This window comes from Massilibacterium senegalense (assembly GCF_001375675.1).
In the GTDB taxonomy this organism is placed as follows: Bacteria; Bacillota; Bacilli; order Bacillales; family Massilibacteriaceae; genus Massilibacterium; species Massilibacterium senegalense.
Map to the genome: position 1 here is coordinate 1 of NZ_LN831779.1, position 57,671 is coordinate 57,671.

Here is a 57,671-nt window from a genome sequence, read left to right on the forward strand (position 1 = left end):
GGTATTAGCACCGATTTCTCGATGTTATCCCAGTCTTAAGGGCAGGTTGCCCACGTGTTACTCACCCGTCCGCCGCTAACCTCAAAGGAGCAAGCTCCTCGTCGGTTCGCTCGACTTGCATGTATTAGGCACGCCGCCAGCGTTCATCCTGAGCCAGGATCAAACTCTCAAATAAAAGTTTTACGTTGGCTCTTTAGAATTGACTAGAGATGCATTTCATACAAATTGTATGTTGTACATCCTATTGCTTGACGTTTTGTTTAGTTTTCAAAGAACTTTTTTTGCGACTTTCTTATATTAACATAATCACTTTTCTTAGTCAACCACTTTTTCAAAAAATATTTATGTGGTTGTCGTAGCGTTATTGTTCGCTAAGGACGATTAATAATATATCATGGTTATTATTTTGTGTCAACAATTCTTTCATTATTTTTTTTGCATATGTTGTCCACTTCCTCATATACATGAAACAACTTATCCTTTCGCTATTTCTGTTCTTTTCATAGTAGGACTTCATCACGTTTAAAAATGGGAGGCGTGTACAACTATGTCCAATGCTTATATTATTGAACGAAAAAAATTAAAACAATGGCTGATTGTTTTGTTGGCTACTTTCTTTTGCGCTACTTTTTTATTTTTTCAATTGAATGACACCTTTACTTTTTCAACACCGAAAGGACCAAAAGCATTATATAAAGTAGAAACAGAGCAAAACAAAGTTGCACTTACTTTTAATATTAGCTGGGGAAACGAAGAAGTCATTCCAATTATAGAAGAATTACAACGATTAAACATTCAAAAAGCAACGTTTTTTCTTTCCGGTGTATGGGCTGAGAGACACCCGGACATCGTCCAAAAAATAGTCGAAGCTGGATTTGATATTGGCAATCTAGGTTATGAATACAAAAGTTATGCGGACATGGAGGAAGATGAAATGGTACGAGACTTAATGAAAGCACATCATATATTATCTGATTTAACCGAACAAAAAATTCATCTTTTCCGTCCACCAAATGGGCAATTTAATGAACAAGTATTACGTACAGTGGAAAAACAAGGCTATTCTACGATTCATTTTAGCGTCGATGTGAAAGACTGGACCCCTATTTCAAAAGAAGAAATGATTACCCGTGCAACGAAAAAAACAACAAAAGGAGATATTGTCCTATTGCACGCTTCTGATTCTGCCCGAAAAACAGCAGAAATTTTAAGCCCTATCCATGAAGACCTTAAACAAAAAGGACTTACATACGTGACAGTGGAGGAGCTAATTACAAACGCAAAAAGCTCGAATAAAGAAATGTAGCTCTCGCTCTCAAAATAAAACACACTTTCCTCGAATGAAAGTGTGTTTTATTTTGCTCCTTCGTAAGGAGCAGTAAACCTCCCGCTAATAGAAGATTTCTTTATGAACGTTTTTTCTTTTTACGATTCGTTGGTTGCTTTTTTTGCGGATGCGTAGATATTTGATTTCCCGCCTGCTTTTTCGCTTGTTTTTTTGCTGATTCTTCGATTACTTTCGGGTCAAGCAGACGATGTAAAATTAATAATTGCCACACATTCGACGTAAACAATGGAACAAAATAAACCCATAACCATTTTGGATCGTTAATGTAAAGTGCCGGAAACCATTCTAATGTTGTAACAACAATCATTAAAAATAGAGCTGGCACGAACGCTTCTTTTGTTGTTTCTTTTTGTTTAATATAGGCCACCATTAAACTGGTGACAAAAAGAAATACAGACACTAATAAATAAGGAACGATAGACTCGCCTTCTTCTGCAAAAAATTGATAGCGGAAATAGACTAAATCAAACAAAATAAGCGCAATTAAAATGACTTGCACTCCATTCCACCATGAACGAAAAATCCCAATTCCGATACGATGTAGCGATAAATAAGCAAAAAAGCCCATCTGACTTACAACACTAAACATCGCAGAAACTCCAAATAACCAAATAAATGTAACGATGAATTCTTTTACTCCTAATTTCATCCCATTATTCCAGTCGAGCGCAAACCCAGTAATGGTACCGCTGATCGCCCCGACAACTAAGGTTGTCCAAAATAAAAAGACCCATTTTTTTGCTTTCACTCTTAAAACTCCCCCAATTATAAAGTACTTATTGCAAATGACCATCCTTTGTATATTTCACGTTTTTCTTTCTCATATTAAGAATAATCAAAGTGATGGAAAGGAGCAACATTATGCGGAAACAAGTTTTTTATTTTCTAGCATTCCTCATGCTCTTCTTATTAATATCCTGTGCTCCAGCAGAACAAGATGAAAAACAAACAAATTACGAAAGTACCAAAAAGATGATGATGGATATTTTACAAACCGACGAAGGAAAACAAACGATTCAAAAAGTAATCAACCAAGATCAATTAAAAGAGGAAATTATTATCGATCATCCTTTAATGAAGCAAACAATTGAAGAAACATTAACTTCTGAGAAAGGTACTGAGTTTTGGCAAAAAGCATTTAGCGATCCTGCTTTTACTAGCCAATTTGCAAAGCACTTTAATGAAGAACATAAAAAAATGATGAAAGAATTAATGACCGATCCAGAATACCAAGCGCTACTTATCGATGTATTAAAAAATCCAGAAGTCAAAAAAATGACAGAAGATATTTTAAAAGGAAAAGAATATCGTGAAGAATTACAGCAAGTCATATCAGAAACGTTAAATAGCCCACTTTATCAAGCAAAATTACTAGAACTAATGAAAAAAGCGAAAGAAGAAAAGAAAAAACCAAAAGAAGAAGCCTCCTCGTCAGCAGAATGAGAAGGCCTCTTTCTTTTTTTATTTTTCAAGTTCTCCGATAACTTGTTTCGCCATTGTTTGATAAATTTGTCCGATTTTTTCTTCTTCTCCGTAAATAGATGGTGCAAAGTCACCTTCTACTGAAGCTGGTTGTGCTAATGGAATTTGACCAAGTAATGTCGTTTTTAACACTTTCGCTAATTTTTCTCCACCGCCACGGCCAAATACATATTCTTTTTCATTTGTAACGCTGCTTTCAAAATAAGCCATGTTTTCTACTACACCTAAAATTTTATGGCTTGTACGAAGCGCCATCGAGCCAGCGCGAGCAGCGACGAATGCCGCTGTTGGGTGCGGAGTAGTGACAATAATTTCGTTACATTCTGGAAGAAGAGTATGAATGTCTAACGCTACATCTCCAGTTCCAGGTGGTAAATCTAAAATTAAATAGTCTAAGTCGCCCCATTCTACGGCATTAAAAAAGTTGTTTAACATTTTTCCAAGCATCGGTCCACGCCAAATAACTGGAGAATTGTCTTCAACGAAAAAGCCCATCGAAATAACTTTTACACCGTAACGTTCTACTGGGAAAATTTGTTCCCCGCGTACGACTGGAAGTTCTTCAATCCCCATCATATCCGGGACGCTAAATCCGTAAATATCCGCATCGATAATTCCAACATTTTTTCCTAAACGAGCAAGCGCGACAGCAAGGTTAACGGAGACAGTTGATTTCCCAACGCCGCCTTTTCCACTAGCAATCGCAATAAATTTTGTTTGGCTATCTTTTGATAACAATGGTGGTAAGCCTTCTTCTTGTACGCCACCTAACGCTTTAATTTCTTCTTCGGATAATTCTTCAAAACGTAAGCCTACGGATGGAACACCACGGTCTTTTAACACGTTTACTACTTCTTGTTGCAAATCCATTTGTTCTGGCCCGCTTGTTTTACCAATCGCAAGCTTTATACTAACAAAATTATCTTTTACTTGAATATCACGAATCCCGTTTGTTTCATATAAACTTTTATGTAATGTTGGGTCAACCATATTTTTTAAAATATCTGTAATCTGATCTTTTGTCAGCATCCTTTGCACCCCTTATAGTTTAGAATCATTTTATTGTTAGTATAACACAAATGGGCTTTGTTCAATAAAAATGGCGCTCGAATAAACATAGATTTTTTTCAACTTTCTTCTAGTTGTAAACATTCCTCATTTTTCTTTTTGTTCGGTCGTATAATAACGTAAAATCCCTCTATATATAGATGCCGCCATTTTTTGTTGGTATTTTTCATCACGCAAAAGGCGTTCTTCTTCATAATTGGATAAAAATCCTGCTTCTACTAATACACCAGGAATCTTCGCTTTTTTTAAAATATACACGTGATGGATTGGTTTCTCCATACGCTTCGTATTTTTCAATGTTAGGCTGATTTCTTGTTGAATGTATTTTGCCATCTCCTCATTTTCATCGTGTGATAAATGATAAAATGTTTGGGCGCCGCTCCATTTAGAAGACGAGATAGCATTTAAATGAATGGAAATAAAAAAATCTGCTCCTGACTCATTAATGATTTTCGTTCGTTTTTTTAAATCATACACTTTTCTATCGCGAACGCGTTTCATGTTCGTCGGTGCCAAATCATAATCACCTTCTCGCGTCATAATGACATAGGCGCCCGCCCCTTGCAAATAATCCCGCAGTTCATGCGCAATTTTCAACGTAATATCCTTTTCCCTTGTCCCTTTTTTTCCTACAGCTCCTCCATCAATTCCCCCGTGTCCAGCATCTATAACAACAATTTTTCCTGATAAGGGAAGGGTAAATACTCGCCACGAAGGAGTAATCCATGGATAGAAAAAAAAAGAAATACTCATTACGATCATCATAAAAAACACGAAAAAACGTGCTTGTTTTCGATCCATCTTCCTCACTCCTCATTGTCACTATATGGACAAGAAGGCGGAAATATGAACGCATTTATATTTTTAATTTGTATGTCTTTTTACCATTTTGATATCCTTTTGAAAAATAATCACTAATAAATTCCCGACAATTTTCATACAACGCTGCATTAGCAGACGGTTGTAAAAACATTAAGTAATCGTATAAATCCTCCATCAACAACGCTTCTTTATAAATGGAACGTTCTTTTACTTCGATAAACGGCATACCATAATACCCCAAACGACTAAAGCTCGCTCCTAACAAATACGATTCCAACGCTAACTCAAAACAAAGTTCCGTCACAATCGGCCACTTTGTCGATTTTTCTAAAAAAAATGGATAAAACATTTGCTCAATTTCCTGCTCCACTTCTTTCAATGAGAGCCATTTTAAAATGGTTTTTTCATATTGAACTTTTCGTTCCGCTTGCTTTTGTTTAAATGTGAAAATAACTTGCACCTGTCTCACCTCCAGCTTTCACACTTAGTATCAAAAAACACGAAACGATTCATACTACACAAAAAAATCCTTTAGCAAATGCCAAAGGACTACCTTTTTTCATGACCAGATTTTTGTTTGTGGAAGCGTTGATGCTCCCAAGCAATCAACACCATCCCTAACTCTTCCTCTAATGCTTTAATTTTAGATGCTTCTTTTTCCGACAATTCCGCAATGTTATATTCCATCCCATCACCTCCTTTTTACAAGACACTGTTAGCGTGTCCAACCATACAAAAAACATGAAGAAAAAATATTTCCCTTTGTCGCCTCTCTTTTTTAAAGCTATCAGATATATGTTATTTTTTCTTATATTTTTTGTGAAGATGATAACAGGGGTAGCTTCCCTATGGTATGATTTTCATAATAAAATTTACGGAGCATTTAGATTGGAGGGTCATGTATTGGGAAAATTAAAAAAAGGGTACGACATCTTTTTATTCTTTCTACCCCGCGCACTACAAGTCATTTTAAACCTTTCTCTCGTTTTATTAGCAGTTGTACTCTCTTTTCTTCTATGCAAAGAATTGTTTGCGTTTAGCCATATTATTCTTGGCGATGAAAGTACGGATTATCAATTATATTTAGCAAATATTCTCGTGTTCTTTTTATATTTTGAGTTTATTTCGATGATTGTGAAGTATTTTAAGGAAAATTATCATTTTCCGTTACGTTATTTCTTGTATATCGGCATTACAGCAATGGTTCGATTAATTATCGTCGACCATGATGATCCGATGAATACGATATTTTATTCGTTAGTCATTTTAATTTTAATCATCGGCTATTTTATTTTAAATATTACCCCACGTAATCGCCCGGACAATCATTCTTTTTTTAAAGACAAGCATACCGTTGAAAAATGAATCAACGGTTGTACCGTTTTTCATCCTTTAATAAAAAAATAACTATCAAAACTAGTTCATTGTTTATTGGGTATACTCCTATTTATAAAACAGAAGGTCTTTCCTTAGCTACTTCATTCATAAAGGAAAGACCGTTTACAAAATATTTTTTCTATTATTCATTTGCTAGGAATATACATGAATTTTTTCTTTTTTAGATAAATTTCGTCTAATTAAAAGACAAGTTTATAGAAAGAACCGATTAATTAACAATGAATCCATTTCACATCATTTTCGAGCAAATGTCCCTCCCAAGCCTTTGATAAAGGTTGATTAGATAAAATATAATCAATTTTGTTTAATTCTGTAATCTTGTATGTTCCTTTCAGACCTATTTTTGAATGATCAGCCAATACATATGTTTTTCCCGCTTGGTTAATCATCATTTCAGATAACTTCGCTTTTTCTAAATTATATGAAGATATACCGAAATCAGGAAGTAAAGCATCCACTGAAATAAAAGCTCGATCAAAAGATAAATGAGTCAAAATTTGTTGTGACATTGGTCCAGCTGTGCGAAAATGTTGAGGGCTAATTGTTCCACCAATAAATACTATCTCTCCAGTAAACATCTTATTATTTGTAGCAGATATTAACTGGTTTGCAAAAGGAAAAGAATTTGTAATAATCGTTAACTCTTTAATATGCATGAGATACGGAACTAACTGAAGAGTGGTACTTCCCTCATCTACTAAAATAACATCCCCGTTCTGGATAAATGTAGCTGCTTTATAAGCAATTCGTTTCTTTTTCTCTATATTTAAAATTTTTCTTTCCACCATCGACGGTTCTATTAAGGATGGGGGGTCATTTTTAACAGCTCCCCCATACACCTTTTTTAATTTTTGATTTTTATCTAAATCTTCCAAATATCGACGAATTGTTTCAGTAGAAACAGAAAATTTCTCGGCAAGATCCGCCACTTTAACCTTACCTTTCACTTCCAAGTTCTCTAAAATAATCCTTTTTCTTTCTTCGCTTACTACAGACATTTGCAAACCTCCATCACTGTAATTTAGTTCCAATTACTAGACTAAATAGCGGGAGCAGGAGTTACTTCTTTCACTTCTTCATGTACAATAATGTCTCTCTTTTTTAATTCCTCAAAAATAATCGTTGGATTATCAAAAGCCTCTTCAGGAGTAATAACTCCTTTTTTTTGTACATGGCCTTTGGCAATTAAGTTAGCTGCGATGGCAAATGGAATTGCAACATTTCTTGTGTACGCACGTAGCTTTTCCCAGCCAGGTACTGAACCGTCTGAAGCAGGATGTGTGTGGTACAATGTATGATTTATTTTCTTTCCATTTTTTTCTCCTTCTACTTCTACATGTAGAGAATATCCATATAAATCAGTAGTTTGGCCTTCTTTAGATTGAAGCAAATATTGAGATATGCAATCCATAATACCGATTTCTTTCCCATTCACTTGAATAGGTGTATTTTGTAAAATACCATATTCATATAGTGCTTTCACAAGCTGCATATTTTTTTGTGGCCACGTTCCACGAGTTTCAATTAATTGAATACCTTTATCTTTTAACGCCTTTGACAACGTTACCGTCTCTGCATGCGGAATAATATATTGAATCGTTTCACCATAAGGTTCTGGCAGTTGAATTTTTCTTGGACGAGCAAATGGTTTTACTTGCTTCATCTCTCCATTTTCAAAAACAACCCTAGTTGGTAAATCAGGATCATATTCATAAGTTGTCGTTTCTGCAATCGATGCTGAGAAGGCAATTGGACGAAAAGATCCGTGACTGACGCGCACGCTTTCAACGGTATCTAATTGATTAGCAGCGTGCATAGCCATCATTTGTGTTAAACCTGGGGTCATCCCAAACCCAGGAAGTAATGTTTTACCGTTTTGTTCAAATAAATCATTCCATTGATTTTCTTCTCCAAAACCATTTAAATTAATGCCATGACACCCTGCTTTGGCAATACATTCAGAAGAAAGTCCATTTAACTTAATAGTAGTTCCATCTAAAACAATATCGTACCCTTTCATTTTCTCTACAGTTTCATCGATATTTGTAACATCTACTTGGACAAAATCTACCCGTGAATCGTCAAGCCATTCTACTACTTTTCTTCCTTCTGCTTCATTATAATCTGCAACAGTGATGGTCTCAAAATCAGAATATTGCACTAAATCGAAAATTGCCTCTCTGCAAATTTTACCTGCTCCACCTAAACAAAAAATTTTCATTGATAAATAACTCCCTTCGAAATAATAGCTGTTAATTTTTTTATATCTTCTGTATGTACATCTCCAATATTGCCAATTCTAAATGTATCTGTTTGTGAAACTTTTCCTGGATAAATGACAAATCCTTGTTTTTTCAAGTAGTCATAAAACAAAGGAAAATTAAATTCCTTAGTAGGGAAACAAAAAGATGTAATAATAGGGGACTGGTATTTTTCTTCAATAAAAGGAATAAAACCAGACTCCTTCATTCCTCTTACTAATAATTGTTGGTTCGTTGTATATCGCTGTTGTCTTGCTCCTACACCACCTTCCTCTTCAAGTTCTAGTAATGCTTGATAAAAAGCGCGAACAACATGAGTAGGAGAAGTGAATCTCCATTTTCCATTTTGTTTCTCCATTGTCTCCCATTGATCAAATAAATCTAGTGAAAGAGAATGAGCCTGTCCTTTACACTTTTCCAACTCCGATTGTTTTGCTATTACAAAACCAAACCCAGGTACTCCCTGGATACATTTATTAGCACTGCTAATTAAAAAATCAATTTGCCAATCTGCCACATCAATCTCGATTCCACCAAAACTACTCATCGCATCAATAATTGTTATTTTTCCGTATTTTTTAGCTACTTGTGTCAATTTTTGAATAGGATTTAAAATACCTGTTGTCGTTTCACAATGAACAGCAGCAATATGTGTAATATCCGGATCCGTTTGAAGTAATTCTTCTACTTTTTCTATCGAAATTGGTTTATTTTCTTCTACTTTACATACAACCGTTGGAATTCCAATAATATCTGCGATTTGGGCAATTCTATTTCCATAAGCGCCGTTTATACAAACTAGCAATTTCCCATTGGGTCCAAGTACTGATCCAATCGTTGCTTCTACCGTAAATGTGCCACTTCCTTGCATTAAAACCGAAGTATAATTCCCATTGTTTTGTGTAGCTAAATGAACTAGTTTGTTACGAACGTTTTGTACTAAATCATTGTAATCAGTATCCCATGTACACCAATCTTTTAACATTACTTCTTTCACTGTTTGAGTCGTAGTTAATGGTCCTGGTGTTAATAACAAATAATGTTGATTATCCATGTTACTTTGCTCCTCCAATAGCTACTTGTTGTTGCTCAATTTGTGCCATAATTCCTTCAAGCTCTCGTAATTCTAAAATAGTAAAATGAGCCCCCGCTGCTAGTAAACGTTCTCTTACTACTTGTATTTTCTTTTCTAATTCTGCTTTATCCATTTCCTTTACTTCCTTTTCCGATAATCCTAACTCGCTACTCCCAAGGATGACACCTACTGTCCACATTCCTGCATTTCTTCCCTCTTTCATATCCGACACTGTGTCTCCAACTTTTATCATCGTGTTCATCGGATAAACCCCTAATTCCATCGCATTTTTATAACACATCCAGGGATACGGACGACCAGCTGGTACTTGATCAGAAGCAACGTAATAATCTGGCTTATAGCCTTGTGTTTCCGCACCTAGCGCGACAATCTTCATCATTTCTGACGTATAACCTGTTGTAGATCCAATCTTTATTCCACGCTGACGCAGATTGTCCATCACTTCTAAACACCCAGGTACTGGTGTGACATAGTTTGCTAAAATTGCAAACAATTCTTCTTCAAATCTTCCATACATTTCTTGTATATCCGCTTCTTTTGGTTCACGTCCATAAACAGATTGCCATAATTCTTTAATTCGAGGCATCTCCGTTATTGCACGAATATGATCAATTTTTAACAAGCCCATCGGTTTGCGCGCTTCTTCAACTGTAATCTCCATTCCTTTTTCTTTAAAAATTTGCATAAATACTTGAACAGGTGCAAAACACCCATAATCAACTGTCGTCCCTGCCCAATCAAAAATAACCGCTTTAATCGTTTGTTTCATTTATTTGTCCTCCTATCTTTTTTGCCAATTCAATGTACGTTTCGTTACATACTTTGTTAATAATTCATATACTAACTTGACAACGATGTTTGTTAATAAAATCAGTGAACTCATAGCCGCTGCCGCAGCTAAATTACCTGCATCATCCATGTTCACAATCGAAATAGCAGCTAGTTTGAAATCTGGTGAGTATAAAAACATCACAGCTGATACAGTTACCATGGAATTAACGAAGAAATACATAGATATTTCTAAAATTGCTGGCAGACACATTGGTACAGTCACTTTAAAAAATGTTTTATAAAATGGAACACCCATTGACTCAGAAATCAGTTCATATTCTTTATCTAGTTTTTTTAGTGCTGTCGTAGCTGTTACAAATGAGACTGAGTAAAAATGGATAACATTTGCCATTATAAGGATAGCGAAAGTGCCATATAAAAAATGGAATGGATTATGAAATGTCCATGAAAAAAGGTGAATTTCTGGTTGGCTAAAGAAAAAGATATACCCTAATCCAATGACAAGCCCTGGTACAGCTAAAGGAATAATTGATAGGAAGTATCCTATTTTCCGCACACCTGGCATACGTCGAATTTTTTCAATCCCATAAGCAAATAAAAATGTTAATAACGTCCCTATTACTGCCGTAATGAAAGCGACAATGATACTATTTTTAAATGCTGCCATTCCATCACCTGTATAACTAGAAAGATTTAAATGCTCAAGAGTAAAGCTAAGATCATATGGCCACACTTTTGAAAAAGCTGCTACTAACACTGCTAGTACCATTAAAAATATTGCTCCTGAAATGATGGAACAAAATAAGAATAAAAGGGTATCTCTCATCTTATTTTTTTTAATAATAAATGGTTTAGATTTAGAAGAAATAGCACCTAAGTTTTTTTGAACAGTTAACCGATCTACAACAAAAGCAAAAATAGCTGGCAACATTAAAATAATCCCGACTGTTGCACCCATTGCCATATTTTGTTGTCCAATCACTTGTTTATACACATCTGTGGCGAGTACATTGTACTGTCCCCCAACAATTTTAGGAGCCCCGAAATCTGTAAAACTTAACGTAAAGACGACAAACGAAGCACTGATTACTCCGTATTTAACGTTAGGAATGGTAATCTCCAAAAATTTTTTGCATTTACTTGCTCCTAGTGTTTCTGCCGCTTCATACATTTGATAATCAGCACCTTGAAACGCAATGAGTAAAATTAAGACCGCTTGTGGGAACGTATACACAACCTCCGCCATAATAATTCCAACAGGACCGTATAATTCAATATTTGTACCTGGCAATAATCCAAACAAACCATTGGTTAGAAGCCCTTGATTCCCAAATAAATACATCAATGCGATACCATGCATCATCGTTGGAGCAAATAAAGGCAACATAGCCACGGATTTAAAAAACATTTTTCCAGGAATAGCAGAGCGAATTAAGGCAAAAGCATAAATAAAAGCTAATGCTACGGAAATCAACGTTGTCATACTGGAAATAAACAACGTGTTTTGTAATGATTGCACTAAGGTTGGCGATGAAAAATATTGTTTGAAATTTTCAAGTCCAATAAATACTCCCTCTTTATCATAGAAAGCTTGGACAAATAACTGAAACAGCGGAAAAACCAATAGGATTAGCAGAATACCGATCATAAAAAAAAGTAGTAAACGTTGTAACCATTCATTTTTTCCTACTCTTTGTCTACTATTTTTTGTGACTATCATACGCTCATTTTTTTCTAGCCACTCCATTTATCCGCCCATCCTTTCATCATACGTCAACACTTGCTTCTCACTGATAGAAAGGGTTAACATACTTCCTTTCTTTATTTGCTTTTGATGAACCATCATCGTTGGCAAGTCAATTAAAACAAGTTTATTATTTAATGGAGAATTGGTTTGTTGTAATCTCACTAATCCCCGGTAAACTGGTCCTCTAAATTCTAATTTTTCAACAATAGATGTAAGACCTTCTCCTTGCGTTAAGATTATATGTTCGGGACGTATCGCTAAAATCCGTTCTTCTGGATGATTAGGATTTACATGAATAAAATTCATAGCACCAATAAAATCAGCAACAAACGAATTAGCTGGTAATTGATAAATTTCTTGTGGTGTACCGATTTGCATTATTTCTCCACGATTCATTACAAGAATTTTATCTGCCATGGTTAAGGCTTCCTCTTGATCATGTGTCACCATAATCGTCGTAATTCCCAACTTTTCTTGCAAATCGCGAATTTCAAATCGAAGCTTTTCTCGAACTTTTGCATCTAGAGCAGATAACGGTTCATCTAGTAAAAGAAAATCAGGCGATAAAGCAAGAGCGCGGGCAAGAGCGACCCTTTGTTGTTGCCCCCCTGATAACTGCGATGGATAATTATTTTTTCTTTCTTCTAACCCGACCATTTCTAATGCTGCCAAAGCTTTCTCTTTCACTTCTTTTTTTGATAATTTTTTTGCTTTTAGCCCGAATTCAATATTTTTTAATGCTGTTAAATTGGGGAAAAGGGCATAAGATTGAAAGACAATTCCAAAATTTCTTTGAGATGGTGGCATATTTGTTACATCTTTTCCATCAATCAAGATACGCCCAGCTGTCGGCTCTTCTAATCCTGCAATCGTTCGCAGTAACGTCGTTTTTCCACAACCACTCGGACCTAACAAACAAACAAATTCTCCTTTAGTAACATTGAATGAAAGATTATTTAAAATGGTTGTATTTCCAAATGTTTTACTAATATGGTCAATTTTTAAGTAACTATCCATATTCCTCTCCCTTTCGCCTTATGTCATTCCTTCGGCTCGGCTTTTTGACCAAATTCTTTCTCCCATTTCTTTAAGATTTCTTCACGATTTTCAGCTGCCCATTTCAAATCATTACTATCAAATAATTTACTTACTACATCTTCTGGAAAACCTTCTGGTGCGTTAAAATCATTTTCAATCGTTGCAAATCCATTTGCATTAAAATATTCTTGCATCGCGTCATCAGAAATAGCCCAATCTAAAAATGCTTTTGCTAGTTTTTCATCTTTCTTGTCTTCTTTTTTAATAAGTGCATTTGCTTCTACTTCCCAACCTAATCCCTCTTTCGGAAGAACGACTTCAATCGGGGCACCCTTTTGTTTTTCTTTTACTGCGCTGTATACCATCGATACTCCAATAGGATACTCTCCAGCAGCAGCAAGTTTTGCTGGTTTAGAACCTGAATGTGTATATGTAGAAACATTTTCATGTAATTTCTTCATATATTCCCATCCTTTTTCTTCTCCCATCATTTGTAGCCAAGCAGAAACTGTTAAAAATCCGGTGCCAGATGATGCTGGATGCGGCATAACGAGTGTATCTTTATATTCTGGCTTTAATAAATCTTCATAAGAAGCTGGCATCGGTAAATTTTTCTTTTCTAATTCTTTCTTATTAACAGCAATACCAGTCATAAACGCTGTATTTCCGACCCACTTTTCTGGTTGATTGCTATCTTTAAATTGTTCTTGCACACGATCAATTCCTTTTGGAGAATAAGCCTCCAACATATCTTTTTCATCAAGCGCAAGTAAACTCGATGCAGCCGTTCCCCAAACAATATCCGCTTCTGTATTTTTTCCTTCCGCTAAAAGTTTTGCTGTAATGACTCCTGTGGAATCTCGTACAATATTTAAATCAACATCAGGATGTTTTTTCTCAAATGATTTAAGATAGACAGGGATTAATTCATCTTCGATGGCTGTATAAACTGTTAATTCTCCTTTAAGATTGTCACCGTTTCCTTTTTCATTCGCTTTATCCCCACCGCCAGAACAACCAGCAAAGATGGATAATCCTAAAATAGCAGTCAGACCAATTAACGTTGGTTTTATCTTTTTTATCTTTTTCATCTTTTCCTCTCCCTCATATTGGACTAGTTATTTTTCCTACAACTCCACTATAAGAAACGAATGTTAATACCAATCCGATAATTTGTTATATCTTTGTTAAAACTTTGAATTGTATGGAAAGTTGTTGAATTATGTGTTTTTATGCGGTCTTTAAAAGAAAAACCACCCGTATTCCTTTATAAAATTTACATTTCCTTAACATTAATAACAAAACTAACACTCAATCCCACATTTTTTCAAAAAAATGTGTGGCATCTCCGTAATAAAAGATACTACACAACTTGTCTTCATTTTTTGAATAATTAATTTTTACAAGATAATAAGAAATGAACAAAGAGAAGTGAAAAAATAAAAATGACTTGGCAGTCTTTCTGCTAAGTCATAAAAAGGTACTTACTATTTGTGATGGTTTTCGTTACTTCCCATTTTTTCTCCTAAAGTCTTCCAATTATACAACATAAAAGAGTGGTTTTATATTTGTCTTGTAATAAATAAAAAAATCAATTCGCACAATCCATCCTTTTTCTCCACATCATTCTCAACGTCCGTACAAGTTCTCTTTCTTTTTCTAAAAACATTCGAAGTAATTGTGTCGTTTTATAACAAGCGCGTATGTCCAAACATTCCGCATCTGTATGTTCATGATAATAGCCTACGGAAAGGTTGATACTTTGGATGCCGTGCGATGCCCAAATGATTGTGTCACTACTTCCACCTTGCGTGCACTTCCAATCGGTTAAATCTGCTTCTTTCGCCACTTGTTCGATAAACTCTCCGTATCCATCCTCACAAAATGGAATCGTACCTAAACAAGATGTCACAATATCACTCGTTCCACGTCGTTCTACTACAATCGTCGCATGTGTTCCCCATAAAAAATACTCATCTACTTTACTTGCTCCAACAAGTCCCGCTTCCTCTTCCACAGTAAAAACTAATTTTATTTTCCCAGAAAAAGTAGAAAAATGAATGACCATTTTAGCAACGGGTAGTAACACCGCAACACCTGTGCGGTCATCCGCTCCTAAAATACTTTCATTGCTCTACCAAATCCCATTCTCTTTCCTAATCCTTCGACCTTTTACGATTTCTTTCACTGTATCTAAATGAGCATTTAATACTATGGTTGGACCACGTCCCGTTCGATAGGTCTTCTCCGCTAACAAATTGCCACACCAATCGACCATAATAAAATCGACATATGGTGTTAATTTTTCTTTTACTTTTTCTCTAATTTTCCATTCCTTCCCACTCAATCCTGGAATAGAAAGCATTTCTTCTAGTTCCGTATAAAATAGTTGCCCTTCGACATAATCCATCCTTCGTTCTAGCCATTCTACCTTCATCACACTCATTTTTTCAGCTATCACAAGGAGTTCTTTTCTTGCTAATGGAAAATATAGGACATAACTTCTCCCATTATCGCGACCACGAATTACTTTTACACCTAGTGCTAACAACAGTTGGTTTAGCAGATAGATGTTGTTTTCTTTTTTTACAACGGAAATATACGCAGCATGTCTGCCATAACCATGACAGGAACCATTTGTATAAAATCCAAGTCGATTGAATTGGCGGAAAATCCCGCTAGTATACGTATCAAGCTCTTTTATCTTTGGTTCTTCTTCTCCCGGTCTAAACCAAAGATTTCTACCGCGCCCGCGATTCTCAAAATCCAGAATAGAAATCCACGCTTCTTCTTTCATTGGTTGACTATACATCATAAGCGTTTTTCCATCATAGTCATAAGAAAGATTGTCCTGTTCTAAGCTTTGCAGTAAAAATTGTTTGTTTCGCTCTGTTTTATGTTGACAATCAAATTCATTCTCTTCTTTCTCATGTAATAACTACCCGTGACGGACAAATAATAAATACCAGCCTGTCATCTAATCCTCTCCCTTTCGTGAATGACCAGTATTATCGCAAAATAAAGAAGTCTCCCGTCCTCAGGCGGTACAAGACTAATCACGGTTCACTATTAAATGACATCATCCACTCGATACAAAACAGTATAAGAAAATTAGTTGAATTACTGTATACATAAGCACTGGTATGGTTATCAATAAATTTTTATGAATAATTCAGGTCACTAGCGTTGAGTAAATTTAATTTGACTATTCTGACTAATTATCCGAGTCAAAATGAAAAAAAGTTAAAATACCAAATGAAAGGTAGTAATTATCCATTTTTTTACTATAAATAATGACTAGTGGAAACAAGCAACATCTTCATTATTATGGTTCTCCTTTTCCCTTTATTTTTCTAACCAAAATGCGGGCTGGCTTCCATAAGGAAGCCTTTAAATAACGACTTATTTGTAAGTAAGTCCGGTGACTTTTGGTATTAATTTGAGCGAGGACATTTAAGCAATACACAATCATTGCAATGTATATCTGATTGTGCACTGCTTGTTCACTATGTCCATAGAATTTCTTTATACTGAGATGTTGTTTCATCCACTTAAAAAATAATTCAATAGCCCATCTAGATTTGTATATTTCAGCTATTTCATCTGCACTTAAGTCAAATCGATTCGTTCATAAAGTCAGCTCATTATCCCTAGAATCGAGTATTTTTAATTTGCGAAAGACATTTTCCGAATGATTTTGCGGTGTTCCAATGACAACCATTTCATCAGATAAAACTTTTGAATCTGACGGCAACGAAAATGTTTCCATCACCCAGACAACAGCATTTTTTCTTAGACGAGAAACAAAGAAATAGCCTTCGTCCATCATGCGATCAAAAACATACATGCAAGATTGGTCATCGACCAATACTTCTAATTGCCCGCGGTCATGTTCCTTAGCATTTGTAATGACTGCTTGATCTGGATAAGATAATCCTTTATCCAGAAATACTAGATGTAAATGAAGTTTCACTCCTGATTTCGTTTTACAAAATTCAGCCCATTGATGATTTCTTAAATTTAATGAAAGTGTGCTCGAGTCAATGACTTCTAGTGGTGTAGTTACTTTACGTCTTGTATTAAAATGCGTTTTCTCATGAATTTAGGAAACTAAATCCAGAAAAGGCGATGGAAAAAATAATGTTGGAACTTCATTTAATCTTCTCCCCAATTGCGAGGTGCTAATGAAATTTAAATCAATTGATCTTTGCAGATCTTCGGAGAAGAGCTTGCCTGTAAGCCTTTTGTCTCGTGCAATTGGGCGTGAAGCAGTAATGAAACAAAAGGTTTCATAAACAACTTTTTAGTATAGTAATCAAGTTGGTATTTTTGAACCTAGTTATCAAACATATTCTGGTTTATTGGTGATAACCATTGTTTAAATGCATTATTTCGTGTAAACTTATCCATACAATTTTCCTTTATATTGGATTTGGATAGTTTACTACCTACCAACCATTATAAAGGATTTTTTTATAGGCTTAAAAAAATACAGAATATTTAGTATATTGTTAATATTTATATATATTTAATGCAACGCTAGTGATAATAATATAATCTGTAATATTGCATAGATAGCGATTTATAAAAATAGCCCATCAATAGTTAAGTTTATTTATTGCATCGTCCATTTCTTCTAATGTAATAATTATTGTGATTTCATCTTTATCCTTATCTAATAATACAATAGTAGGAACGAATCCAGATTTGATCATTGCAAATAGTTCATGTTGATTATCATAATAAACTGGTAGTTTGATATCTTCTTTATACAAGAATGCTTCCATTCTTTCTTTATGAAGATCAGCTTCACTTAATGGTACATGAATCGTAAAAATAGATTCATTATCATAAAAATCGTTTAATTTGTTTAAAAACACATGACACTGTCCACAACTTATAGACCAAAAAAATAGTATTTCTATATTAGTATTCAAAAGTGGATATTGGGATTCTAATTTATTTAAAATCAAATTCTTCATTATTTCCTCCTTTAAATTGTTTATTAAAACGCATATTTAACATAAAAATTCCTATACTAAATAGACATATACCTAAAAATATAGCACTTGGTATTAAATAAGTTATCCCTTCATAGTCAGCTAGGAACCTATAGAGTGCAGATAATATTACGATGCATAAAAGCAACAAAAGAACAATATTTTTGTAGTAGGATGTAGCAGTTACATTATCGACTACTATAAGTCGAAAGAAAACATATATATGAAGAAAAACGATTAATACAAACGATAAATTAATAGCAATTACATATACCCTATCAAGTTCTATATTATTTATATATACTAATAGGTCTAAAATGATGATAGTAATTAAAGTTGGTATAATTGAGGTTAATTCTATGGTGATGACTTTATTCAACAAACTTCCAGGGGTTGTTAAAAGAGTGTTTGAATGATAATGTCTCAATGTCCCTGTAACATATCCACTAAATAAAGTAGATAAAATTAGAAATCCAAAAATAAAGTAATAAAGGAGGTCATAAAAGTTTAATAAAAAATGAAAAACTAATATTGTTAGTATAAGTTGAAATATTAAACTCTTTAAGTTTTTTCGTATAAGCAAAAGTTCAAACCAAACAAACGATAACTTTCCATCAAGAAATTTCCCTTTCCACCAACTTCTATAATTTGAGCTAACTCTTAAAGAATTGATGAATGAATTAAAATCCTCATGCTGTGACCAAAAATCTGCTTCGAAAATCAACCTTTCTTTAAACTTCATTGTCTTTCCAAATTTATAAATGAGAAACAAGCATAGACAAATGATAAAAAAAAGAAAGAAAAATGAAGTGATATTTATAGTACCGTTTAATATCTTGCCTAATTCAGAAATAGACGAAAAAAAAGAGAGATGCAAATTTTTATAAAAAACTAACCAAGTAAGCGTTACATAACCAACCAATAATAAACTTATCAATATAGCAAATATACTTAAATACAAGAAATCCCCTCTTACAGTAGAACAGGCAAAAGCTATCAATTCAACAGTAACTAAAATGAATAAACTAACAAGAGCCGTAGAGAGAGCACCAGTGTCCAAAGTTTTACTTGCAAAAGCTATAATATCAACTACTATAGCCGAACCTAACCAAATAACTAATGGGGGTAACACTCTAGCAATAAATAATGACATCAAAATTAAAAAATCTGATTTCGGTAATGAATATATCCAAGTAAAATCATACAATTTAGAAGGTAGCCTGTTTGATATAAGCCCAAAGAAAGCACTGATTAAAAATAAACCAACAATAATCCACCCTTGAAGAAATGTATTATTTTCGTGTGTGCTACTCAAGATGTAAAAATGAATAAAAAATATAGTTAAAAATAAAACAATACCCAATAAGGGTAAACCACTTATTTTAAATTGGATATTTTGTATTCTTCTTATAAATAATTTACATCGCAAGCCAATAATATTAATCATAAAGACGTACCACCCCGCCTAGTTCTTTTATAATATTATTGCTCCATTGTGTAATTTCCTTATTTTCTTTCGGTACTTCTTTAAAGTTTTTCATCTTTCCCTTTTCTAATAGTAAACATTGATCTGCAATCTCTTGAATAAAATCAAGACTATGGGAGGAGACAATAATTATTTTATTTTTGTATTTTTGCGCCATAAGCCATTCGGCTAACCATTGCCTTGAAGGTATATCCAGTCCGTTTGTCGGCTCATCAAAAATGTATAATTCTGCTTTCTGAATATATGCAGAAGCTAACATAGCTCTTTGTTTTTGTCCTTTTGATAAATTACCACTTGTTCGATCAGATAGTTCTGTCATTTGAACAGCCTTTAAAGCATCATAGACACTGCTTTCTAATGATTTTCGAGGTATCCCAAATGCTTTGGCTTTAAATTGAAGATGTTCAGCTACTGTGAGAGTCGGAAAGAGATAGGCTTGGTCTGGCACGTAAGCTGTAAGAGATTTAGCCTTTTCTGAACCAGGGATTTCATTGCAAATCCTTATGTCTCCAGACTGAGGCTGCAAAAGTCCCGCTATACAACGTAGCAATGTAGTTTTACCAGCACCATTAGCACCCAGAATCCCTAGAATTGTTCCAGCAGGTACTTCGATATTAATATCAAAAATACCATCTCCTTGTTTATATGTCTTAGTTAGATATTTTATTTTCAACATATAATTCCTCCTGGACAAATATATTAATTTCTAGAACCTATATAATTAGAAGCAGCATTAGGGTTTTCTTTTCTTTTACTTAATTTGTAATCGAAAAGAGGAAGTGATGTTAAAATAAAATTATGAACAAAATGAGCTATAAAAGCTGCCAAAAAACCATATTGCAGATAAATGTAGCCGAAAGCAAAACCTATTAGAATTAATTGAACCCAACGAAAAATTGGTGGTGAAAAGCCTCTTCCTTGATGTAAGAAAGCCCATAATACTGATGTTATAGTAAGGGCGAGTAATTCATTGTTAAATAACCACATGAACAACGAAACCCCAAGTAGACGATATGTTAGTTCTTCAAGTAAGGAACTTTGCATACTCATACTAATTGACTGTCGATATTTAAATCCAGATAAATAAGTTGACCTGGAAGATAATTCAGGTGAAACGCGCAAGTAACCTCTTTTTTGTAATAGATAAAAGAAAACTGTTGATAAAGCTAAACAAATAAAACCTACTCCTATTCCAACAAATAATTGATCTATCGGTTGTTGAAATGTTAAAGCGTCATTATTGTTTGCAAGATTCAAGCCAGCCAATGATAGTATAAAGGTAAGAAAGCTATATGCTGTTACACCCATGAATGCAGATAAAATTCCAACGGTATATATGGACCTCAAAGTTAATCTAGAATCAAAAGCATTAACAATACTTAATTTAATGTCATCGTGCGCTGTTAATAGCATAGACAAAATCATTAAACCAACGAGCATAAGACTAGTATTTATTCCCGTTACTTGTTCGGTATAGATAAGAGAAATGACCGCTACAATAGTTGCACCCAATGATGCTATGAAACTTGTTAAATTTAACGCACTCTCACGGTATTCTTTTCTTATAACTTTTTGTATATCATCTGTATTAATATCAGTGTCATTGTTTATTTGAGTAATTCTATCGTCCTCAACCGTTACATTAAATTTCATGCGAATCTTATCAGCTTTAATGGTGTACCAATAATGCCTGATATTTGATAAATCTTCATTTCTCTCGCCTTCACCAGTGGCTTCAACTCTACTCCAAATTTTATTTCCGTACTGCTGCTTCAGTAAATTGATAATATCTTGTGAAGTAGAGATTTTGTTAGATATATCTTTATAAAGGGATTCATTTCGAATGTTTGAATGTAAAAATGTTATCTCTTTATTAGCATTAATATTAACTACGATTGAATTGTTCTCATGAACAAAGCGTATCCTCCAGGATTCCACAATCCCCCAATCGAATAACAAAGACCGCCATTTTTCTAAGAGATCTAATTGATGCATTCTGTTAACTACTTCATGATCATACCAATAGTTTGAATATACCTTCCATGTTGATACATCAACCCCAATAATTCTATTAATATAATTTTGTGCTACAAAGACTGATTCACTCCTTGTTAGTAAAGTGGATTCATAAAAAGGGGGTCTAAAACGCCAAAATAGAGTAACAGATAAAATACCTATAATTAAAATCAACACCTCGGTCATTTAATTGGCTCCTTTTTAAACATAAGTGTGTGGACAATCTACCTCTTCTGGCATATCAACCTTTGACATACAACGACATGTACTAACATTCTCATGTAGTGACAAAACATTCGAAGGGTCCCCTAATTCTTCCATTGTATTTCTTTGTATATGTCCTAAAGAAACACTTTCTACCTGACAAGGCGTGACCAAACCATCAGCCCGTATATACCACTGAAGATACCCAGGGGTACTAAATTCCGAACACCCGCCGCTATCATCTCCATCCCAAATAGGGATATGAATAACATCGCCATGCTTTTCTACAGATTTGTTAAGTGCATTTTGGACATAAGCATACTCATCTTTTGTTAACCCAAAAGATACATTTTCTCCTCTACCAACAGGTAATGTGATACCTGCCCTGAATATATTTGCACCTGCTGATACGGAAGAATCTATTACTTCCTCAATTGATTTATAGTTTGTAGGATTCACTGTCATAGCAATTAATGTAGGTACATTTCTATTTGCAAGTTGCTTTACAGTCTCCATTGATTCTCTGAATGCCCCTGTTTTTCCACGCAAATGATCATGTATATCCGAAGAACCATCAATACTTATTTGAACATACACGTTACTTAAATCTGATATAAGGTCTAGTTCAACAGGATTCCAATGCAGACCATTGGAGAATAAATGGACATTTGTAAAAAGGGAACTTGCAGTAGTTAGTACTTGTTTAAAACCTTTTATTAATCTGGCTTCTCCACCTGTTAAAGTTATATCTGTGATCCCCCTTGTTGCCAAATTTTGCATTACTGTAATCCAATCGTTAGCTTTTAATTCACTTTCAAGACGTTTACCTGATGATGAATAGCAAAAAGAACAAAATAGGTTGCAGCCGTTAGTTAATTGCAATGTACAACTAATAGGAATGTACGTCTCTGTGGAACCAGTTAACGTTAATTTTGGAATTTCATCCTTCCAAACCTTAGTTATTGGGTGTGCATCCAACATGTAAATCAAATCATCTTCTGTTATTTTTCTTTCTTTGACTGTGCTTAATATTCTCGCTGTTTTTTCAAGCGATTGATTTTTGGCTAATATAAGTGCGATTTCTACAGCTTCTCCGCTTAATCGAAAATAGTACATACTCTTTTTATCAACCAACAATGCTCCATGAGGTTGTAAGTGTAAATAAAACTCTGATTTATACTCTGTAGTCACATTCTCTCTCCTTTACTTAATAATAAGAGGAGACCAATATTACCTCAGTCTCCTCTCCATTTCTTATAATGCTGCATTTATTGGAGTAACTGGCGGTATACAAACTCTAGTAAGAGAAATAGAATGAGCAGCCCAACAAGCAGCGCACCCAACAGATTTGACAAGTGGCCTTACGGCTTGTTTTTGTGCCGAAGAGTGTGTTGATTCCCAATTTTGTTTTTTTTCATTTTCTTTCATAACGTTTCACCTCCTTTTTAGTCTCATAATTGTAATCAATTACCAAGTAAAATCATACCATCAACTTATTGCTTTGTCATCAATTTATCTGAATATTTATAAAAAAAGAAATATTCCTTCATTTTTCAACAACATATTCAGCCTTTAAGCTTTTTATCAAATGAAAATCTTTATTTATTAAAATACAGGTTTATAGGAGGGATTTGTAAATAAATAGAGAACTATACTTTATTTAAAGAGGTGTATTAAATGGATAATAAAAAAGAAATTAATATGAGTCTTGAAAAATTAAAGAGTCCGAAAAAAGAAGTAGCATTAGAAGCGATAAAATCCATAGGGACTACAGGAGAACAAGCTTTACCTGTTCTAACGAACGTAATCAACACGAGTGATGATGAAGAATTAATTACAATGTCTATCATTGTTTTAGGGGAAATTGGTGAAAAAGCTTCATGTGCTATAACTGATTTAATCGAAATGCTAGGACACACAAATGAGCAGATTCGAATGGCAGCAGCACTTAGTTTGGTACGAATAGGTAAAAGGAGCATTCCATTGTTAAAAGGGAAAATCTTAACTAACAACAATAAAAATTTGCTTTTTTGGACAAGTTGGGTATTAGGAATGATTGATCCAAAAGAGGTAGAAAAAAACTCTGTTTCTATACTTCTTAATCATGAATCTAATACGGAAAGTATGATTGAAAAAGCAGCAGCTCAGGAAGTATTAGCAAAACTAATTGGTAGAGAATTAGACAAATAAAACACAGGAGGCTCTTCAATGTTACCTTGTTTATAAAATACAATTGACTCTCCTTTTCTCAACCAATCTTCAATCCTTGTTAATTCATAAGTAAGCCCTCTCATTTGTTTTCCCCTTTCCAAAACGGATTTAAAAAAAGAAAAAGAGGAAGCACCCCATAGCACTCCATCTTTTTCTAGCTTATTCTCTCTTTTTATTCAGTGTCCACCTTATACCGATTTATTTCTCCAGCCCCAATGCCGGTAGTGTCAAGAATTTTGTGTAAATACCTTTTTAATAGATTAAGTTAACTGTGATATGATTATTTTAAAAATTCTTATTATAATAGTCTTTTTCGCTGCGATGACTGCTTATTTTGAACCTATGGTCTCTTTTTAGTGAGATCAAATTAACGTGGATTTAGAAGGGATTGTTCCGTAGTACCATCCATATATACATGTAGCTCTTTCGAGCTGCATTTCAATCATTTTCTCGATGAGTTCTGTAATCTCAGACGTTTTGATTCCTTTTTGATACATGTGAATAACAAATTGTTCAAGCGTATCATTTGAACGCTTGTAAGGAGCGATGGTCTATTGTTCAAATTCTCCATTACGATTTCTAGGAATCTGGAGGTTTAACTCGCCATATTCTGTTTTAAAAGAACGGCCATAGTAACCATTTCGAGAGTTACCAGAGTGAACTCCCTTACGCTCATAAGGCTCGTAATCAAGAAACCAAGTAAGTTCATGTTTACATAACTGATTGATTGCATGTTCTAAATGTAAACGAAAAACTTCTTCTATATCTTGTGTTTGAGCTAGTGCTTCGATTAAATCTGTAGTAAGATTATTCATAGGAAGACCTCTTTTCTGTGAATTTTGTCGCTAACTTTATTCTACAAAAGGGTCTTCCTTTTTCTATGACGAAAATGGAATAGATCTATTTACACAAAATATTTTACACTCTCTCCCCCCCTGTGTGAAGGAGTATTTCGTCAGATCTTTATCAAATGACATGGCTGTAATTACATGAAAATTTTGTTGGTCTACATTATGTCTAAAAAACCGAATATTTTTTTCTATAATATAGTTTTCATATCTTCGTAGCTTTTTATTATCAATTGAATCAATAATGATTTCCTCTGGCTGTATATTGCAATACCATGATAAATTAATTTCACTTCGTTCCATAATTTCCATTAAAACAGGCTGTATTCCACTTTCCTCTAAATAATGGGAGGTTAAACCACCAGAAGTTTCATAACCAACTCTTTGTTCTTTGGTTGATTCTGGTCTGTAATACATTAATATAAAACAGGCTGGTAAGTATACATCTTCTCCGCTTATTAAATCCTCAGTCTTAATCCAAGAAATATAGGCATCTGTATTGAATTCTTCAAATAAAAAATTTTCATCTTTAAACTGTTCGTTTGAAAAGTTTGGGATTTCTGAAGGATGAATCGGTGGAAGTTTTTGTTCCTGTAAATCATTATATGATCCTAAAGTAATTTTATCTTTTTGAACAACATATTCTAGACAAGCCATTAGTCTTTCAAAAGCTTCCCCTAGCGATGAACAAATTGACTTATACATTGTAAAACCTTTCCCACCTACAAAGATTGATTCATTAAGCTTTAAAGACATACTGATTTGTCTTAATAAATAGTTAAAAAGATAATTTATATTCATAAATTCACAATTACCTATAAACAAGGGAAGTTCAGATGAAGGTGCTAAGACAATATAAGCTTCTTAATTAAATTGAAATAACCCAAATAACTTAACATTTCTTTATAATTCACATAATCTTCTTACTCAAAGCATGGAGGCTCAGAAATTTTTCTTTTATTTATGATAGTAATACTTACAGGGGATTTTTCTTTTTCTAGTCCCATCTAACTTTCACACTCCTTAATAAGATCAATAAAAGAATACCAATAATTGTTAGATAAATGATATTTTCAATAGATTCAGATATCGACAATTCCCCAATCCATAGCATTTGCACTACCTCTATGCTGTGCGACATTGGGAATATTTTCGCCACTATTTGAATATATTCAGGAAGTGAATCTAGTGGTAATACAACTCCAGATGAAAAAAGCATAGCCATAAATAGACCTGATGATACTAAGTTGGCAGTACGAGCTGATTTAATAAAGAGTGCAAGTAAAAAACCAATAGAATCAAAAATTAAAATAATCCAAAAAAATAGTAGGATAAACAATAAGATTTCTATTACATTCATGTAAAAAGAAGCATTGTATACAATAAAAGATAAACTAACAAACAAAATGGTCGATAATATGCTTACTAATGAAAATGTCAAAACTAGTGACATAAAATAGGATCGTAATTTAATGGGATATGTGCTATATCGCTTTAAAACGCCTTGTTCTCTTAACTCTAAAATAGTGATGGGAATACCCATCAATCCTGCGTTTGCTAACAAAAAAACAATATTAACAGGCACTACTGTGTCGATACCTAACACATTTTCACCGTATTGAGTCATTTCATTACCAAAAGCTCCACCAAATACAACAGTTAAAATAATTGGAAGAATAACCATAAAGAAAATAGATACAGGCTCTCTTAATAATGATTTTAATTCTATTTTAAAGAATGCTAATAATGCTGTTAGTCTTTTCATTATATATCCTCCATATTTTTTATAAGGTCATTAGTATAATAGAAATAGATATCTTCTAGATTTATAGGATGCAAATTAAGGTTTTTATTTGCATGAATTTGTTTAATTCTACTGTAGTCTTTACTACTAATGAAATAGTTATATACGGAGCCTGATATCTTTAAATCAGGTAAAATATTTTCCTTTTCTAATTCTTTTTCCACGTCTTCTGTATTTTTATTCCTTGTTTTGATTACATAATCATAATCAAACTTTTCTAAAATTTCTTCAGTACTTCCTCTTAAAACAATCCTTCCTTTGTTTAGTAAGAACATATAATCACTATATTGTGCTGCTTGGTTCAAATAATGGTCAGAAACAATGACGATGTTATTTTGAGAATACTCCCTAATTGTATTCCATATTTCATCCCTGCTAAATGTATCAAGACCTGAAACTGGTTCATCAAGGACGGCGATTTTATATTTTGGCATCAATAACATAGCTATTAATACTCTCCGCTTCGTTCCACCAGACAAATTTTTTGTTTTTTGATGATAAAATTCTTTTAGGTTGTACTTCTCTAAATATTCATATGTATCTAATTTCAGACCGAATAACTGTTTAACTAAATTTAATTCTTCAGCAACTGTACAATTTTTCCGCAATGTATTTTGCTGAGTCAAAAATCCAACTTTTTTTTTCAATTCCACATTGTCAAACGAATAATCTTCGATGTTAACGTTACCTCCATCCATTTTTCGTAACCCGACTATAATTTCTAGTAAAGTTGTTTTTCCACTACCATTTGGACCTGCAACCAAATAAACACCCGGCTGTTCTATAGACATATTAACTGATTCGAGAACTGCTTTATCTCCGTATTTTTTGAACAATTGACAAATCTCTATTCCCAATGCTGATAACCTCCAACATTATGTTTTATTTTTTTTTTAATGCAAAGAAATTGTAGATGACATGAAATAAAATTGGGTATAGCACACTTCCATAAACAAGGAATATTATCCCGCAAACTAAACTTAACATTGTTTTTGAAAATACATCATATACAGAAAAAAACAAGTGCAATATTCCAAAAAAGATACTACTGATAATTAGTAAAGGAAGGTGCGGAAAGTCTAATGCTGTAAACAAATAATACCTGAACAGTAGTTCTTCTAAAATGGCAATCATTGATGAAATAAAAAAAGGATATAGATGAGTTTTTCCTTTGAAAATATAAGGAATGTCTAATAGCAATATGGTTTATTAAAAAATATTAATATAATTGGGGATAACTATAAAATATAATATCAAACAAATATTCCAAATAACGTTACATATTGTCGAATTAGGTGAAATATTTTTAAAATTTTTTTTCTTCATAGGCAACACACTTTGGTTTATTGCTAAATCCTGAATTATTCATACTTGAACATAAATTCACAAAATAAAGCCAAGAATGATAATTTTATATTCTATCGTCATTTATTTGGAAGTGAAGTTCTGTTTTTAGGTAAAAATTAACTGAATGAAATTAAAATACAAACAATTCAGGCATACTACCCCTTGGTCAAAAAAATTTTTTGAATAATTTTGTAATAGGGAAGCTTACCTATAATGAAAATCTATTTATTTTAACTTTTTCATAACATTTATTCTTTTTCCAAACGATGGATGTGTCTCTTTCCACTCTTTTTTTTACCCACAAACTCGCCATCTTCTATTCCGCTAATTTGCTGTAGCTTCTTTAATGTTTGCATATACAATTCTTTATCCCCTAATTGTCGTACGGCATATTCATCTGCTTGGTGCTCGAACATTTTACTAATTTTATTTGGAAGCCATTCTGTAAGCCAGATTAAAACAACTACACCTACTGGTAGAAGGACGATATACTGCCACCACCCATGTCCGAGCATGACTTTTCTAGCAAAAAACATCGTTATACTAGCAAGTGTCGCTATTCCGAAAGTGAGAGATAAGATCCATCGACCGTGCTTTCGTTTCACGTGACCAATTTCATGAAATAACACTGCCTTTAACTCATCTAACGTAAATTTTTTTACTAAACCTTCTGTCATATAAATATTCAAGCCTTTTTTAAATACAAAAGGAGTACTGTATACCCAAGCATTTGTTTCGTGTTCGGACTCTTTTTGTATAAATAAGTGAACGTTTAGGTGGCATGTAGATTCTATCGTTTGTTTCAAAAAACAGAATGGTTCGGTACATCCTACGTTTTCATAGTTCGCCATCCAATGATGAAATGCCGTATAAACAAGCGTTAGAATTAGTGTTAGCGATAAATACCAAGCAACAAAAAAATACCACTTATCTACCATTTGCACAGATAAGGAGAGAGGAAAAAGAAAATACGAGAAAAAGTAAGCAAGACTTGCCGCAACAAGAAATGAAATTCCTATCGTCTCCCTTTTTGTAAAGGTAAGAAAACCTGTTTCCGTTCTTTCATGTTCTTCTATCGGATTTTCCCTATTTATCGTCCATTGATATACAACAGTCGTCCCTGCAACCGATAAAAAAGTCGGCAAAAATAGGCATAACAAAATACTCCAAATATATGAATTCGTCCAAAGTAGTGCATAGCCCATCGAAAAATGATAATTTAGGAGCAATGGTAGAATTGCCGCCAAGATAAACGGAGTAAATAAAGTAAAAAGATTACGAACAGAAAGAAGAGAGTTAAAAAGTAACGCCAAAAGAATAGGCAACAAAAAAGAACAACCGTATATCCAAAAGGTAAAAGATTGACGAAACTCTGGTTGCAATGGAATGGAAAACGTTGCATCTTTTTTGACAGCACGTATTATATATTCATTAAAAAAAATTTTCGTTCACTAGATTGAACTATCACTTCTTTATTAAATGACGGTTCCACTCCTCTTCGTGTCAAAACAGTCATTTCCTCTCCCGCCGGCAACATAACATGTTCCGTATCCACTTTATGAAACCGATAATCTGTATCACCAATTTGAAAAGTTAACGGATAATCGATATTATCTTCTGAAGCGTTTTGAATATCGAGCTGGTACTCTCCTTGATAAATAGAATAGCCAGTTAACAGCTTCTGCACTTCGTCTTGCTTTTTGGCATCAAGAAGGATAGACGGCGATAATACAGCTGAACGAATTCCTAACTCTAGTATCACAACTGCAATTGTGGAAAACGTTGCAATTACTAAAAATATAAGTGATCTTTTTTTCAAAGTTCCGCCTCCCTGTATGATGAAAATTGCAAACGTATTTATTTTATATGCTACTTTATAATAAAAACCCTTCCGATATTTCCATCGAAAGGGTTAGAAGATGGCAAGAACTGAAGTACATAACGAGCACCTTAAGGCCATACGTTCTTTTATAGACGCAGTATCAAAAAATGTTACTCTTGTAGAAAAAAGCCTCATCTTTTTTAGATAAAGTGGGAATGAATCTATCGGAATTTAGAAAACAATATTCAACATCAACATTATTAGGAGACGAAGATGAATAGAAAAGAAATAGTATACTGAGATAATTTAATTTATAATAACTGAATTTTTATTTAGCCGCTTCGAAGAATGGTCTCTGTTGCCTAAAGTTGCCCAATGAGCCATTTGAAACACTTGAGAATTGGGTCTATAAAAACATGCAAAATATAGAACTAGTTCAAAATACAGAAAGGATGTCAGGTTACTGTTTAAAGTGAATAGAATTTCTCCAAGGAAGAAGAAAAGAATTTTCAATTAATCTCGATCCAATTGGATTAAATTCCAAAAATCGGTATGATAAAAAGTTTTGACAATTCCGTACAGGGAAACTAGCATATATTTTTATTTTGCTAAGATTTTAAATAGACCTAAAGCAAGTAGAACCATTGGAACCGCTAATGGTAAAATCCAACCCTAATAATAGGAAATTATAGGAAATTAACAGGCTACAGGGCGAGGAATTCCATTTAAAAAGACGCTTCTTGCATTAGAACAATTCAATGCTTAATACAAAATTCATGTTTAACTTTCAAGAGGATTTGAAACCGCTTACTAAACTGACACTATTATGTATCTCTTAAGCTATATAATTTATGCTCAACTGTCTTATGTTCAGTTGGCTTTTTTGTTTAACACAATCTTTTTTCAAAAAACTGTTCATATTTTTGGCATTTAGAAAAAATTATTAAGTTAGGAAACGAAAAATCAATCTTTATATATTAAGGTCAAAGTCATAGGCTTCATCATTTTCGTACCCTTCCCCTTTCCCTAGGTTAACAATCTTACTATCTTTCGACTTGTTTCACTCGCCATCTCTACTCTCCTTTAAACGCTTGTTATCGGGCCAAAAAATTCTCTACAACAACTGATAGCTTTTTCAAAAATACGGTTCTATTCATCTCTGTCTAGCTTGGATGCATCTATATCGCTTGGAATCTCTACAAAGTATGGAACTATCCGTCTGTATTCAATCGCTTGTTCCAAATATTCACGTCTATCGATTTCAAATTCGTCCTTTTCCTCTTCCAAATGCCCTGGCAACAACACTCGTTCAGGTTCTTTCCCTGTTGTCTGACAGTACCATTGCCCGTTCTCTTTGTACAAAATCATTTCTTTTGTCGGAGTCCAGTCCAAGCGATTAAAATAACGGACACCATTCTCTACATATAAAAACTCTACATCTTCAAACGTCTTCGATCCCTTTTCACGATAGCTACTTATTCCCTCTGTAATGTAATAATCCAACTCTCCATACTCCAAGTAACGTCCACTTGACAGCATCTCTTCCGATGGTTTTCTTTTCTGCGCCTCTTCGCGCGCTTTCTCTTCTGCCATCCTTCTGGCCCGCTCTTCTGGCGTAATGTCTAAGTCTATGCCCGCCCCCATAATCACACGTGTCCAAGATCCAGAGAAAAAAAGGGCGAGCCCTGGCCATATGAGAGCCACCGCAACTTCTTTTCCAAACAAAAATGCATAAATACCCATACCTTTGGTGGAAGCAAAAACCCCCATCAAATGAAAGATAAAAAAAGAGCCAAGGATAATGGTTACGATACGGGCTATCCTTTCTCGTGTACGAACTGGGATCCACTTGATCCATGAAAATAAAATTAAAAATAATTGGATCCATAGAAGATTAATATAGAGCTCTTGGTAAAAGGGTTGACCCACCAGCGCCTGTATCCCATATAAATTAATCGCCACCATTGACCATAGACCTGCAGAAAAAATCAGTGAGTAAGTTTCCAGTCGATTATTATCTGGAAAACGATAATCAACATATGCCGAAGTCGCACTCACAATCAAATAACTTCCCCACAGCAAAAGGGCAAACCAACGCGATGTATCATTTATATACACAAAAAAGATATTGGGAATACTATAGAGATGAACCAACAACCCAATAAAAAAGTAATACATATTACAAAGAGAGAGAAAACTTTTCTTTTCTTCGTATGTATTATGAGTAGAAGGGTTAACATATCCCATAATTTTACACCTCCATTCCAAAAATTCATTACATAATAAGAAACCTAACAGTAATCCAGGGAATGGGGATCTCCCCCTACCTACCTTAACCAAACAGACTTGTAAGCGCTTTGGCGCCTCCTGTTAGTAAATTCTTCGCTCCTTCTTTGACCTCATTTCCAAAATCACTTGCTGCATCCCACGCAGCTTTTCCTGCATCTCCTGCAGCCTTCTAACCTTTTTTCCACTGCAGCGCCAACAAATCCACCAACAACCGTACCCACGCCAGGGAAAATTATCGTACCTATAGCTGCCCCTGCAGTTGCACCCGCATATGCAGCACCAATATCCAATACTGTTCCAGCAAGCGCGCGACCCGTTCTTTGTGCCGTACTTTTATCTTTATGTGTATCCGAAAATGCCTCCATAAAGTTGAGACCCACCGCCAATACATTTCCTGTGCGGGCTAGATTATTTTGCCAGACACCGCCACCTGGTTTTATATTATTAAGTGAATTTTTTGCATCCATACTCTTTATTGTTGGTATGAAATTATTATACACATTTTTACCTAAATTGGCTATATTACCTAAATCCCTGACTTTATGGATTTAATTTACAAAAAGCCGTCCGTTTTTATAGATAACCGTTGGACCTGAAGCTCTGTTCAACAGACCTCCAACTCCTACCTTAGGCAGATTCCTTAATCCCGCTATTTCTTTTGGAAGATTGCTAGGCATATATCCATAACGTCCAACAATATATTTCCCTTTTGGATGTTTCATCAACTCATGTATTTTAGAAGCCAGTTGTGACTCGTACTTTCCTTTTTGCATTGTCCATGTCTTATCGGCCACCAATTGAACAGTACCGTTTCCATTGTCCACGAATTTCAACATGCCCGTTTGTCGTCGCTGAGCCACGCGCAAAATCAACACCGACCAGTCCCCAATTCTGAACCGTTTTTACATCTGTTCCTAAGAAATTCACTACTCCCTGCACTAACGAACGGTCCTCTCCACGATTCAAGCGATCTATATCCACGTCTGGTGCTTCCTTATGTAACGTCATTTCTTTGAAATGTAACCTTACGTCTTAAATATTCACCCCTTTTAAAAGAGGTCCGCCTGCATTGGTCCACTCTACCGCCTTTTGCACAATGGTGTCTAATTCGGTACGGCCCGCTTGTACATTAGCCATTAAATCGACTCCGTCATTGTCAAGCATATACAAATCATCAACGACTTCACTTGCGAATTTCCGCGAACTATCGATGCAGTTTAATACTTGGCTTATATCTAGCTTTCCAAGATTCATAATATGACTAACCGACGCCGCATACTCATCCACTTTTTGTTTAGACTGCTCCGTTGACTCCTCAACTTTATCTAGCCCTCGAGTCATTTGCGTATCCCAAAAGTCTTCCATCACTATCCCACTTTCAGAGGGCTCAAATTCAAGGATATATGCCTTCATTTTTTCGATTTTTTCAATCATATTGGTGATGTCGGCGCGAAATGCCCGGATTGTTGGGAGCTGTAACTCCGTATGATTCAAGATTATTGCTTCCCCACCTTCTCCAGTGAATGCGCCGTCCATATTCAGTACTCTTTCAATTCCTACATCCATCAAATCCAAAAAATCCAAGCGTCGTTGCAATTGAGCTATATCTTTATTAAGCTTCGTGATCGCCTGACTGACATCTAAGATTTTCATTATTTTTACCTCATTTTCCCTGCAAGTTCACGGTCCACATTCTCATATTCTTGGGTAGTGTCAAGAATTTTGTGTAAATCACTTTTTAATAGATTAAGTTAATTGCGATATTATGATTTAAAAAATTCTTATTATAATAGTCTTTTTCGCTGCGATGACTGCTTATTTTGAACCTATGGTCTCTTTTTAGTGAGATCAAATTAACGTGGATTTAGAAGGGATTGTTCCGTGTACCATCCATATATACATATAGCTCTTTCAATCTGCATTTCAATCAGCCACCATTAATTTTTTATCACAGCACTTATCATATATCTGGTTGAAGATGGTGGATTATACTACCTTCTAACTTATCAAACATCTCGATAAGTTCAGCTCTATCTTGGTCAAATCCACGATGACACCGCATTGAAAATTTTTGATTATACTCTAAAAAACGCGTGACAAGAAAATGTTTGAGTGAATCGTCATTTGGAAACTGCTCTTTTCGTTTGACAGGACGCTTTACATTTTTATTGAATCCGTTAAATAGATACTACGACGAATAGATGACGGGAAGTCATAAAAGACAAGTAATTGTTGATTATTTACAATATTTTCAATGACCCTTAGATACGTTTTCCCCAATTTAGTTTAAAAGTTGCCAAGGCTTCACAGGCAAGTTCATCGTTATCAGATTGATAAACGGCTTTAAAATCATGAAGAAATTTGTCTTGAAACATGAACAAGACAAATCTGATGTTTCGCTTTAGGATACACACGATGAAGGGCATCCGTCGTGCCGGTTAAACCATCATAATATGTGTTCAACACCACTTTGTGTAAAGCCATAAACAAGCTCTTCCCAAACATGTGCAGACTCTGTTGGTGCGATAGTAAAGCCTAACACTTCCTTTGTTCCATCCTCTGTAATACCAACGGCAATATAGACAGCTTCTTTTTCCACCGTTTGACATCGAATCGGGATATACGTGTCATCTAAATAGATACATACATATCTATTTTCAAGCTTACGCTCGTGAAACGCTTTTACATCTTCATCAACAAGTTGTGACAAATTAGAAATCGTCTGTTTAGAATAATGGTGACCATACATTTTCTCGATGAGTTCTGTAATCTCAGACGTTGTGATTCCTTTTTGATACATGTGAATAACAAATTGTTCAAGCCTATCATTTGAAGGCTTGTAAGGAGCGATGGTCCGTTGTTCAAATTCTCCATTACGATTTCTAAGAATCTGGAGGTTTAACTCGCCATATTCTGTTTTAAAAGAACGGCCATAGTAACCATTTCGAGAGTTACCAGAGTGAGCTCATAAGGTTCGTAATCAAGAAAACAAGTAAGTTCATGTTTACGTAACTGATTGATTACATGTTCTAAATGTAAACGAAAAACTTCTTCTATATCTTGTTTTTGAGCCAGTGCTTCGATTAAATCTGTAGTAAAATTATTCATGGGACGACCTCTTTTCTGTGAATTTTGTCGCCAACTTTATTCTCCAAAAAGGGTCTTCCTTTTTCTATGACGAAAATGGAATAAATCTATTTACACAAAATTTTTTACACTCTCGTGAACTTTTCAATATTCATTGTCATTACGTTTTTTTTAGATCATAATTAGCATACATAAGTGTGTACAACAAAAATTCCTGCTGGAAAACTATATCAAGAAAACTAAGTTTGGCTTTAGTTTGGATAAAATAAGTAGCCATTTTTTTAAGAAAGTGAAACTAGGATAATGTTAAGTTTATTGGCATATAATCTAATCAGATGGCTACAGACACTTTATTTTCTAGAAGGACAACAAAATATCCAAATCGAAACCATTCGAACAAGACGAATAAAGGTCGTCAATAAAATTATTATTCTCGGTTTTATTTTGTTAGTTTATATTCAAGTAGAAATAACTCCGGCCAAAATTAAATCAATTAGGATAATAGATATATATTTCTTTTTCATAATGAATTAGCAATGTTATTGTCGATTTTGCAGCTAAGGATCATTTCCTAAAAATCAAAATAAAATTTTCTTTACAAATTATCACAATAGAAATATAATAACTTTATCTTAATTTTCCATTAAGAAATTATTCCAATTCGCTGAATTCTGCATGAAATTCATGAGAAACGGGGGAACCAATGAACACTGGGGTGAATCTCAAAACATTGAGTAGGGCAACTCTTGCTGTCCGAATCCGTCAGCTAACCTCGTAAGCGTTGTGAGAGGGAGATGGTGAGTATTTTATAAACAAACTAAACAAATAAATAATGAATCGTTTGCATCTATTTTGCTTAGTTCCTATTTTTTTAGGAAGCGGGGGAACCAACCGTGGCTCATGAGTCACATGGGGTGAATCTCAAAACATTGAGTAGGGCACTCTCAAGCCCGAATCCGTCAGCTAACCTCGTCAGCGCATTGAGAGAGGCAACACAAATTCTGTGTTTCACACGGCTTTTTTTCTATGCCGTATAAGAAGCCACAGGAAGAGTGCCCTCTTCCTGTGGCTTCTTTTTTGCTTTTTTCATAATCATTTTTTAACAAAAAAGGGGTGTTTTAACTAAATGGATCTATTAATGGCCGGTATGCTCGCTATTATGTTCATCCTGTTTTCTTTTTTTATTTCTTGGTGTCATCAAACGCTCGGAGGGGATAAATGATGATGTTCGCAGCATTTGTAACTATTTGTCTATTAATTTTTCTACTTTATGTGCTTATTCACCCGGAAAAGTTTTAAAAAATGAAGGAGGATTCCATCCATGGATTTATTGCAAATTAGTGTTGTGTTGATATTGCTTTTACTGCTTGTCAAACCACTGGGATCTTACATTTATCATGTGTTTTCTGGCCAACCCAACGCTTCTGATAAACTATTTCAGCCATTTGAAAATATCATTTTTTCAATCAGTGGGTTAAAAGATAGACCAAATATGTCAGTGAAAAAATATACTCTCTCGCTGATCTTAACAAACGTCATTTTTGTCGCTGTTGGATATACAATTGTACGACTGCAAAAATACTTACCTTTCAATCCAAATCATATGGACAGTATGGAACCAACATTAGCGTTCAATACCATTATTAGCTTTATGACAAACACAAACCTGCAACATTATAGCGGTGAAACTGGATTATCTTATTTTTCACAAATGGCTGTCATTATGATGATGATGTTCACATCAGCCGTTACAGGTATTGTCGTTGCCATCGTATTCATTCGAGGAATCACCTCAAAAGGACAAAAACTCGGGAACTTTTTTGAGGACTTTGTAAAAGGTCACACAAGGCTATTACTTCCAATGGCCATCATAGTTACACTTGTTCTCATCAGCTTGAAGGTGCCACAAACGTTAGATCCGTCTATCGAACTAACAACCCTTTCTGGTGAAAAACAAGAAATTGCTATTGGACCGGTTGCATCTCTCGTTTCCATTAAGCATCTAGGAACAAATGGCGGAGGATTTTTCGGCGTGAACTCTTCTCACCCATTTGAAAATCCAAGCCCTTTGACCAACGTAATTGAAATGTTATCAATGTGGTGTATTCCAGCCGCCTTAACCTATACTTACGGACGATTTGCCAAAAATCAAAAGCAAGGTTGGATCATTTTTTCGTCGATGGGATTGATTTTTCTATCCTTCCTTTCCCTCATTTACTTTTCAGAAAGCCAAGGGAATCCAGCTCTCGTCAATATCGGATTAGATGGTTCTCAAGGTAGTCTGGAAGGAAAAGAAATGCGATTTGGTATCGCTCAATCAGCTCTGTTTAGTACTGTAACAACCGCCGCTACAACAGGAACAGTAAATAATATGCATGATACGTTAACGCCACTTGGGGGCATTACCCCCCTTTCGCTCATGATGTTAAATTCAATTTTTGGAGGGGATGGCGTCGGGTTAGTCAATATGCTTATGTACGCCATTATCGCAGTATTCATTTGTGGATTAATGGTTGGTCGTACACCCGAATTTTTAGGGCGAAAAATTGAGCCTAAGGAGATGAAACTAATTGCAATTGCTTTATTGACCCATCCGCTTATTATTCTTGGTCCAACAGCTCTGGCACTCATGACGGATTTCGGAAAAGAAGCAATTAGTAACCCTGGTTTTCACGGCATTTCACAAGTGCTCTATGAATATACTTCATCCGCAGCCAACAACGGCTCAGGATTTGAAGGATTAGGAGATGCCACTCCATTTTGGAACATTTCGACCGGACTTGTGATGTTGCTTGGACGATATATATCAATTATCGCCTTATTAGCAGTGGCTGGCTCACTTGCTAAGAAGCAGCCAATTCCTGAAACAATCGGTACGTTTAAAACAGATCAACCTTTATTTGCATTACTTCTGATTGGCACTGTGCTAATCGTAGGTGCTTTAACCTTTTTACCAGTACTAGTACTTGGGCCAATCGCAGAATATTTAACGATTCGTTAATTGAATGAGGTGAAAAAACAATGAAAAATGTCACACCTAAGCTAAACTCAGCCGTCCTGCAAAAGGCGGTGATTGAAAGTTTTGTTAAATTAAATCCACTTGTTATAATCAAAAATCCGATTTTATTTGTCGTAGAAATTGGCGCGATATTTGTACTTTTGATGATGCTTTCCCCTTCCCTTTTTGAAGCGGAAGGACGATTCGGCTACAATCTAGCTGTGTTTATTATCCTTTTATTTACCCTCCTGTTTAGTAATTTTGCTGAAGCATTAGCGGAAGGGCGAGGAAAGGCACAAGCCGATAGCTTAAAGCAAACCAAAAAAGATACTGTAGCCAATAAGGTGCTGAAAAACGGAGATATTAAACAAGTATCTTCTAATGATCTTCGTAAAGGTGATGTTGTATTAGTAGGAAACGGCGAATTAATTCCCGGAGACGGCGAAATTATCAAAGGACTTGCCTCCATCGATGAGTCAGCCATTACAGGGGAGTCAGCTCCCGTCATTAAGGAAGCGGGTGGTGATTTTAGTTCCGTCACTGGCGGTACAAGAGTAGTAAGCGACTGGATTATGGTACGAATCACTACGGATCCTGGTGAGTCATTTCTTGATAAAATGATTGCCCTCGTCGAAGGAGCAACACGTCAGAAAACGCCCAATGAAATTGCGTTGAACATTTTACTTGTAACATTAACCATCATCTTTTTAATTGTCGTTGTAACACTCGTTCCCATTGCGAATTATGTAGGGGTCAAATTAGAGCTTTCTACATTGATTGCCTTACTCATTTGCCTGATTCCCACAACAATTGGTGCTCTCTTATCAGCAATCGGGATTGCAGGGATGGACCGAGTAACGCGTTTTAATGTGCTTGCTATGTCTGGAAAAGCCGTCGAGGCGGCAGGAGACATTAACACGATTATTCTTGATAAAACAGGGACGATTACATTTGGAAATCGGTTGGCTTCCGACTTTTTCACCGTTAAAAACGTCGAACAAAAGTTGCTGATTGATACGGCTGTCATCACTTCTTTATTCGATGAAACACCAGAAGGACGATCCGTATTAGAACTGGCGAAAGAAAAAGGATTTTCATGGGAAAAATCAGTTTACGAGAAAGCGGAAATCATTCCTTTTACCGCAGAGGAACGAATGAGTGGCATCAATTTTAAAGGGAATGAGTATAGGAAAGGATCTGTAGATGCAATTATTCATTGGGTGAAAGAAAAGGACGGGATGATTCCAAACAATGTAAAGACAATTGCTGATGACATTTCAACACAAGGAGGTACTCCATTAGCTGTTGCCAAAAATAATGTCATACTCGGAATTATTTATTTAAAAGACACCGTCAAACCAGGAATGAAAGAACGCTTTGATGAACTAAGAAAAATGGGTATTAAAACGATTATGTGTACAGGAGATAATTCATTAACAGCAGCTACCATCGCCAAAGAAGCGGGTGTGGACGGCTTTGTCGCTGAATCAAAACCAGAAGATAAAATTAGAATCATTCGCGAGGAACAAGCCAAAGGAAAATTAGTCGCGATGACGGGAGATGGTACAAACGACGCCCCTGCCCTTGCTCAAGCGGATGTCGGACTTGCGATGAACAGCGGCACCATTGCAGCAAAAGAAGCTGCGAACATGGTCGACTTAGACTCTGATCCAACAAAAATCATTGAGGTAGTCTCGATTGGAAAACAATTGTTAATGACTAGAGGATCATTAACGACATTCAGTATTGCAAATGATATAGCAAAATATTTTGCCATCATACCAGCCATGTTTACGTTAGCGATCCCCGAAATGGAAGCACTAAATGTGATGGGTTTGAATTCACCTACGAGTGCCATTTTATCTGCACTTATATTCAATGCCTTGATTATTCCATTGCTCATTCCCTTAGCGATTAAAGGGGTAAAATATATACCGATGTCCGCTAATCAATTAATCTCAAGAAACATTATAATCTATGGGCTTGGCGGCGTACTCGTACCATTCATCGGGATTAAGCTGATTGATATCATCATTGGATCGTTCTTGTAAGAAAATTTAGATAGTAGGAGGAGTGAATATGTTTAAAATCATTCGATTATCGTTGTTGATGATCGTTCTATGCGGAATTGCCTATCCGTTAGCAATGACAGGCCTTGGTCAGCTACTATTTCCAGCACAAGCAAATGGAAGCCTAATTGAAAATGAGAAAGGGGAAGTCGTCGGTTCCGAGTTAATTGGTCAAAATTTTAACGAACAAGGCTACTTTTACGGACGAATTTCATCTATAGAATATGACGCCTCTGCTTCAGGTTCAAACAATTATGCACCATCGAATGCTGACATGCTCAAGCGAGTACAGCAATCGATTGCATATATTCAAAAAGAGGATCCTAATATCAACCTAAAAGAGATTCCTGTCGATTTAATTACAAATTCAGGCTCAGGGCTTGATCCGCATATCTCAGTAGCTGCGGCTAAATTCCAAGTGGATCGCGTCAGCAAGGAAACCGGCATCAACCAAGACACATTAAACAAAGCAATTGAAGATACAACAATACCACGCAGCCTCCAACTTTTCGGAGAGCCTCGTGTCAACGTGCTAAAACTGAACATGGAAATACAGGGACTCAAGAAATAAGAGGAAATATGGCCCCCACTCGTCCTATTGGGGGCCAAATATCTTGAAAGGAGAAGGCCTACTTGGATCGTAAGTATCGGAGAAAAACACCAGAAGAGATTCTTGCAGAAATCGAACGACTAAAGCGCGGTAAGTTAAAGGTGTACATCGGCTCAGCACCAGGTGTAGGAAAAACATATCGAATGCTTGAAGAAGCCCGTGAATTAAAGCGAAAAGGAATAGATGTAGTGATTGGCTTAATAGAAACCCATCAACGCCAAGAGACAGAACAATTAGTCATTGGCTTAGAAATTATCCCGAAAAAAACAATTCTTTATAAAGGGAGAACATTGGAGGAAATGAACAAAGATGCCATTATCAAACGGGCACCGGAAGTAGTTCTCATTGATGAACTTGCTCACTCTAACGTCCCCACTTCCTCTAACGAAAAAAGATATATGGACATAGAAGACATTTTACAGAAAGGTATCCATGTCATATCCGCTGTTAATATTCAACACTTAGAAAGTGTTCATGACATCGTTCAACAAATCACAGGGGTAAAAGTAAGAGAACGCATCCCCGATTGTTTCCTGCATCAAGCAGATGAAATCATTCTTGTAGATGTCTCTCCAGAACTGCTGATTAAAAGACTAAAGGAAGGAAAAATCTATCACTCCAGCAAAATCGAACAGTCACTCAATCATTTTTTCACGAAAAGCAATCTAGGAGCTCTAAGAGAATTGTCTCTTCGTGAACTGGCCAATGACGTCGATAATCGCCTAGGATACAATCAATCTCCTACCGGCATCACTGAAGTCATCATGGTGTGCGTTCAAAATAATGAAAGTGCAGAAAAGCTCATTCGCCGTGGCTGGAGAATTGCAAGCCGCTTAAAAACGAAACTGATCATTCTTCATATCTCACGTGAAGCCTCCATGAATCGTAAACCTGATGAGAGAAAAAAGATCAAAGAATGGAGAAAGCTCGCTACCCAATTTAACGCCCAGTTCATCGTTGAACCACTTAATAAAAGAAACATCGCCACAGCCATTACAGATGTGGCGATTAAAAAAAATGTCACCCAACTGATTCTTGGTCAATCCGCAAGAAACCGCTGGGAAGAGCTCATTAAAGGCTCGATCGTCGACCATATTATGAGGCATTCCTTAGGGATTGATATTCATATTGTTTCCTATCATAAATAGCCGGAAACTTTATATAATCTTTAACTTTAAACTGGAATTATTCATAAAGAAATCTTCCATCAGTGGGGTTTTTACACTTCCTCCACGATAAAGTCCATATAATTGTGTAAAAGAGTAGGCCATATGATCGCCTGTAAGATACAATGTTTTTAACTACAAAAACATATCTGGAGGCTGATCATATGACCTGCCTACATTTTACATTGAAAACAGAAGAAATACAAAGTTTAATCAATCTGTTAAGGATGATTTATCTAATCTAAGACGATTCTAACGACAGTATTCAACCAACTGATGGAACAACAGCGTACAGAGTACATTCAAGCAAATGATTACGAGCGTTCCAAATCAACGTGTGAGCCAACGTAATGGCTATTATCCAAGGGAGTGGACCACACGAATAGGGACATTAAATTTGGCGGTGCCTCGTACACGAGACGGTGAATTTTCACCTACGGTCTTTGAACGTTACCAATGAAATGAAAAGGCGCTTCTCGCTTCGATGCTAGAAATGTATGTGTCTGGCGTTTCCACACGTAAAGTATCTCAAGTCGTGGAAGAACTTTGTGGTAAGAAAATGTCTAAATCATTTGTATCCGACTTAACGAAAACACTCGATCCCATGGTTAAGGAATGGAAAAATTGCTCTCTTTCAGATACAATATATCCTTTTCTTATGGTTGATGTACTCTATGCGAGGAACATCGTGTCATTTCAAAAAGCTGCCATATCGCGATTGGAATCACGGAAGAAGGAGAACGTGAAATCATCGGTCTCCTGATCCAAAACGGTGAAAGTGATGAAACGTGGTCTACCTTTTTTGATTATCTGAAAGAGCGCGGATTAACTAGAACACAGTTGGTCATTTCAGATGCCCACGCTGGCTTAAAATCAGCTATTTACAAATCTTTTACTGGTGCTTCTTGGCAAAGATGCCAAGTTCACTTCATACGAAACATCTTAAGTTCTGTTCCTAAAAAGGACGTTAAACCATTTCGTGAGGAAGTAAAAACCATCTTTAGGTTTAATGATATCGAGCTCTCTAGAGCAGCCAAAAACGCTCTATTAGAAACATAGGCCAATCAACCAAAGTATGACAGAGCATGCAAAAAGCTCGATGAAGGGTTCGAAGATGCCTTTCAATATACCATTTCTGGTAAAGGTCACAATCGATTAAAAAGCACCAATTTAATCGAACGATTAAACCAAGAAGTCCGCCGGCGTGAAAAAGTCATTCGTATTTTTTCATATGAGGATTCAGCTAATCGATTGATTAGCGCGGTTCTTCTAGACATTCACGAAGATTGGATAAGTTCTTCAAGAAAATATATTCCGTTCTAACAATGCTTGATTTTGGTTTAAAAATTGTATCTTAATTTCACACAGAATTTTGTACTTGACTGTCAAAAATCAATGAAGAAGTGTTTTATTAAAGATTCTTTATTTATATTTTTTAATTTTATATTTTTTTTATATGAATTATTAAAATAACCAATGGAAAGATGATACCTTTTTTTCATCCAAAAATATTTTTTGAATTGTATATTATTATAATATTTTTTTTCAAAAATAAAGATTTTTTTCTTTATAAGACCATTTCGATATATAAAGAATTCTTCATTCCAAGTATAATTAACATTATAATATTTTAACAAATACATTATCATGGTTACGTAAACAAACCCGGTTGTTATGATAGATAAAAAATCAAATAAATACAATAAAAAACAAAGAATAGAACTTAGGATTATAGATACCAGAACCTGATTTAAAAAAGCTCCTTGTTTTTCTCCTGCGTTTTTCGGAAGAATTCCTATATAAAATTGTTTTGTTAATTTAGATATCTTTTTCATTGACATATATGGGTGGAACAGAACTTTCTTTTGATCTTTTTCCACAGTTTCTACATACACTGTTGCACAATTACTTAATTTCTGAAATATTGATTGTTCAATCATAATACCACTTATATTTTCACGAGAAATATAATGATTTTTTTCAGAAAATAATCCCGTGGATATCTCAATAATACTATCATTTATCCTAAGTTTAAAATTAGCTATTTTTATACATTGCTTTAACAAAGAGAGAATAGTAAGCACTACACCATATATATATGTTTGAACTGGCATACCAACATACAGATCCAACCAATAACTTAAGTAAATATAATCCCGAAAAGATCTTACATCTATAGACGGTATTTGTGAGAAGGTTGAAAAGAATGTTACAACAATAGTAACAACTAAACTTCTATCTAAAATACTTAGAATGATTTGCTTCCATGAAGTATTGTTTTCTACTAGATTTTTAGATTGCTTATTTGGTACGTACAAAATTCTAATAATTTTGTGGGCATCTTTATTTAAAATACCTTTTAACGTAATAGACGAATCTACATCTTCCCCTTCTAATTGTAAAGAAAGAATAACTGGTGCCTTATCAAAAGGCAACAGTTTAGTAATAGAATAGTTTTGGATTTTATCTTTATTAATTTTTTCAATACTTTTAAATATGATTCCTTTGTGAATAAATAATTCATTTTTATTCAACTCATATGAAGTACTTATCCATCGAAATAAACCTACTAATATTAACAAAACCCCTACAGTAATTAAAAGGATAGTAGCTAGTTTTTCATTAATTAGATAATCTGAATTAGAAGATTTAAATATCAACAGCAGCAATAAAGGTGTGATGAGACTTAAAAATCCTTGAATAAAAGGATAGAACACACTAAAAAACGACAGTTTCCGCTTATTTCTCATTAATGCTAGCTCTCTTCTTTCACAAGATTATTAATTTCTTTTGCTACTTCTTTAGGGATAAATGTTAAATATACCGTACCAGCTGCTGTACTTATATCAATTGAAACTAAATCATATTTTTTTAAAATTGGACCTTGTCCTATTTTAATCTGATAAATTTTTTTAATAGGTATGAATATATTTTTTTTAACAAAAATCCCTTCTTTAATATGAATTTGATTCTCATCAAAACAATATTTATAATTAGTATATTCTTTTTTTAAAAAAATCAGATTAAACATTGTAATCAGGATGAATATTAAAATAATAATGGTTAATACGTTGGTGACTATTGGCACTAAATCAAAATGGAAAAGCAAAAAAAAGGATATTACTTCCATAAAGAGAAGTAAGAAATATAATTTTATTTTATAGGGTATGTATTCCTTAGATAATGCATACCATTTTTGATCCATAATATTCCTCCATTTTTAAATTATATAGGAAAATCCTTTTTGTTAAAAATCACAATAGAGGAGATAAGCATTATAACTGTTGTGATTATATATACCCATATTAACGTGAAAAAGGAATAACTAAGTGTAATACTTAAAGACTCTCCATTAATTAGCGTAAATAAATTAATATTCGTTATGTAAAAATAACTTAACCATTCTACCTTAGGTAACAATAATGGTGATAATAAATTCCACAGCATACATGCAAATATAGACACTGTTAAGATAATAACATTTTGAAGGATTGTTGATAAAAGAAAAGCCATGGCAATATATCCAATGATACATAATATATTTGTAATAAGACCAAGAATAATTCCAAGCCAAATCGGAATGATAGTTGGCTCATTTAAGAAAATAATGGTTGATGTACTCAAACTTCCAAATCTACCATTTATGCCATATATTAAATAGATCATTAAATAGTAAAAAATAGAAATTCCTAGAATAACTATCAAAGCAGCAATCATTTTTGAAATTAATACTTTTATCCTTCCCATGGGCGAACTAATACTTATTTTTAAAGTTCCATCATTTGTTTCCCCGATAATCATTTCACCACAAATGATTATGATAAAAATAGGCATAAGTAGTAACATAAAAATGCCATCAGATATTTCATCATACAATAAATATGTAGCATCATCTAATCCATCTGGTGGTATATTGTGTTCTAATCTTAAATTGATTTCGGTTAATTTATTTTTCACTTCTTTTGTTTGTGGTTCTTCTTGTAATAATGCAGCTTCTGCTTTAATTTCTTTTTTCCAATTGCTCGGTTCATGATCATTAGAACCAAAAATTAAAGACAGTACAAGGATAACAAGTGCTGTAACCGTAATCAAAACAATAGATAACAACTTTTTACTGTAAAATAATTTAATTATTTCATTTTTAACTATATTATTCATCATATATCTCCATCTTTATTAATAACATCAATATATATTTCCTCAAGATTTTTTTTAGTCATTTGATAACTTTCTATCATAATTTTATTTTCAATTAAATACTTTAAAATCTCTTGTACCCTCAACTCATCAGTTTGAAGTATCAATTTATTTTCAATTAGTTTAAATGACCATTCTTTATTTTTCAACAACCCTCTTAATTTTTCAGATTGTTCATTAGGAATTTCTATGATTGCTTCTGGAAGATTAGATTTCTTCCTTATATTTTCTATTGACGTATACATTAACTTCTTACCATTATTAATAATTAATACTTTATCGCAAACATGTTCAAGCTCACCTAATAGATGAGAAGAAATTAATACAGTGATATTGTTTTCACGTGATAATCTCCGAATTAAATTTCTTATTGCAATAACACCCTCTGGATCCATTCCATTGATGGGTTCATCCAAAATAAGCAGTTCTGGATTCCCTATTAATGCCATCCCTATAGCCAAACGTTGTTTCATTCCCAAAGAATATGTTTTTACTTTTTCATTAATTTTTTTAGAAAGACCTATTAATTCAACAATTTCATTAATTTCTTGTCGTGATACTAGTTTTTTTGTTAAACGGGCACGTTGCAATAAATTTTCATAGCCAGACAAATATGTATATAAGGATGGACTTCCCACTATGGCACCAATATATTGCATTGCATTAGTATATTCGTTCTGTACATCATAACCTTTAATTTTAATCGTTCCGCTGTCTACCTTTATTAACCCCATAATCATACGAATAATAGTAGTTTTTCCAGCTCCATTTGGTCCTAAAAAGCCTAATACTTCTCCTTTTCCTATTTGAAAGCTGACATTATTAATAATATTTTTGTTATTTATATTCTTACTAACATTTTTTAGTTCCAATACAACAGAATCCATTTTTCCTCCTAAAAATATAAAAATACCCCGATATAATGTATTGATTTATTTCTTTTATCATTCTATTCATAATTTTTCTTTCAAAGAGTTAAACTAAACCTATTAAAACTTCTTCTCATCTTAAAACCCATTTACCTGCTTCTGTAACCTATTCCCAAACTTTCTTTAAAAATATTTTCTCACTCTACTCTCAAAAAATAGAAAATAATTACTTTTATTGAATTCGTATATATACTATATTAATTTTGGATACATGTAAAGTTATTTACAAAAAAATACTTATTAACTCTATTATTATTTTAAAATTACTATAAAAAATCCCCAATAGTATAATTAAACAACTATTAGGGATTCATCGAAAAAACGATAACAATTGGAACCGCTGTAATAGTAGTATTACTAGCGAGTGTTTTTTAAAAAATCGGAATAAAAAACCCTTTCTCATGTAAAATGAGAAAGGGTTTAAATGTTGATATATTAACGTTTTGAGAAATATACTTATAAATTTTAAGTATATCTAATCCATTGAAAACCATTCATATCAACGTTTTGGGAATTGTTATTTGGATAAAAGTGTATGAAAAGGTATTGAAAATGATATTACTTGAACCAATTTGAACCCAAATAATAGGTGTTAGTTGAATACAAATTTTTCTAAACTTCTTAGTCAGCCTCAGTGATAGAGGCTCGCAAACATTTTTCACTAAACTTGTCAAATACTCGATAAAGCGCCTTTTGTGCACTTTTGGTGTTAATTTTCTTTGGATACTTGATATTAATTAATTTAAAGATAAACTCTGAATCTTTTTCCGGAATACTATTTCCTCTTTTTTTAGGAAATTCTATTTCAAAAGTACATTGTCCCTTTCCAGAATTAATATTAAAATCATAGTTTATTTTTAAAGATGAAATTATTAATGAAGAATGATATGTATTTTCTTTGAGAACATCAGTTTCATGTAGAGCTTTGCCTTGAAATTTAATATTTGAAACTTTATCTTCCATCCATTGAAAATCTGTCGGTAATTCTGCCGTTGAATCAATCGATATCTCAATATCAGTTATTTCATCAAAGGAAAAAGTATTTGTTTCATCTAACTTATCATTAACAAAACTCAATAAAAATTTTATTCTTTCTTCATTTGAAAAATCGCCAAATTTAATTACATTACCTACCGCATTTTCTATCATAGATTCTCTTTTCAAGATTGTTGCCACTTCTTTAACAATTAATCTGTTAATTTCTTTTGTTTCGTCTGTCGAATGTTCAGTAGAAATAGTCAACTTATTATCACTAGAACTTAATGACATTTCTATTGCCCCTTCATAAATATTTACTTGTTCATACCAATCTTTGCTTAAATCAGTTCTTTTTATTTTATAAGTGAGTTGGATTTGATTATTACTTTCGTTTTTATGAAAACTATTTACGTCAATTATTTTGTAGTTTTCATATTCGAAATTTATTAATCTATCTAACTTTATTTCATTTAATGTTGGTATTGCTCTTATCAAATCCTTATCACTTACATATGAAAATGTTGCACTTCTCCTTTTTGGTATATTCTCCTTACTTTTTTGGCACTCCTTTAATATTTCATATTCAGTTGGAGATAACAAAGAAGTTAGGAGCAATGGAAAAATATCTTCCTTATTATAGGAACTTATAAAAATTCCTTTTTGAGATAAAGTTTTTTTCAAATCACTGCTTGTTAAAACACTTGATGAAGAAATTAAAGCTTTGAGTACACTGCCATACGGAAGCATCGTATCCGCATGTCTTTCAAGATCACTCATGTCATTCCCCTCCCAAAGAAGCAATATTATCAATAAATGATTTTACATGTATTTTACTCTTAAACTTTGTATCAGAGAAATTACTTCTAACTCTTTCTACTATATTAGAATGAGTTAATTGATTATAATCAGGGTAAAAAATATAAACTTTTTCAGGCCAATCTTTACTTATCAATTTCGAAAATCCAACTACTTTGATTAAGGATTCCTCAGTAAAAGGCTCATTTAAAAAAACGGCAATCCCACTATTTGAATTTTCAAGAAACCTTACAGGTAAAATATTGGTGTTTATTAATTGAACAGGTAACACCTTACCATAATCCTGAAACTCAGCGGGATTATTATTAAAACCAGTTTTATGATACTCAAAATTATAATCATCAAAATTATTTTGAACATATTTAATTGTTTTAGATATAAAACTAAGCTTGTTATTGTCAACTAAATATATAGGCCCATAATCAATTTTATCTGTATTGTTAAAGTTGCATACTTTGGAAATTATGTCTGTTTCATCATCGTCTTCCTGAGAGATCCAAAATATCACTCCAGACAATCTTCTTTCTTGTATTCCTAAAGGTAATTTTCTATCTACATAATTTTTATCGTACTGAAAACACTCCATACCATTTGCTAGGTCTTTTAAATAAGATTTAAACGTGTTAGTAGGAGAAGAAGGATATTTGTTTGACGTATGTTTTATTGATACCAAAACATCTTCCTGAGTATTACTTTTCATTAACTCACTTTTATATCTAAAATATGCATCTATTCCATGTGTCTTACTTGGTCGAGCGTGTTCCTCAATAAAAACGCATTCATTTGTAATTCCTTCTTCAACGCCAGACCAACCAATAAGTTTAAAAAAATTTGAAACTATTTTTTCCCCAAACTCTCCAGAACTTTTAGATTTCTCGCCAGCCATCTTTAATCCCCCCTAAATTTTATGATTATAATATACCTTGAGATATTTCATGTTTTTAACTTCATCATATCCATCTTCGACAAAATCGGCTTTTCTTATATTGATATCAACACCAGTATCTAAACGGAATTTGCTAGTAATTTTTCTCGTATGTCTCTCTATAAAGCGAGAAGATAATTCAAAGTTATCTATCGGGTTCAAGCCATTATTTACTTCAAACTCTTCTTTAAACTTCTCATACCTTTTCTTATCTTCATTGTTGCTGATCACGGTATTCACAAAATTTTCCTTGTTAAATGACTCATTATCTTTTACATACTCATAAGACTTCATTTGAAATTCGAGTATTTCTTCAGGGGTTTTATTTAATTCATTAGTAAAAATGTTTTTTACAAAATCTTCATTTATTTTCATAAGTTTTCGGGTTTGGAATTCATTATCTTGAGATAAACGCACATTTAAGAAATTAGATTCCCAATATTTCGCAACACCTTTTCCTGTGTTTGCCAGCGAATCAATAATATAAACTTTATTACCTTCTTTTTGATCATCTACTATTAAACAGCCTTTTTCCATTTTTGTTAGGCTAATTCCTTTATCATAGGTAAAGGCAAAGCTCCCATTTTCTTTTTTGATTTTCAGAAATGTATCCTTATTCTCTAATTTGAATAAACCTATTACTCTACTAGTCAAGCTGCTATTACTAAAATAAACCATATAAAAATCACCAGATTTTATATTGGGATGATCTGATTTGTTATAAAGACGTTTTGCAATATTGATTGATTGTTCATAGAAGTTTTCTTTATCTTTAAATATCTTACTTGTAAAATGATATACTTCGTTTAATTCTATATCACTATCATGATAAAAATGATATAACTCTTTATCTTTAAATACTTGCAAAAAATATCTTTCCAATATCGCTCTCAAATTAGGATCTGTTACACGATCTTCCTCTTGCGATAATTGGTATCCCTCTCCTCTAACTTTATTTCCAATTTGATGAATTACAATCTTGTCAAGAAAAAGTTCATCCAAATCAATCATTTAATATCCTCCCATACTCCTCTATCTTCATTTAACATATTTGCTTTTTTAATCGCACCTTAAAAAAATCTAAACTATATCTTTCTGATATATTATCTTAATCATAGTTTTGATACTTTATTATATTTTATGATTTTCAATAATTTCCCATGCACTCATAATCTATTTAATTATTATCATTAGCGAATTCTGAGGAACTACTACCAGTTACTTCAGCTATTCCTCAATCATTTTTTTAACTTTTTATACTCACTTAATTTCCTCCCTTCTATCTACTTACTCACTAATTAATTCCCTCTAAAATTTTTAATTATAAATTTCTTAACTATAGTATATCTAAATAAAGTAACAATGTCAGCATAAGGAAAAACAGCAGTAAATTTCTGTTGGTCCAACTTTATTAGATTTAATTTTCAAGAGTTTTTGATTTCATAAATAACACTATCCTTCAAATATTTTTTTCTATCGATTCTAAAACCTATTGGACCTTCATCATCCTCAATCATTTCGAGTGGATCGGCATAACCATAAATAAGTTCTCCATTTAATGCCCATTCTTCTATATCTGTTTTTAATTTCTGCATATCAATTAAATCATCAATAAGTATATCAATAAAATACCCTCTAACTTTTTCTTTATCTTCATCAGTTATTTCAGAAAATCTATTTTCTTTTCTAAGTTCATATTCAGTGATAATAACTCTCTTGTCATAAATACTCTTAGGAACTTCATCATCCGACCATCCCATAAGAGCTTTATTTAAATTAATCCAATCATAATCAATCATTGTTTTACGATTACTATTATACTGATTGTTAAGTTGTACTGACCTGAATTCAATAATTTCTTCTACAAAATCTAATCGATATGTTCTATTTTTATTTCCACCTCTTAATTTCTTATAGTATATAGATATATCTTTTCCCTCGTCTTCTTTTTTATCATAAAACTGTTTAACATAACTACGCCATGTTTCTTCGCTTATCAAATGGTCATTTTTATCTTTTCCTTCAAATGTGTAATTAAATTTATAATCTATTAAATCTAATATTTCATTTTTGCTCAAATAAATTTCACTTTCGACTTTTTCATCCATATTATCTACTCCTCTCATACTAATTATATTACACCCTAAATAGAATAGAAATAACGATAAATAATCCAACAAACAGTCGATTTAAAAGGTATTAAAATAAATAACGAATTATATTATAGTGAGTTCAAGGCTGAAGAAATACTGATAAAAGCCTACAAAAAAATGAAAGGAGGAGATTATCTTGCGTTATCAAATTAATCACCCAAACTTAGACGTTCAAAAATGGTCAAATGTTGATGTTGCAAATCTCGATAACCTTATCAAAGAGCTTCCGTATGATGAAGTTATGTTTCGAACTAGTATTAATTCATTAGAATCTAACAATGAACTTAAGGTCTTAAATCTAGGCGGATTTCGAATTGAGATTGAAAATTCCGCTGAAATTGATTCCACTATTAAAACTCTTAAGGAATCACTGAGAACACGAACTGACAAAAAATAATTTAAAAGAAAGAGGTTTTGCACTATGCCGATTACAAATGCATGGGTTTTCACAGAAACTAAGTTCAAAGCAGATGAGTTTTTAACAAACACACAAAACATTTACAGATTGGTCTCCCAACGACCATATATAAGTAAAAAAGAGCCAAATGAAAAAGGCGTCACACTAACTTTATCAATTACTAAAGACAATACTGATTACGGCTTGGATAAGAAAACTGGGATTAAAAGAGACAATAATATCCTAAATACCTTTGACGTGACCGTCTTAAATGGTAAAGAACATATCAATGTTAACAAAGGCGAATATGTACGTTTAATCGATTTCATTCATGAAAAATCCTTTGTTATCGGCTTTGATTTAATACTTCGATTTAGAGACGTGGAAAAAATCAATGTTCAAACAAAGTAAATTAAGGACACAAAGACAACAAAACGGGATTTTCATATATAGCACATCCTTTATGCTTGTTGTGATAATTTTTATTGTAAATTTTATTGACTCCCAACTTAAGTTGGGAGTTGTTTTCAGAAAACACGTTAACGAGTTATTTATCGAATTTCTGCTAGTAATAATTTCGATTCAAATAGCTACATGGCTTATTCGTAATAAGGCTAATAAAGGCATAAAACACGCTATACACCATTATCTTACCGTACTAAAACTAAGAAAGTCGTTGTTAGATGCTAATTACTTCAACAAAAGATTTTACTTCAATACCGAAATAGCAGACCTACCGAAAATTAAATTGCAATTTAACGCCGACTTTTCAAAGGCTACATTGTTCATTGAAAACATAAATATTAACAAAGATATTGGCGATGTAAGAATTTCTTTCGCATTAAATCATTTCATTGTAGACAGAGCCTATTTATCGAATGATGAAAACTACCATATTTTTGAGATATATGATAGTAACATTGTTCAACAACTTAAATTTAGTGACTTTCTGGAATTGAAAAGACTAACTACACAAGTAGATGATTACACATTGATTATTGATAAATCTATATCAATCTCTTTATACGGAACTTTGCTTGTCGGGCAAACTGGTTCAGGTAAAACATATGCACTTTACTCGCTAATTCTTCAAATGCTAGCTAAAAACGTGCATTATAACATTTACTTTGCTGACCCTAAAAATTCAAGCCTTGCTGTACTCGGTGAAAGAATTTCAGCGAAAAGCACTGCTACTAGTATGGAAGACATTATTAGGTTACTGCAAAACTTCAATGAAATTATGGAAGATAGAAAAGCCAATATCAAGGATAAACTTAACGCAAAATTGGAAGCAACTTATGCTGACTTTCAATATGAACCTTATATTTTTATATTTGATGAATTCGCTAGTTTTCAAAGTGTTTTACAGACGATGGAAAAGAAAAAACGTGATGAAGTCATGATGCTGCTGTCACAGGTTGTTTTACAAGGTAGACAATTAGGATTTTTCTTATGGATTGTCATGCAAAAATCGGATGCTACCTTATTGCCAACTAATTTACGTGAAAACCTTCCTGTAAAGTTCGTGCTTGGTAATGCGGAAAAGCAAACTTATACAACTTCTTTTGGTACTGGAATAGATATACCAGAGAAAAATTTCACATTAGGTCAAGGTGTCTTTACTTGTCCAATCTTAGCTAACACACCGAAGATTTGTCACTTTAGTTATTTAGACTTTGACATATTAGAAGCTGTGACCCACTTAAAAAAAACGGGGGTTTTGTAGAAACCCCCGTTCCACCAGATAAAAAGGTCGTTACTAACGTTAGTATATCAACGTTTCTAGGCTAAAAAGGAGTGATTCACTTGTTAGATGTTCAAGTCGATGAGTTTACACTAGTTCTACAATCAACAAAGAGACCTTCTTTTGTCGAAGGTTGGGAAGGTACAGCAATTAGTATCATTAAAGAATTTGTTGAATTATCAGAGCTAGAAGTAGTATTAGGTAATCTGAAAGAAGCGACATATTCATTACCGCAGGGTTATTCAAATGGTTTTGTTTTCGAAGAAGCACCGTACTATTTTGCAATTGCTTATCATGCCGATGTTTTACAGATGGGTGTTTGTATAAAATTTTCTGCATACGCATGGATGGAATACAGAAAGCAATATGAATCATTATTTTCCACCCCGATACAGATTCATCAGTTTTTAGCAAACATCAATGCTAGTACATTGTATACCTCAAGACTATCTCGTATTGATATTGCAATCGACTTTATCAATGAGAAAGTCAATGTAAATACGATTTATAATCAACTTTCAAAAAAGAATCAAATCGCTAGAATGGCTACAGGAAGAAGAAATATTTCGACTTTGTCAGCCATCACAAAAAACAATATTACATCAACCTTTTATCTAGGTTCTAAGGGTAAAAATATTAAAGGCTTTTTAAGGGTCTATGATAAGAAAAAAGAACAAGTTGAAACGATGGGTATTCGTTATGATGAGGCTATCCATTATAACGACTGGGTGCGCTTTGAAGCGGTCTATAAAGGTTCTTATGCCCATGATTTATCGGACAAGCTACAAACTATAAGTAATGATATAGAACTAAAAGATTTACTTGTTTCAGCTTTAACTGATCGCTATCAATTTTATTATGCTAAATCGAATAGACTAACGACTTACACTAAAAAAATGCTTGATTTGCTTAATCAAAGAAATTTTATGTTTAGTTCCCCTTCTCCACGAATGAACCTGTTAGAACAATCACAGAAGCATATTTTAAATGGGTCTGGATTATTTCCCTACTTATTTAAGGTTTGGAGGATTTGGGGAGATGAGGGGCTAAAGAAGTGTTTAGCATTTCTTTACGATGAATTTGAGAACTATGAGCCTAATGATGATGTCATATTCTGGTTGAAAAAGTACTCTGTATTATATACAAATCAAGGTTACCCATTCAAATAATAGATTAAAAAAGGAGACGATGCCTTTATGAGCATTAATATGATTTCAAAAGATTACCCATACCTTTTAAACAGAGAACAAGCATCCCGTTTTCTAGGAGTAGACCCTAAATCCTTTGATAAATATATACGACCGCACAGTGATCTTTACCGTTTCATGATTGGTGGACAAGAACGGTACACAATAAAATGGTTAATACAATTTATTGAAACACACTCGGCTTAATTTATCGACAGTTGATAAGATGCTAGGTTCGGAATACAATATAGTCGTATTCAACTAGCATTCTATCGACTATTTTTATGAAGGGAATTGATAGCATGGCTAGTATTATTCAAAGAGGGAAATCATATAGGGCTCAAGTTTCTTTATACAAACAAGGCAAGCATAAAAAACTTTCCAAAACTTTTTCAACAAAGAAAGAAGCAGAACTTTGGGCGTTAGAAATGGAATTAGCAAAAGGAGAAGGTAAAGAGCTTGCACACAGAACAACAACCTTTGCGGACTTCTTCGAGAATTGGATTTATCTTGTAAAAGTAAATGACGTGAGAGAAACTACATTTCAAAATTACGTTCGTACTTTAGGGGTTATTCGAAACTTATTTCTGGATATCCAATTAAAAGATTTAAACGATATTGTTGTTCAGAAGAAGATAAATGAGTATGCCAAGACACATTCTCGAAAAACAACACATGAGGTTCTTCTTAAAATCAAAACATCATTACGTGATGCATATGCTCGTGGTTATATTGCTAATGATTTTGCTCGTTTGGTGAAAACACGTGGGGAAAACCCACCCAAGCGAAACAAAGCTTTGTCTATTAAAGACCTTAAAATGCTTCGTAATTATGTTTTACAGCACCCAGAAGATGAATTTAACTTACTTGTCTTACTCGCATTAGAAACGGGTATGCGACGAGGTGAATTATTAGCTATTCGACCAGAAAATTTATACGAGTACGGAATTAAGGTTAGGCACTCAATCAGCCCCACTTCCGATGATACTTCACTAAAAACACAAAATGCAAAACGTGATGTTTCTATCAACAGAGAAGTATATGAGCTTATCCGTAACATTCCCGTTAAAGAGAATGGTTATATTTTTGGCTTTGGTGGCTTTAAACAATCAGAACTTTTAGCTGAATTATTAACGAAATTAAACATTAAAAAAACAACATTCCACGGCTTAAGAGATACGCACGCATCATTTTTATTTTCACAAGATATAGATATTGCGTATGTATCAAAACGATTAGGTCATATCAACATTCAAACAACTCAAAACTACTATCTTGAATTGATGCCAGAAAAAAAGCACCAGCAAGATGCTGATGCTTTAAATCTGTTAAGTTCTTTATGAGGTTCAAGCTGATTTGAACCAACTTGAACCAAAAAACTTTTGTAAACGTTGATACAATAAAGAATTGATTAACGTTTTGAGAACTGAGGTGCACGACGAGCGCCTTTAAGACCGTATTTTTTACGTTCTTTCATACGAGCGTCACGAGTAAGTAAACCTGCACCTTTTAATGCTGGACGGTATTCTGGGTCAGCTTGAAGTAACGCACGAGCGATACCGTGGCGGATTGCGCCAGCTTGACCAGTGTAACCTCCACCGTGAACGTTTACTAATACATCGTATTTTCCGATTGTTTCTGTTTCTTCTAAAGGTTGAACAACTAATTCCTTCACTGCTTTTAATGGGAAGTAGTCGTCAAATTCGCGACCGTTTACGATCATTTTTCCATCGCCAGGTACTAAACGTACACGAGCAGTTGAGCTTTTACGACGTCCTGTACCGTAATATTGTACTGTAGACAATACAAGTCCCTCCTTCTAATTAACCACGAAGTTCGTAAACTTCTGGTTTTTGTGCTTGATGTTTATGATCCGAACCAACATACACATGTAATTTTTTACCTTGTTCGCGTCCAAGTGTGTTTTTCGGTAACATTCCTTTTACAGCTGTTTCAATTAAACGCTCTGGGAATTTTGCAAGCATTTCTTTTGCCGTAGTTTCTTTTAAACCACCTGCATAACCAGTGTGACGGTAGTATACTTTATCATTCCACTTATTACCTGTTAATTGAATTTTTTCAGCGTTGATGACAATTACGAAGTCACCAGTGTCAATATGTGGTGTAAATGTAGGTTTATTTTTACCACGTAAAATAGAAGCAACCTCACTAGCTAGACGACCAAGAGTTTGACCTTCAGCGTCTACTACGTACCATTTACGTTCCACTTCGTTTGCTTTAGCCATATATGTTGTACGCATAAATATTTACCTCCTTAATCAGAAAAAATATCCAAAATCAAATTCGATCTATCTCAATAAACCATAAGTTTCCGG

Annotated in this window: 57 protein-coding genes, 1 rRNA gene, 4 pseudogenes and 2 riboswitches; of the genes and pseudogenes, 16 read left to right on the top strand and 46 right to left on the bottom strand. The window is 33.8% G+C overall.

Annotation, left to right across the window (positions count from 1 at the left end):
* A 16S ribosomal RNA gene (locus BN1372_RS00015) occupies positions 1 to 175 on the bottom strand; the annotation flags it as partial.
* A gap of 372 nt (positions 176 to 547) precedes the next feature.
* Between BN1372_RS00015 and BN1372_RS00020 the strand changes: the two genes are divergently transcribed.
* The gene (locus tag BN1372_RS00020; RefSeq protein ID WP_062196872.1) at positions 548 to 1,306 is read left to right on the top strand and encodes a polysaccharide deacetylase family protein; all 759 of its coding nucleotides are present in this window, start codon (positions 548 to 550) and stop codon (positions 1,304 to 1,306) included.
* Positions 1,307 to 1,406: 100 nt separating this feature from the next.
* Here the strand turns inward: BN1372_RS00020 and BN1372_RS00025 are convergent, their stop codons facing one another.
* Complete coding sequence (locus tag BN1372_RS00025) at positions 1,407 to 2,096, bottom strand: KinB-signaling pathway activation protein (RefSeq protein ID WP_074018083.1); 690 nt, start codon at positions 2,094 to 2,096, stop codon at positions 1,407 to 1,409.
* A 113-nt stretch (positions 2,097 to 2,209) separates the two neighbouring features.
* Here BN1372_RS00025 and gerD point away from each other — a divergent pair, with 113 nt between their 5' ends.
* On the top strand, positions 2,210 to 2,791 hold the full coding sequence (gerD, locus tag BN1372_RS00030; protein ID WP_062196873.1) for a spore germination lipoprotein GerD: 582 nt from the start codon (positions 2,210 to 2,212) through the stop codon (positions 2,789 to 2,791).
* Between the two features lie 18 nt (positions 2,792 to 2,809).
* On the opposite strand, the gene BN1372_RS00035 is transcribed toward gerD, so the two are convergent.
* The 4 genes from BN1372_RS00035 to BN1372_RS15065 form a co-directional block, all read right to left on the bottom strand.
* A complete protein-coding gene (locus BN1372_RS00035) occupies positions 2,810 to 3,859 on the bottom strand; it encodes an Mrp/NBP35 family ATP-binding protein (RefSeq protein WP_062196874.1) in 1,050 nt (349 codons plus the stop codon).
* Between the two features lie 126 nt (positions 3,860 to 3,985).
* Positions 3,986 to 4,699: an N-acetylmuramoyl-L-alanine amidase CwlD gene (gene cwlD, locus BN1372_RS00040; RefSeq protein ID WP_082418889.1), complete on the bottom strand. Its 714-nt coding sequence runs from the start codon at positions 4,697 to 4,699 to the stop codon at positions 3,986 to 3,988.
* Positions 4,700 to 4,754: 55 nt separating this feature from the next.
* Positions 4,755 to 5,180 carry a DUF2521 family protein gene (locus BN1372_RS00045; RefSeq protein WP_062196875.1) on the bottom strand — a complete coding sequence of 142 codons (426 nt, stop codon included), beginning with the start codon at positions 5,178 to 5,180 and terminating at the stop codon, positions 4,755 to 4,757.
* An 89-nt stretch (positions 5,181 to 5,269) separates the two neighbouring features.
* On the bottom strand, positions 5,270 to 5,407 hold the full coding sequence (locus BN1372_RS15065; RefSeq protein WP_154662966.1) for a hypothetical protein: 138 nt from the start codon (positions 5,405 to 5,407) through the stop codon (positions 5,270 to 5,272).
* 216 nt (positions 5,408 to 5,623) lie between these two features.
* Between BN1372_RS15065 and psiE the strand changes: the two genes are divergently transcribed.
* Positions 5,624 to 6,085 carry a phosphate-starvation-inducible protein PsiE gene (psiE, locus tag BN1372_RS00050; RefSeq protein ID WP_062196876.1) on the top strand — a complete coding sequence of 154 codons (462 nt, stop codon included), beginning with the start codon at positions 5,624 to 5,626 and terminating at the stop codon, positions 6,083 to 6,085.
* 245 nt (positions 6,086 to 6,330) lie between these two features.
* Here psiE and BN1372_RS00055 read toward each other — a convergent pair whose 3' ends face one another.
* The 17 genes and pseudogenes from BN1372_RS00055 to skfA all read right to left on the bottom strand — a co-directional run bounded on the left by BN1372_RS00055 (position 6,331) and on the right by skfA (position 23,186).
* Complete coding sequence (locus BN1372_RS00055) at positions 6,331 to 7,116, bottom strand: DeoR/GlpR family DNA-binding transcription regulator (RefSeq protein WP_062196877.1); 786 nt, start codon at positions 7,114 to 7,116, stop codon at positions 6,331 to 6,333.
* Between the two features lie 41 nt (positions 7,117 to 7,157).
* Entirely contained in the window at positions 7,158 to 8,339 is a 1,182-nt protein-coding gene (locus BN1372_RS00060) for a saccharopine dehydrogenase family protein (protein WP_062196878.1), read from the bottom strand.
* Positions 8,336 to 9,433, bottom strand: coding sequence for a 2-aminoethylphosphonate--pyruvate transaminase (phnW, locus tag BN1372_RS00065; protein WP_062196879.1), 1,098 nt, complete (start codon positions 9,431 to 9,433; stop codon positions 8,336 to 8,338). The genes BN1372_RS00060 and phnW overlap by 4 nt, the downstream gene beginning before the upstream one ends.
* 1 nt (position 9,434) lies before the next feature.
* Positions 9,435 to 10,244 (bottom strand): phosphonoacetaldehyde hydrolase, encoded by an 810-nt coding sequence (gene phnX, locus BN1372_RS00070; RefSeq protein ID WP_062196880.1) that lies wholly within the window; start codon positions 10,242 to 10,244, stop codon positions 9,435 to 9,437.
* A gap of 12 nt (positions 10,245 to 10,256) precedes the next feature.
* Positions 10,257 to 12,014 carry a putative 2-aminoethylphosphonate ABC transporter permease subunit gene (locus BN1372_RS00075; protein WP_062196881.1) on the bottom strand — a complete coding sequence of 586 codons (1,758 nt, stop codon included), beginning with the start codon at positions 12,012 to 12,014 and terminating at the stop codon, positions 10,257 to 10,259.
* Positions 12,015 to 13,031, bottom strand: a complete 1,017-nt coding sequence (locus tag BN1372_RS00080; RefSeq protein WP_062196882.1) for a putative 2-aminoethylphosphonate ABC transporter ATP-binding protein — start codon at positions 13,029 to 13,031, stop codon at positions 12,015 to 12,017.
* Between the two features lie 23 nt (positions 13,032 to 13,054).
* Positions 13,055 to 14,143, bottom strand: coding sequence for a putative 2-aminoethylphosphonate ABC transporter substrate-binding protein (locus tag BN1372_RS00085; protein ID WP_147515299.1), 1,089 nt, complete (start codon positions 14,141 to 14,143; stop codon positions 13,055 to 13,057).
* A 500-nt stretch (positions 14,144 to 14,643) separates the two neighbouring features.
* Positions 14,644 to 15,174 carry a M28 family peptidase gene (locus tag BN1372_RS15410; RefSeq protein ID WP_267902233.1) on the bottom strand — a complete coding sequence of 177 codons (531 nt, stop codon included), beginning with the start codon at positions 15,172 to 15,174 and terminating at the stop codon, positions 14,644 to 14,646.
* 12 nt (positions 15,175 to 15,186) lie between these two features.
* Positions 15,187 to 15,867, bottom strand: a complete 681-nt coding sequence (locus BN1372_RS15415; RefSeq protein ID WP_230198773.1) for a hypothetical protein — start codon at positions 15,865 to 15,867, stop codon at positions 15,187 to 15,189.
* 510 nt (positions 15,868 to 16,377) lie between these two features.
* Positions 16,378 to 16,680: pseudogene (locus BN1372_RS15930) on the bottom strand (transposase); the annotation flags it as partial.
* Positions 16,681 to 17,025 (bottom strand): hypothetical protein, encoded by a 345-nt coding sequence (locus tag BN1372_RS15935; protein WP_456085394.1) that lies wholly within the window; start codon positions 17,023 to 17,025, stop codon positions 16,681 to 16,683.
* Between the two features lie 625 nt (positions 17,026 to 17,650).
* Positions 17,651 to 18,034: a TlpA family protein disulfide reductase gene (locus BN1372_RS00100; protein WP_062196883.1), complete on the bottom strand. Its 384-nt coding sequence runs from the start codon at positions 18,032 to 18,034 to the stop codon at positions 17,651 to 17,653.
* Positions 18,012 to 19,499, bottom strand: a complete 1,488-nt coding sequence (skfF, locus tag BN1372_RS00105) for a sporulation killing factor system integral membrane protein (RefSeq protein ID WP_062196884.1) — start codon at positions 19,497 to 19,499, stop codon at positions 18,012 to 18,014. The genes BN1372_RS00100 and skfF overlap by 23 nt, the downstream gene beginning before the upstream one ends.
* Positions 19,492 to 20,214: an ABC transporter ATP-binding protein gene (locus tag BN1372_RS00110; protein ID WP_062196885.1), complete on the bottom strand. Its 723-nt coding sequence runs from the start codon at positions 20,212 to 20,214 to the stop codon at positions 19,492 to 19,494. The genes skfF and BN1372_RS00110 overlap by 8 nt, the downstream gene beginning before the upstream one ends.
* A 23-nt stretch (positions 20,215 to 20,237) precedes the next feature.
* Complete coding sequence (locus BN1372_RS00115) at positions 20,238 to 21,740, bottom strand: CPBP family intramembrane glutamic endopeptidase (protein WP_062196886.1); 1,503 nt, start codon at positions 21,738 to 21,740, stop codon at positions 20,238 to 20,240.
* Between the two features lie 15 nt (positions 21,741 to 21,755).
* Positions 21,756 to 22,949: a sporulation killing factor system radical SAM maturase gene (gene skfB, locus BN1372_RS00120; protein WP_062196887.1), complete on the bottom strand. Its 1,194-nt coding sequence runs from the start codon at positions 22,947 to 22,949 to the stop codon at positions 21,756 to 21,758.
* Positions 22,950 to 23,012: 63 nt separating this feature from the next.
* The gene (gene skfA / locus BN1372_RS14370; protein ID WP_074018084.1) at positions 23,013 to 23,186 is read right to left on the bottom strand and encodes a sporulation killing factor; all 174 of its coding nucleotides are present in this window, start codon (positions 23,184 to 23,186) and stop codon (positions 23,013 to 23,015) included.
* A 249-nt stretch (positions 23,187 to 23,435) separates the two neighbouring features.
* On the opposite strand from skfA, the gene BN1372_RS00125 reads away from it, so the two are divergent.
* Positions 23,436 to 23,948, top strand: coding sequence for a HEAT repeat domain-containing protein (locus tag BN1372_RS00125; protein ID WP_062196888.1), 513 nt, complete (start codon positions 23,436 to 23,438; stop codon positions 23,946 to 23,948).
* Between the two features lie 416 nt (positions 23,949 to 24,364).
* On the opposite strand, the pseudogene BN1372_RS00130 reads toward BN1372_RS00125, so the two are convergent.
* From BN1372_RS00130 to BN1372_RS14815, 13 genes and pseudogenes are all read right to left on the bottom strand, one after another.
* Positions 24,365 to 24,784: pseudogene (locus BN1372_RS00130) on the bottom strand (transposase); the annotation flags it as partial.
* A gap of 63 nt (positions 24,785 to 24,847) precedes the next feature.
* Entirely contained in the window at positions 24,848 to 25,618 is a 771-nt protein-coding gene (locus tag BN1372_RS00135) for a YcaO-like family protein (RefSeq protein WP_062196890.1), read from the bottom strand.
* Positions 25,619 to 25,814: 196 nt separating this feature from the next.
* Positions 25,815 to 26,582 (bottom strand): ABC transporter permease, encoded by a 768-nt coding sequence (locus tag BN1372_RS00140; RefSeq protein WP_062196891.1) that lies wholly within the window; start codon positions 26,580 to 26,582, stop codon positions 25,815 to 25,817.
* Positions 26,582 to 27,478, bottom strand: coding sequence for an ABC transporter ATP-binding protein (locus tag BN1372_RS00145; protein WP_062196892.1), 897 nt, complete (start codon positions 27,476 to 27,478; stop codon positions 26,582 to 26,584). The genes BN1372_RS00140 and BN1372_RS00145 overlap by 1 nt, the downstream gene beginning before the upstream one ends.
* 25 nt (positions 27,479 to 27,503) lie before the next feature.
* Entirely contained in the window at positions 27,504 to 27,821 is a 318-nt protein-coding gene (locus BN1372_RS15765; protein WP_407656421.1) for a CPBP family intramembrane glutamic endopeptidase, read from the bottom strand.
* A gap of 395 nt (positions 27,822 to 28,216) precedes the next feature.
* On the bottom strand, positions 28,217 to 29,350 hold the full coding sequence (locus tag BN1372_RS00150; RefSeq protein WP_147515300.1) for a M48 family metallopeptidase: 1,134 nt from the start codon (positions 29,348 to 29,350) through the stop codon (positions 28,217 to 28,219).
* 38 nt (positions 29,351 to 29,388) lie between these two features.
* On the bottom strand, positions 29,389 to 29,787 hold the full coding sequence (locus tag BN1372_RS00155; protein WP_062196894.1) for a hypothetical protein: 399 nt from the start codon (positions 29,785 to 29,787) through the stop codon (positions 29,389 to 29,391).
* Positions 29,788 to 30,939: 1,152 nt separating this feature from the next.
* Complete coding sequence (locus BN1372_RS00160) at positions 30,940 to 32,037, bottom strand: hypothetical protein (RefSeq protein ID WP_062196895.1); 1,098 nt, start codon at positions 32,035 to 32,037, stop codon at positions 30,940 to 30,942.
* Between the two features lie 164 nt (positions 32,038 to 32,201).
* The gene (locus BN1372_RS00165) at positions 32,202 to 32,546 is read right to left on the bottom strand and encodes a hypothetical protein (protein WP_062196896.1); all 345 of its coding nucleotides are present in this window, start codon (positions 32,544 to 32,546) and stop codon (positions 32,202 to 32,204) included.
* Between the two features lie 81 nt (positions 32,547 to 32,627).
* Positions 32,628 to 32,852 (bottom strand): hypothetical protein, encoded by a 225-nt coding sequence (locus BN1372_RS00170; protein WP_062196897.1) that lies wholly within the window; start codon positions 32,850 to 32,852, stop codon positions 32,628 to 32,630.
* A 10-nt stretch (positions 32,853 to 32,862) separates the two neighbouring features.
* A complete protein-coding gene (locus BN1372_RS00175) occupies positions 32,863 to 33,060 on the bottom strand; it encodes a hypothetical protein (protein ID WP_147515301.1) in 198 nt (65 codons plus the stop codon).
* A gap of 51 nt (positions 33,061 to 33,111) precedes the next feature.
* Positions 33,112 to 33,732: a T7SS effector LXG polymorphic toxin gene (locus BN1372_RS00180; protein WP_062196899.1), complete on the bottom strand. Its 621-nt coding sequence runs from the start codon at positions 33,730 to 33,732 to the stop codon at positions 33,112 to 33,114.
* 307 nt (positions 33,733 to 34,039) lie between these two features.
* Positions 34,040 to 35,187: pseudogene (locus tag BN1372_RS14815) on the bottom strand (IS256 family transposase).
* 631 nt (positions 35,188 to 35,818) lie between these two features.
* Positions 35,819 to 35,961, top strand: a riboswitch (cyclic di-AMP (ydaO/yuaA leader).
* A gap of 48 nt (positions 35,962 to 36,009) precedes the next feature.
* A riboswitch (cyclic di-AMP (ydaO/yuaA leader) is annotated at positions 36,010 to 36,160 on the top strand.
* Between the two features lie 230 nt (positions 36,161 to 36,390).
* Here BN1372_RS14815 and BN1372_RS15770 point away from each other — a divergent pair.
* From BN1372_RS15770 to BN1372_RS14820, 6 genes and pseudogenes are all read left to right on the top strand, one after another.
* Complete coding sequence (locus tag BN1372_RS15770) at positions 36,391 to 36,465, top strand: potassium-transporting ATPase subunit F (protein WP_407656422.1); 75 nt, start codon at positions 36,391 to 36,393, stop codon at positions 36,463 to 36,465.
* A 22-nt stretch (positions 36,466 to 36,487) separates the two neighbouring features.
* The gene (gene kdpA, locus BN1372_RS00200) at positions 36,488 to 38,167 is read left to right on the top strand and encodes a potassium-transporting ATPase subunit KdpA (RefSeq protein ID WP_062196901.1); all 1,680 of its coding nucleotides are present in this window, start codon (positions 36,488 to 36,490) and stop codon (positions 38,165 to 38,167) included.
* A gap of 20 nt (positions 38,168 to 38,187) precedes the next feature.
* A complete protein-coding gene (gene kdpB, locus BN1372_RS00205) occupies positions 38,188 to 40,215 on the top strand; it encodes a potassium-transporting ATPase subunit KdpB (RefSeq protein WP_062196902.1) in 2,028 nt (675 codons plus the stop codon).
* 28 nt (positions 40,216 to 40,243) lie between these two features.
* Positions 40,244 to 40,804 (top strand): potassium-transporting ATPase subunit KdpC, encoded by a 561-nt coding sequence (gene kdpC, locus BN1372_RS00210; RefSeq protein ID WP_062196903.1) that lies wholly within the window; start codon positions 40,244 to 40,246, stop codon positions 40,802 to 40,804.
* Between the two features lie 62 nt (positions 40,805 to 40,866).
* A complete protein-coding gene (kdpDN, locus tag BN1372_RS00215; protein WP_062196904.1) occupies positions 40,867 to 41,991 on the top strand; it encodes a KdpD-like non-kinase potassium sensor in 1,125 nt (374 codons plus the stop codon).
* A gap of 182 nt (positions 41,992 to 42,173) precedes the next feature.
* Positions 42,174 to 43,332, top strand: a pseudogene (locus BN1372_RS14820) (IS256 family transposase).
* 62 nt (positions 43,333 to 43,394) lie between these two features.
* Here the strand turns inward: BN1372_RS14820 and BN1372_RS00225 are convergent.
* The 8 genes from BN1372_RS00225 to BN1372_RS00260 all read right to left on the bottom strand — a co-directional run bounded on the left by BN1372_RS00225 (position 43,395) and on the right by BN1372_RS00260 (position 51,962).
* Positions 43,395 to 44,759 (bottom strand): PH domain-containing protein, encoded by a 1,365-nt coding sequence (locus BN1372_RS00225; protein ID WP_062196905.1) that lies wholly within the window; start codon positions 44,757 to 44,759, stop codon positions 43,395 to 43,397.
* A 5-nt stretch (positions 44,760 to 44,764) separates the two neighbouring features.
* On the bottom strand, positions 44,765 to 45,214 hold the full coding sequence (locus BN1372_RS00230) for a PH domain-containing protein (RefSeq protein WP_062196906.1): 450 nt from the start codon (positions 45,212 to 45,214) through the stop codon (positions 44,765 to 44,767).
* A gap of 20 nt (positions 45,215 to 45,234) precedes the next feature.
* Entirely contained in the window at positions 45,235 to 46,167 is a 933-nt protein-coding gene (locus tag BN1372_RS00235; protein ID WP_062196907.1) for an ABC transporter permease subunit, read from the bottom strand.
* Complete coding sequence (locus tag BN1372_RS00240; protein WP_062196908.1) at positions 46,167 to 47,093, bottom strand: ABC transporter ATP-binding protein; 927 nt, start codon at positions 47,091 to 47,093, stop codon at positions 46,167 to 46,169. Before BN1372_RS00240 ends, BN1372_RS00235 begins: the two co-directional genes overlap by 1 nt.
* A 663-nt stretch (positions 47,094 to 47,756) precedes the next feature.
* Positions 47,757 to 48,890 (bottom strand): GapS4b family protein, encoded by a 1,134-nt coding sequence (gene gapS4b / locus BN1372_RS00245; protein WP_062196909.1) that lies wholly within the window; start codon positions 48,888 to 48,890, stop codon positions 47,757 to 47,759.
* A 1-nt stretch (position 48,891) separates the two neighbouring features.
* A complete protein-coding gene (gene gapS4a, locus BN1372_RS00250; RefSeq protein ID WP_062196910.1) occupies positions 48,892 to 49,815 on the bottom strand; it encodes a GapS4a family protein in 924 nt (307 codons plus the stop codon).
* Positions 49,816 to 49,827: 12 nt separating this feature from the next.
* A complete protein-coding gene (locus BN1372_RS00255; protein ID WP_062196911.1) occupies positions 49,828 to 50,865 on the bottom strand; it encodes a nucleoid-associated protein in 1,038 nt (345 codons plus the stop codon).
* A 413-nt stretch (positions 50,866 to 51,278) separates the two neighbouring features.
* Positions 51,279 to 51,962, bottom strand: coding sequence for a hypothetical protein (locus tag BN1372_RS00260; RefSeq protein ID WP_062196912.1), 684 nt, complete (start codon positions 51,960 to 51,962; stop codon positions 51,279 to 51,281).
* 181 nt (positions 51,963 to 52,143) lie between these two features.
* Between BN1372_RS00260 and BN1372_RS00265 the strand changes: the two genes are divergently transcribed.
* The 6 genes from BN1372_RS00265 to BN1372_RS00290 all read left to right on the top strand — a co-directional run bounded on the left by BN1372_RS00265 (position 52,144) and on the right by BN1372_RS00290 (position 56,678).
* Complete coding sequence (locus BN1372_RS00265; protein WP_062196913.1) at positions 52,144 to 52,404, top strand: hypothetical protein; 261 nt, start codon at positions 52,144 to 52,146, stop codon at positions 52,402 to 52,404.
* Between the two features lie 24 nt (positions 52,405 to 52,428).
* Positions 52,429 to 52,815 (top strand): hypothetical protein, encoded by a 387-nt coding sequence (locus tag BN1372_RS00270; RefSeq protein WP_062196914.1) that lies wholly within the window; start codon positions 52,429 to 52,431, stop codon positions 52,813 to 52,815.
* Positions 52,799 to 54,130 (top strand): FtsK/SpoIIIE domain-containing protein, encoded by a 1,332-nt coding sequence (locus BN1372_RS00275; protein ID WP_082418893.1) that lies wholly within the window; start codon positions 52,799 to 52,801, stop codon positions 54,128 to 54,130. Before BN1372_RS00270 ends, BN1372_RS00275 begins: the two co-directional genes overlap by 17 nt.
* Positions 54,131 to 54,210: 80 nt before the next feature.
* Positions 54,211 to 55,317, top strand: coding sequence for a replication initiation factor domain-containing protein (locus tag BN1372_RS00280; RefSeq protein ID WP_222704661.1), 1,107 nt, complete (start codon positions 54,211 to 54,213; stop codon positions 55,315 to 55,317).
* A 27-nt stretch (positions 55,318 to 55,344) separates the two neighbouring features.
* Complete coding sequence (locus BN1372_RS00285) at positions 55,345 to 55,542, top strand: hypothetical protein (protein ID WP_062196916.1); 198 nt, start codon at positions 55,345 to 55,347, stop codon at positions 55,540 to 55,542.
* Between the two features lie 95 nt (positions 55,543 to 55,637).
* On the top strand, positions 55,638 to 56,678 hold the full coding sequence (locus tag BN1372_RS00290) for a site-specific integrase (protein ID WP_062196917.1): 1,041 nt from the start codon (positions 55,638 to 55,640) through the stop codon (positions 56,676 to 56,678).
* Between the two features lie 68 nt (positions 56,679 to 56,746).
* Here BN1372_RS00290 and rpsI read toward each other — a convergent pair whose 3' ends face one another.
* Both rpsI and rplM read right to left on the bottom strand, forming a co-directional pair.
* On the bottom strand, positions 56,747 to 57,139 hold the full coding sequence (gene rpsI, locus BN1372_RS00295; protein ID WP_062196918.1) for a 30S ribosomal protein S9: 393 nt from the start codon (positions 57,137 to 57,139) through the stop codon (positions 56,747 to 56,749).
* Positions 57,140 to 57,158: 19 nt separating this feature from the next.
* The gene (gene rplM / locus BN1372_RS00300) at positions 57,159 to 57,596 is read right to left on the bottom strand and encodes a 50S ribosomal protein L13 (protein WP_062196919.1); all 438 of its coding nucleotides are present in this window, start codon (positions 57,594 to 57,596) and stop codon (positions 57,159 to 57,161) included.
* Positions 57,597 to 57,671: the final 75 nt, after the last annotated feature.

Bases quoted from the DNA above. Each gene is read 5' to 3' on its own strand.
- BN1372_RS00020 (WP_062196872.1), top strand. From the start codon at position 548: ATGTCCAATGCTTATATTATTGAACGAAAAAAATTAAAACAATGGCTG.
- gerD (WP_062196873.1), top strand. From the start codon at position 2,210: ATGCGGAAACAAGTTTTTTATTTTCTAGCATTCCTCATGCTCTTCTTA.
- BN1372_RS00035 (WP_062196874.1), bottom strand. From the start codon at position 3,859: ATGCTGACAAAAGATCAGATTACAGATATTTTAAAAAATATGGTTGAC.
- cwlD (WP_082418889.1), bottom strand. From the start codon at position 4,699: ATGGATCGAAAACAAGCACGTTTTTTCGTGTTTTTTATGATGATCGTA.
- BN1372_RS15065 (WP_154662966.1), bottom strand. From the start codon at position 5,407: ATGGAATATAACATTGCGGAATTGTCGGAAAAAGAAGCATCTAAAATT.
- BN1372_RS00055 (WP_062196877.1), bottom strand. From the start codon at position 7,116: ATGTCTGTAGTAAGCGAAGAAAGAAAAAGGATTATTTTAGAGAACTTG.
- BN1372_RS00060 (WP_062196878.1), bottom strand. From the start codon at position 8,339: ATGAAAATTTTTTGTTTAGGTGGAGCAGGTAAAATTTGCAGAGAGGCA.
- phnW (WP_062196879.1), bottom strand. From the start codon at position 9,433: ATGGATAATCAACATTATTTGTTATTAACACCAGGACCATTAACTACG.
- phnX (WP_062196880.1), bottom strand. From the start codon at position 10,244: ATGAAACAAACGATTAAAGCGGTTATTTTTGATTGGGCAGGGACGACA.
- BN1372_RS00075 (WP_062196881.1), bottom strand. From the start codon at position 12,014: ATGGAGTGGCTAGAAAAAAATGAGCGTATGATAGTCACAAAAAATAGT.
- BN1372_RS00080 (WP_062196882.1), bottom strand. From the start codon at position 13,031: ATGGATAGTTACTTAAAAATTGACCATATTAGTAAAACATTTGGAAAT.
- BN1372_RS00085 (WP_147515299.1), bottom strand. From the start codon at position 14,143: ATGAAAAAGATAAAAAAGATAAAACCAACGTTAATTGGTCTGACTGCT.
- BN1372_RS15415 (WP_230198773.1), bottom strand. From the start codon at position 15,867: ATGATGTATAGTCAACCAATGAAAGAAGAAGCGTGGATTTCTATTCTG.
- BN1372_RS00100 (WP_062196883.1), bottom strand. From the start codon at position 18,034: ATGAAGAATTTGATTTTAAATAAATTAGAATCCCAATATCCACTTTTG.
- skfF (WP_062196884.1), bottom strand. From the start codon at position 19,499: ATGATTAATATTATTGGCTTGCGATGTAAATTATTTATAAGAAGAATA.
- BN1372_RS00110 (WP_062196885.1), bottom strand. From the start codon at position 20,214: ATGTTGAAAATAAAATATCTAACTAAGACATATAAACAAGGAGATGGT.
- BN1372_RS00115 (WP_062196886.1), bottom strand. From the start codon at position 21,740: ATGACCGAGGTGTTGATTTTAATTATAGGTATTTTATCTGTTACTCTA.
- skfA (WP_074018084.1), bottom strand. From the start codon at position 23,186: ATGAAAGAAAATGAAAAAAAACAAAATTGGGAATCAACACACTCTTCG.
- BN1372_RS00125 (WP_062196888.1), top strand. From the start codon at position 23,436: ATGGATAATAAAAAAGAAATTAATATGAGTCTTGAAAAATTAAAGAGT.
- BN1372_RS00135 (WP_062196890.1), bottom strand. From the start codon at position 25,618: ATGAATATAAATTATCTTTTTAACTATTTATTAAGACAAATCAGTATG.
- BN1372_RS00140 (WP_062196891.1), bottom strand. From the start codon at position 26,582: ATGAAAAGACTAACAGCATTATTAGCATTCTTTAAAATAGAATTAAAA.
- BN1372_RS00160 (WP_062196895.1), bottom strand. From the start codon at position 32,037: ATGGGATATGTTAACCCTTCTACTCATAATACATACGAAGAAAAGAAA.
- BN1372_RS00165 (WP_062196896.1), bottom strand. From the start codon at position 32,546: ATGGATGCAAAAAATTCACTTAATAATATAAAACCAGGTGGCGGTGTC.
- BN1372_RS00170 (WP_062196897.1), bottom strand. From the start codon at position 32,852: ATGCAAAAAGGAAAGTACGAGTCACAACTGGCTTCTAAAATACATGAG.
- BN1372_RS00180 (WP_062196899.1), bottom strand. From the start codon at position 33,732: ATGAAAATCTTAGATGTCAGTCAGGCGATCACGAAGCTTAATAAAGAT.
- kdpA (WP_062196901.1), top strand. From the start codon at position 36,488: ATGGATTTATTGCAAATTAGTGTTGTGTTGATATTGCTTTTACTGCTT.
- kdpB (WP_062196902.1), top strand. From the start codon at position 38,188: ATGAAAAATGTCACACCTAAGCTAAACTCAGCCGTCCTGCAAAAGGCG.
- kdpC (WP_062196903.1), top strand. From the start codon at position 40,244: ATGTTTAAAATCATTCGATTATCGTTGTTGATGATCGTTCTATGCGGA.
- BN1372_RS00225 (WP_062196905.1), bottom strand. From the start codon at position 44,759: ATGAGAAATAAGCGGAAACTGTCGTTTTTTAGTGTGTTCTATCCTTTT.
- BN1372_RS00230 (WP_062196906.1), bottom strand. From the start codon at position 45,214: ATGGATCAAAAATGGTATGCATTATCTAAGGAATACATACCCTATAAA.
- BN1372_RS00235 (WP_062196907.1), bottom strand. From the start codon at position 46,167: ATGAATAATATAGTTAAAAATGAAATAATTAAATTATTTTACAGTAAA.
- BN1372_RS00240 (WP_062196908.1), bottom strand. From the start codon at position 47,093: ATGGATTCTGTTGTATTGGAACTAAAAAATGTTAGTAAGAATATAAAT.
- gapS4b (WP_062196909.1), bottom strand. From the start codon at position 48,890: ATGAGTGATCTTGAAAGACATGCGGATACGATGCTTCCGTATGGCAGT.
- gapS4a (WP_062196910.1), bottom strand. From the start codon at position 49,815: ATGGCTGGCGAGAAATCTAAAAGTTCTGGAGAGTTTGGGGAAAAAATA.
- BN1372_RS00255 (WP_062196911.1), bottom strand. From the start codon at position 50,865: ATGATTGATTTGGATGAACTTTTTCTTGACAAGATTGTAATTCATCAA.
- BN1372_RS00260 (WP_062196912.1), bottom strand. From the start codon at position 51,962: ATGGATGAAAAAGTCGAAAGTGAAATTTATTTGAGCAAAAATGAAATA.
- BN1372_RS00270 (WP_062196914.1), top strand. From the start codon at position 52,429: ATGCCGATTACAAATGCATGGGTTTTCACAGAAACTAAGTTCAAAGCA.
- BN1372_RS00275 (WP_082418893.1), top strand. From the start codon at position 52,799: ATGTTCAAACAAAGTAAATTAAGGACACAAAGACAACAAAACGGGATT.
- BN1372_RS00285 (WP_062196916.1), top strand. From the start codon at position 55,345: ATGAGCATTAATATGATTTCAAAAGATTACCCATACCTTTTAAACAGA.
- BN1372_RS00290 (WP_062196917.1), top strand. From the start codon at position 55,638: ATGGCTAGTATTATTCAAAGAGGGAAATCATATAGGGCTCAAGTTTCT.
- rplM (WP_062196919.1), bottom strand. From the start codon at position 57,596: ATGCGTACAACATATATGGCTAAAGCAAACGAAGTGGAACGTAAATGG.